This window comes from Ruegeria sp. HKCCA5426 (genome assembly GCF_013034585.1).
In the GTDB taxonomy this organism is placed as follows: domain Bacteria; phylum Pseudomonadota; class Alphaproteobacteria; order Rhodobacterales; family Rhodobacteraceae; genus Ruegeria.
Genome location: NZ_WQGH01000004.1, coordinates 1 through 55211, shown reverse-complemented (window position 1 = coordinate 55211; position 55211 = coordinate 1). Strand labels below are relative to the sequence as shown.

At 58.2% G+C, this 55211-nt stretch carries 61 protein-coding genes (1 of these 61 running past the window's edge); 29 read left to right on the top strand and 32 right to left on the bottom strand.

Annotated elements, in window-relative coordinates; all coding sequences use genetic code 11:
* Positions 1 to 884, top strand: partial view of a replicative DNA helicase gene (locus tag GOV87_RS07575; RefSeq protein ID WP_171211358.1) — the 3' portion only. The gene continues 607 nt to the left of window position 1, outside the view; 884 of the gene's 1491 nt are visible here — the last part of the coding sequence; the start codon falls outside the window, past its left edge; the stop codon is at positions 882 to 884.
* 1 nt (position 885) lies between these two features.
* Here the strand turns inward: GOV87_RS07575 and GOV87_RS07570 are convergent, their stop codons facing one another.
* Positions 886 to 1428 (bottom strand): GNAT family N-acetyltransferase, encoded by a 543-nt coding sequence (locus tag GOV87_RS07570; protein WP_171211357.1) that lies wholly within the window; start codon positions 1426 to 1428, stop codon positions 886 to 888.
* A gap of 228 nt (positions 1429 to 1656) precedes the next feature.
* Here GOV87_RS07570 and alr point away from each other — a divergent pair, with 228 nt between their 5' ends.
* The 3 genes from alr to GOV87_RS07555 are packed head-to-tail and all read left to right on the top strand — an operon-like array spanning position 1657 to position 4213.
* Complete coding sequence (alr, locus tag GOV87_RS07565) at positions 1657 to 2691, top strand: alanine racemase (protein WP_171211356.1); 1035 nt, start codon at positions 1657 to 1659, stop codon at positions 2689 to 2691.
* Entirely contained in the window at positions 2688 to 3470 is a 783-nt protein-coding gene (locus GOV87_RS07560) for an ABC transporter permease (RefSeq protein ID WP_171121612.1), read from the top strand. The genes alr and GOV87_RS07560 overlap by 4 nt, the downstream gene beginning before the upstream one ends.
* Positions 3467 to 4213 (top strand): ABC transporter ATP-binding protein, encoded by a 747-nt coding sequence (locus tag GOV87_RS07555; protein ID WP_171211355.1) that lies wholly within the window; start codon positions 3467 to 3469, stop codon positions 4211 to 4213. Before GOV87_RS07560 ends, GOV87_RS07555 begins: the two co-directional genes overlap by 4 nt.
* Positions 4214 to 4332: 119 nt before the next feature.
* Here GOV87_RS07555 and GOV87_RS07550 read toward each other — a convergent pair whose 3' ends face one another.
* A complete protein-coding gene (locus tag GOV87_RS07550; protein ID WP_171211354.1) occupies positions 4333 to 4713 on the bottom strand; it encodes a hypothetical protein in 381 nt (126 codons plus the stop codon).
* Between the two features lie 31 nt (positions 4714 to 4744).
* On the opposite strand from GOV87_RS07550, the gene GOV87_RS07545 reads away from it, so the two are divergent.
* From GOV87_RS07545 to GOV87_RS07515, 7 genes are all read left to right on the top strand, one after another.
* Entirely contained in the window at positions 4745 to 5197 is a 453-nt protein-coding gene (locus GOV87_RS07545) for a paraquat-inducible protein A (protein ID WP_171211353.1), read from the top strand.
* A gap of 286 nt (positions 5198 to 5483) precedes the next feature.
* Positions 5484 to 6128, top strand: coding sequence for a DNA repair protein (locus GOV87_RS07540; RefSeq protein ID WP_254429118.1), 645 nt, complete (start codon positions 5484 to 5486; stop codon positions 6126 to 6128).
* Positions 6129 to 6248: 120 nt separating this feature from the next.
* On the top strand, positions 6249 to 7613 hold the full coding sequence (radA, locus tag GOV87_RS07535; protein ID WP_171211351.1) for a DNA repair protein RadA: 1365 nt from the start codon (positions 6249 to 6251) through the stop codon (positions 7611 to 7613).
* 41 nt (positions 7614 to 7654) lie between these two features.
* The gene (locus tag GOV87_RS07530) at positions 7655 to 8272 is read left to right on the top strand and encodes a CvpA family protein (protein ID WP_171121617.1); all 618 of its coding nucleotides are present in this window, start codon (positions 7655 to 7657) and stop codon (positions 8270 to 8272) included.
* Between the two features lie 628 nt (positions 8273 to 8900).
* Entirely contained in the window at positions 8901 to 10424 is a 1524-nt protein-coding gene (gene purF, locus GOV87_RS07525; protein WP_171211350.1) for an amidophosphoribosyltransferase, read from the top strand.
* A 269-nt stretch (positions 10425 to 10693) separates the two neighbouring features.
* Positions 10694 to 10942, top strand: a complete 249-nt coding sequence (locus GOV87_RS07520) for a hypothetical protein (RefSeq protein WP_171211349.1) — start codon at positions 10694 to 10696, stop codon at positions 10940 to 10942.
* Positions 10943 to 10984: 42 nt separating this feature from the next.
* The gene (locus tag GOV87_RS07515) at positions 10985 to 11629 is read left to right on the top strand and encodes an SDR family oxidoreductase (RefSeq protein WP_171211348.1); all 645 of its coding nucleotides are present in this window, start codon (positions 10985 to 10987) and stop codon (positions 11627 to 11629) included.
* A 61-nt stretch (positions 11630 to 11690) separates the two neighbouring features.
* Here the strand turns inward: GOV87_RS07515 and GOV87_RS07510 are convergent, their stop codons facing one another.
* The 4 genes from GOV87_RS07510 to GOV87_RS07495 all read right to left on the bottom strand — a co-directional run bounded on the left by GOV87_RS07510 (position 11691) and on the right by GOV87_RS07495 (position 14207).
* Positions 11691 to 12533, bottom strand: coding sequence for an ATP-binding protein (locus GOV87_RS07510; RefSeq protein ID WP_171211347.1), 843 nt, complete (start codon positions 12531 to 12533; stop codon positions 11691 to 11693).
* 118 nt (positions 12534 to 12651) lie between these two features.
* Positions 12652 to 13530: a twin-arginine translocase subunit TatC gene (gene tatC / locus GOV87_RS07505; protein ID WP_171121622.1), complete on the bottom strand. Its 879-nt coding sequence runs from the start codon at positions 13528 to 13530 to the stop codon at positions 12652 to 12654.
* Positions 13527 to 13985 carry a Sec-independent protein translocase protein TatB gene (gene tatB / locus GOV87_RS07500; RefSeq protein ID WP_171121623.1) on the bottom strand — a complete coding sequence of 153 codons (459 nt, stop codon included), beginning with the start codon at positions 13983 to 13985 and terminating at the stop codon, positions 13527 to 13529. The genes tatC and tatB overlap by 4 nt, the downstream gene beginning before the upstream one ends.
* Before the next feature lie 6 nt (positions 13986 to 13991).
* Positions 13992 to 14207 (bottom strand): twin-arginine translocase TatA/TatE family subunit, encoded by a 216-nt coding sequence (locus GOV87_RS07495; RefSeq protein WP_039531114.1) that lies wholly within the window; start codon positions 14205 to 14207, stop codon positions 13992 to 13994.
* A 219-nt stretch (positions 14208 to 14426) separates the two neighbouring features.
* Here GOV87_RS07495 and GOV87_RS07490 point away from each other — a divergent pair, with 219 nt between their 5' ends.
* Entirely contained in the window at positions 14427 to 14732 is a 306-nt protein-coding gene (locus GOV87_RS07490; RefSeq protein WP_171211346.1) for a hypothetical protein, read from the top strand.
* A gap of 21 nt (positions 14733 to 14753) precedes the next feature.
* Complete coding sequence (locus GOV87_RS07485; RefSeq protein WP_171211345.1) at positions 14754 to 15425, top strand: YafY family protein; 672 nt, start codon at positions 14754 to 14756, stop codon at positions 15423 to 15425.
* Positions 15426 to 15488: 63 nt separating this feature from the next.
* Here the strand turns inward: GOV87_RS07485 and GOV87_RS07480 are convergent, their stop codons facing one another.
* The 8 genes from GOV87_RS07480 to GOV87_RS07445 form a co-directional block, all read right to left on the bottom strand.
* Entirely contained in the window at positions 15489 to 16646 is a 1158-nt protein-coding gene (locus GOV87_RS07480) for a M23 family metallopeptidase (RefSeq protein WP_171211344.1), read from the bottom strand.
* A 62-nt stretch (positions 16647 to 16708) separates the two neighbouring features.
* Positions 16709 to 17359: a protein-L-isoaspartate(D-aspartate) O-methyltransferase gene (locus GOV87_RS07475; protein WP_171121627.1), complete on the bottom strand. Its 651-nt coding sequence runs from the start codon at positions 17357 to 17359 to the stop codon at positions 16709 to 16711.
* Entirely contained in the window at positions 17356 to 18138 is a 783-nt protein-coding gene (gene surE / locus GOV87_RS07470; RefSeq protein ID WP_171134812.1) for a 5'/3'-nucleotidase SurE, read from the bottom strand. The genes GOV87_RS07475 and surE overlap by 4 nt, the downstream gene beginning before the upstream one ends.
* A gap of 121 nt (positions 18139 to 18259) precedes the next feature.
* Positions 18260 to 19345 carry an ABC transporter ATP-binding protein gene (locus GOV87_RS07465; protein WP_171121629.1) on the bottom strand — a complete coding sequence of 362 codons (1086 nt, stop codon included), beginning with the start codon at positions 19343 to 19345 and terminating at the stop codon, positions 18260 to 18262.
* 80 nt (positions 19346 to 19425) lie between these two features.
* Positions 19426 to 20472, bottom strand: coding sequence for a methyltransferase domain-containing protein (locus GOV87_RS07460; protein WP_171211343.1), 1047 nt, complete (start codon positions 20470 to 20472; stop codon positions 19426 to 19428).
* A 101-nt stretch (positions 20473 to 20573) separates the two neighbouring features.
* A complete protein-coding gene (locus GOV87_RS07455; RefSeq protein WP_171211580.1) occupies positions 20574 to 21686 on the bottom strand; it encodes a hypothetical protein in 1113 nt (370 codons plus the stop codon).
* A 3-nt stretch (positions 21687 to 21689) separates the two neighbouring features.
* The gene (locus tag GOV87_RS07450) at positions 21690 to 22469 is read right to left on the bottom strand and encodes an SDR family oxidoreductase (protein ID WP_171211579.1); all 780 of its coding nucleotides are present in this window, start codon (positions 22467 to 22469) and stop codon (positions 21690 to 21692) included.
* Positions 22470 to 22542: 73 nt separating this feature from the next.
* Entirely contained in the window at positions 22543 to 22905 is a 363-nt protein-coding gene (locus GOV87_RS07445; RefSeq protein ID WP_171121632.1) for a SnoaL-like domain-containing protein, read from the bottom strand.
* Positions 22906 to 23014: 109 nt separating this feature from the next.
* Here GOV87_RS07445 and GOV87_RS07440 point away from each other — a divergent pair, with 109 nt between their 5' ends.
* From GOV87_RS07440 to GOV87_RS07425, 4 genes are all read left to right on the top strand, one after another.
* A complete protein-coding gene (locus GOV87_RS07440; RefSeq protein WP_171211342.1) occupies positions 23015 to 24619 on the top strand; it encodes a peptide chain release factor 3 in 1605 nt (534 codons plus the stop codon).
* The gene (locus tag GOV87_RS07435) at positions 24620 to 25414 is read left to right on the top strand and encodes a hypothetical protein (RefSeq protein WP_171211341.1); all 795 of its coding nucleotides are present in this window, start codon (positions 24620 to 24622) and stop codon (positions 25412 to 25414) included.
* Positions 25411 to 26340: a glycosyltransferase family 2 protein gene (locus GOV87_RS07430; RefSeq protein ID WP_171211340.1), complete on the top strand. Its 930-nt coding sequence runs from the start codon at positions 25411 to 25413 to the stop codon at positions 26338 to 26340. The genes GOV87_RS07435 and GOV87_RS07430 overlap by 4 nt, the downstream gene beginning before the upstream one ends.
* A 184-nt stretch (positions 26341 to 26524) precedes the next feature.
* Positions 26525 to 27883 carry a DEAD/DEAH box helicase gene (locus GOV87_RS07425; protein ID WP_171211339.1) on the top strand — a complete coding sequence of 453 codons (1359 nt, stop codon included), beginning with the start codon at positions 26525 to 26527 and terminating at the stop codon, positions 27881 to 27883.
* On the opposite strand, the gene GOV87_RS07420 is transcribed toward GOV87_RS07425, so the two are convergent.
* The 3 genes from GOV87_RS07420 to GOV87_RS07410 are packed head-to-tail and all read right to left on the bottom strand — an operon-like array spanning position 27880 to position 29884.
* Positions 27880 to 28782: a DMT family transporter gene (locus tag GOV87_RS07420; RefSeq protein WP_171124738.1), complete on the bottom strand. Its 903-nt coding sequence runs from the start codon at positions 28780 to 28782 to the stop codon at positions 27880 to 27882. The two genes, GOV87_RS07425 and GOV87_RS07420, sit on opposite strands and share 4 nt — an antisense overlap.
* A gap of 21 nt (positions 28783 to 28803) precedes the next feature.
* Positions 28804 to 29688 carry a fatty acid desaturase gene (locus GOV87_RS07415; RefSeq protein WP_171211338.1) on the bottom strand — a complete coding sequence of 295 codons (885 nt, stop codon included), beginning with the start codon at positions 29686 to 29688 and terminating at the stop codon, positions 28804 to 28806.
* A complete protein-coding gene (locus tag GOV87_RS07410) occupies positions 29681 to 29884 on the bottom strand; it encodes a DUF2061 domain-containing protein (RefSeq protein WP_171211337.1) in 204 nt (67 codons plus the stop codon). Before GOV87_RS07410 ends, GOV87_RS07415 begins: the two co-directional genes overlap by 8 nt.
* Positions 29885 to 29991: 107 nt before the next feature.
* On the opposite strand from GOV87_RS07410, the gene GOV87_RS07405 reads away from it, so the two are divergent.
* Positions 29992 to 30852 (top strand): helix-turn-helix domain-containing protein, encoded by an 861-nt coding sequence (locus tag GOV87_RS07405; protein WP_171124734.1) that lies wholly within the window; start codon positions 29992 to 29994, stop codon positions 30850 to 30852.
* Between the two features lie 71 nt (positions 30853 to 30923).
* Positions 30924 to 31106, top strand: a complete 183-nt coding sequence (locus GOV87_RS07400) for a hypothetical protein (RefSeq protein ID WP_171121641.1) — start codon at positions 30924 to 30926, stop codon at positions 31104 to 31106.
* Here GOV87_RS07400 and GOV87_RS07395 read toward each other — a convergent pair whose 3' ends face one another.
* From GOV87_RS07395 to GOV87_RS07385, 3 genes are all read right to left on the bottom strand, one after another.
* Entirely contained in the window at positions 31107 to 31868 is a 762-nt protein-coding gene (locus GOV87_RS07395; RefSeq protein ID WP_171121642.1) for an SDR family oxidoreductase, read from the bottom strand.
* Complete coding sequence (locus GOV87_RS07390) at positions 31865 to 33331, bottom strand: carnitine 3-dehydrogenase (protein ID WP_171211336.1); 1467 nt, start codon at positions 33329 to 33331, stop codon at positions 31865 to 31867. Before GOV87_RS07390 ends, GOV87_RS07395 begins: the two co-directional genes overlap by 4 nt.
* A 67-nt stretch (positions 33332 to 33398) precedes the next feature.
* Complete coding sequence (locus GOV87_RS07385) at positions 33399 to 34313, bottom strand: 3-keto-5-aminohexanoate cleavage protein (RefSeq protein WP_171211335.1); 915 nt, start codon at positions 34311 to 34313, stop codon at positions 33399 to 33401.
* Positions 34314 to 34445: 132 nt separating this feature from the next.
* On the opposite strand from GOV87_RS07385, the gene GOV87_RS07380 reads away from it, so the two are divergent.
* A complete protein-coding gene (locus GOV87_RS07380) occupies positions 34446 to 35432 on the top strand; it encodes a GlxA family transcriptional regulator (RefSeq protein WP_171211334.1) in 987 nt (328 codons plus the stop codon).
* Positions 35433 to 35505: 73 nt separating this feature from the next.
* Here the strand turns inward: GOV87_RS07380 and GOV87_RS07375 are convergent, their stop codons facing one another.
* Genes GOV87_RS07375 through GOV87_RS07365 form a run of 3 tightly spaced genes read right to left on the bottom strand, consistent with a single transcriptional unit; the run spans position 35506 to position 38518 of the window.
* Entirely contained in the window at positions 35506 to 36552 is a 1047-nt protein-coding gene (locus tag GOV87_RS07375) for an aldo/keto reductase (RefSeq protein WP_171211333.1), read from the bottom strand.
* A 36-nt stretch (positions 36553 to 36588) separates the two neighbouring features.
* A complete protein-coding gene (locus tag GOV87_RS07370) occupies positions 36589 to 37047 on the bottom strand; it encodes a DNA polymerase III subunit chi (RefSeq protein WP_171211332.1) in 459 nt (152 codons plus the stop codon).
* A 4-nt stretch (positions 37048 to 37051) separates the two neighbouring features.
* Entirely contained in the window at positions 37052 to 38518 is a 1467-nt protein-coding gene (locus GOV87_RS07365) for a leucyl aminopeptidase (protein WP_171211331.1), read from the bottom strand.
* Positions 38519 to 38758: 240 nt separating this feature from the next.
* On the opposite strand from GOV87_RS07365, the gene lptG reads away from it, so the two are divergent.
* From lptG to rsmA, 5 genes are all read left to right on the top strand, one after another.
* Complete coding sequence (gene lptG, locus GOV87_RS07360; RefSeq protein WP_171211330.1) at positions 38759 to 39859, top strand: LPS export ABC transporter permease LptG; 1101 nt, start codon at positions 38759 to 38761, stop codon at positions 39857 to 39859.
* Positions 39859 to 42021, top strand: a complete 2163-nt coding sequence (locus GOV87_RS07355) for an LPS-assembly protein LptD (RefSeq protein ID WP_171211329.1) — start codon at positions 39859 to 39861, stop codon at positions 42019 to 42021. The genes lptG and GOV87_RS07355 overlap by 1 nt, the downstream gene beginning before the upstream one ends.
* A complete protein-coding gene (locus tag GOV87_RS07350) occupies positions 42012 to 43265 on the top strand; it encodes a peptidylprolyl isomerase (RefSeq protein ID WP_171211328.1) in 1254 nt (417 codons plus the stop codon). The genes GOV87_RS07355 and GOV87_RS07350 overlap by 10 nt, the downstream gene beginning before the upstream one ends.
* Positions 43262 to 44227, top strand: a complete 966-nt coding sequence (gene pdxA, locus GOV87_RS07345; protein WP_171211327.1) for a 4-hydroxythreonine-4-phosphate dehydrogenase PdxA — start codon at positions 43262 to 43264, stop codon at positions 44225 to 44227. The genes GOV87_RS07350 and pdxA overlap by 4 nt, the downstream gene beginning before the upstream one ends.
* An 84-nt stretch (positions 44228 to 44311) precedes the next feature.
* On the top strand, positions 44312 to 45154 hold the full coding sequence (rsmA, locus tag GOV87_RS07340) for a 16S rRNA (adenine(1518)-N(6)/adenine(1519)-N(6))-dimethyltransferase RsmA (RefSeq protein ID WP_171121653.1): 843 nt from the start codon (positions 44312 to 44314) through the stop codon (positions 45152 to 45154).
* Between the two features lie 56 nt (positions 45155 to 45210).
* On the opposite strand, the gene GOV87_RS07335 is transcribed toward rsmA, so the two are convergent.
* The 3 genes from GOV87_RS07335 to prfA all read right to left on the bottom strand — a co-directional run bounded on the left by GOV87_RS07335 (position 45211) and on the right by prfA (position 47921).
* A complete protein-coding gene (locus tag GOV87_RS07335) occupies positions 45211 to 45786 on the bottom strand; it encodes a DUF4167 domain-containing protein (protein WP_171121654.1) in 576 nt (191 codons plus the stop codon).
* A gap of 237 nt (positions 45787 to 46023) precedes the next feature.
* A complete protein-coding gene (prmC, locus tag GOV87_RS07330; protein WP_171124712.1) occupies positions 46024 to 46869 on the bottom strand; it encodes a peptide chain release factor N(5)-glutamine methyltransferase in 846 nt (281 codons plus the stop codon).
* A complete protein-coding gene (gene prfA, locus GOV87_RS07325; RefSeq protein ID WP_171211326.1) occupies positions 46866 to 47921 on the bottom strand; it encodes a peptide chain release factor 1 in 1056 nt (351 codons plus the stop codon). Before prfA ends, prmC begins: the two co-directional genes overlap by 4 nt.
* Positions 47922 to 47985: 64 nt before the next feature.
* On the opposite strand from prfA, the gene GOV87_RS07320 reads away from it, so the two are divergent.
* Positions 47986 to 48273, top strand: coding sequence for a hypothetical protein (locus GOV87_RS07320; protein ID WP_171121657.1), 288 nt, complete (start codon positions 47986 to 47988; stop codon positions 48271 to 48273).
* Here the strand turns inward: GOV87_RS07320 and GOV87_RS07315 are convergent.
* From GOV87_RS07315 to GOV87_RS07300, 4 genes are all read right to left on the bottom strand, one after another.
* A complete protein-coding gene (locus GOV87_RS07315) occupies positions 48214 to 48621 on the bottom strand; it encodes a DUF1499 domain-containing protein (RefSeq protein WP_171121658.1) in 408 nt (135 codons plus the stop codon). The genes GOV87_RS07320 and GOV87_RS07315 overlap by 60 nt on opposite strands.
* A 65-nt stretch (positions 48622 to 48686) precedes the next feature.
* Entirely contained in the window at positions 48687 to 49634 is a 948-nt protein-coding gene (gene speB / locus GOV87_RS07310; RefSeq protein WP_171211325.1) for an agmatinase, read from the bottom strand.
* A gap of 63 nt (positions 49635 to 49697) precedes the next feature.
* Positions 49698 to 50663, bottom strand: a complete 966-nt coding sequence (gene speB / locus GOV87_RS07305) for an agmatinase (protein WP_171211324.1) — start codon at positions 50661 to 50663, stop codon at positions 49698 to 49700.
* 12 nt (positions 50664 to 50675) lie between these two features.
* Complete coding sequence (locus tag GOV87_RS07300) at positions 50676 to 51839, bottom strand: M20 aminoacylase family protein (protein ID WP_171211323.1); 1164 nt, start codon at positions 51837 to 51839, stop codon at positions 50676 to 50678.
* A 66-nt stretch (positions 51840 to 51905) separates the two neighbouring features.
* Between GOV87_RS07300 and mazG the strand changes: the two genes are divergently transcribed.
* The 3 genes from mazG to GOV87_RS07285 all read left to right on the top strand — a co-directional run bounded on the left by mazG (position 51906) and on the right by GOV87_RS07285 (position 54213).
* Positions 51906 to 52763 carry a nucleoside triphosphate pyrophosphohydrolase gene (gene mazG / locus GOV87_RS07295; protein WP_171211578.1) on the top strand — a complete coding sequence of 286 codons (858 nt, stop codon included), beginning with the start codon at positions 51906 to 51908 and terminating at the stop codon, positions 52761 to 52763.
* A 62-nt stretch (positions 52764 to 52825) separates the two neighbouring features.
* Positions 52826 to 53767, top strand: coding sequence for a nucleoside hydrolase (locus GOV87_RS07290; protein ID WP_171211322.1), 942 nt, complete (start codon positions 52826 to 52828; stop codon positions 53765 to 53767).
* Complete coding sequence (locus GOV87_RS07285) at positions 53764 to 54213, top strand: N-acetyltransferase (RefSeq protein ID WP_171211321.1); 450 nt, start codon at positions 53764 to 53766, stop codon at positions 54211 to 54213. The genes GOV87_RS07290 and GOV87_RS07285 overlap by 4 nt, the downstream gene beginning before the upstream one ends.
* 48 nt (positions 54214 to 54261) lie before the next feature.
* Here GOV87_RS07285 and GOV87_RS07280 read toward each other — a convergent pair whose 3' ends face one another.
* Positions 54262 to 54429 carry a hypothetical protein gene (locus GOV87_RS07280; protein WP_171121664.1) on the bottom strand — a complete coding sequence of 56 codons (168 nt, stop codon included), beginning with the start codon at positions 54427 to 54429 and terminating at the stop codon, positions 54262 to 54264.
* Between the two features lie 176 nt (positions 54430 to 54605).
* A complete protein-coding gene (locus tag GOV87_RS07275; protein WP_171211320.1) occupies positions 54606 to 55118 on the bottom strand; it encodes a GNAT family N-acetyltransferase in 513 nt (170 codons plus the stop codon).
* Between the last annotated feature and the right edge of the window lie 93 nt (positions 55119 to 55211).

The following is a 55211-nucleotide window of genomic DNA, read 5'->3' as shown; positions in this document are numbered from 1 at the left end:
TGGCCGACTTGGACAAACAACTTGGGGGCCTGCACCCATCCGACCTGATCATTCTGGCGGGGCGTCCGTCGATGGGGAAAACCTCGCTTGCGACCAACGTGGCGTTCAACGTGGCCAAAGCATACAAGCGCGGCACCAAATCGGATGGGTCCGAAGGCGCAATCGATGGCGGCGTGGTCGGGTTCTTTTCACTGGAAATGAGCGCCGAGCAGTTGGCGGGCCGGGTTCTGGCCGAAGCGTCCGAAATCTCAAGCCACAAAATCCGTCAGGGTGACATGACGGAATCCGAATTCCGCCGTTTCGTGGACGCCGCGAAGGAGTTGGAAGCCTGCCCGCTTTTCATCGACGACACCCCGGCCCTGCCGATCTCACAACTTGCCGCCCGCGCGCGGCGGTTGAAGCGGACACATGGGCTGGACCTGCTGGTGATCGACTATTTGCAGCTCTGTCGGGGCATGTCCGACAACCGCGTCAACGAAATTGCCGAAATCTCGATGGGCATGAAGGCCATCGCCAAGGAACTGAACATCCCGGTGATCGCGCTGTCTCAGCTTTCCCGTCAGGTCGAAAGCCGAGACGACAAGCGCCCGCAACTGTCAGACCTGCGGGAATCAGGCTCGATCGAACAGGATGCCGACGTGGTGATGTTCGTGTTCCGCGAGGAATATTATAAGGAACGCGAAAAGCCCGGCGATCATGAGCTGGAAAAGATGGAAGAGTGGAAACAGGCGATGGAACGCCTGCACGGCAAGGCCGAAGTCATTGTCGGCAAGCAGCGACATGGTCCCATCGGCACGGTCGAACTGTCGTTCGAGGCGCAATTCACCCGCTTCGGCAATCTGGTCAAACCCTGGCAGCAGGACGGCCAGATCGAAGGCTACTGACCTACCACAATTCAGGCTTGTCAAACGCGGGAACGCAGCGCGACGGACCAGAGAAAGGGGCCGCGTCGCCCTCAGCCAACGACTGACCAATCCATCCGTGCGGCTGACTTAGCGTCTGCGGTGGACGGGCGAAATCCTGCGCCATCGGTTTGAACCCTGTCTTTCTGTAGTAGGCAGGATCACCGTAAGTTATCGCGAAATCAACGCCTTGCCCCTTCAGGTCGTCCAGCGCGAAACGGATCAGCCTCTGCCCAATCCCTGCTTTCTGGCGATCGGTTTTAACGGCGACCGGCGACATCAAAACGACGTTGCGCGGGTCTTCATCGTAAAACAAGCGCGAAAAGAGGATGCATCCCAAAAGCTCTTCACCTTCGCTTGCCAGATAGCAGCGCAGATCGTCGTCTTCGAATGTCCCCATCAAATCCTGCACCAACGACGTCAGAGCCTGACCTTCGGCCACTCCTTCGGAGGCTGTGAAAACGTCCCCATAAAACGATGGTATCTGCGCCTCAAAACCGGCGTATCCCGACGTAAGTTCAATCATGTTCGCCCTTTTCCCGCCGTCACAGCCCAAGTGAACGATTCCCCTGGCTGACCGCTGTTGATCACAAGTTAAACACAATAGGGCACCCGTAAAAACGAAAACTCGACCGGCAATTTGGCGCGCCCGTTTCGAAATACAGGCCGCATGCCGCCCAAGTTCCCGTCAATCGAGGCAATAATCGGCCCGTACCCCCTTGACCTGCCGCGATCCAATGTCATGAACAGAGCCATGAGTACCGCACGTTTGACGATCAACCTTCATGCGCTGGCCAGCAACTGGCAGGCGCTCGACGCGAAAACCAATGTCGAGACCGGCGCCGTGGTCAAGGCCGACGCTTATGGCCTTGGGGCCGAGCCCGTTTCGGCAACGCTGGCCGATGAAGGCGTGCGCAAGTTCTTTGTGGCGGCCGCGGAAGAAGGGGCCGCCGTCCGTCAGGCCGTCGGGCCTATGCCAATGATCGGCGTGTTCTCGGGCCATATGGAAGGCGACACAGATCTGTTGCGCGACCATGACCTGACACCTTTAATCAATTCACCCGAGCAGTTCCTACGCCATGTCGAGGCCCTGCCCGATCAGGCGTTCGGGGTTCAACTGGACAGCGGCATGAACCGTCTGGGCCTAGAGCCTGCGGACTGGGCGGAACTGCGCCCCAGGATCGAACCGCTGAAACCGCTTGTTGTGATGTCGCATTTGGCGTGCTCGGACGAACCTGACCACCCCATGAACCAACAGCAGTTGCGAACCTTCCGCGAGATGACCGATGGAATTTCCGCGCCGCGTTCACTGGCGGCCACTGGGGGAACGCTGCTTGGCCCCGAATTCCATTTCGACTTTTGCCGCCCAGGGATCGGTTTGTACGGTGGAATGCCGTTCGCTGACGCAAAACCGGTGGTGACCGTAGACTTGCCTGTCATTCAGGTCCGCCAACTGGCGGTCGGAGAAACGGTTGGCTATGGCAACAGTTGGACGGCCCGGCGGCCGTCGCGCATTGCAACTGTCGCGGCGGGATACGCGGATGGGTTGCACAGGGCGATTGGCGGCGGGATCGACGCGTTCGCCGGTGGTCAGCCCTGCCCAGTCGTTGGACGCATTTCGATGGACCTGATTACCGTCGATGTCACCGATTTGCCCAATGACCCCGAGCGTATGCGTATCCTGAACGGTCACCAGACTGTCGATGATCTGGCCGAGGCCGCTGGCACCATCGGATATGAAATCCTCACATCGCTAGGCGCGCGATATTCCCGAGGCTACGTGGAATGAGTGCGCTGGACATGCTGGGCGGTCTTGGTCGCGCAGTGCTGACCCTGCTTGCGACCTTTGGCAAGGTGGCCTTGTTTTCCATTGACGCCATCTCACACATCTTCAGGCCGCCTTATTACCCACGCGAATTTGCCGTTGCGCTGATGAATATCGGATGGCTGTCTTTGCCCGTTGTCGGATTGACCGCCATCTTTACCGGCGGTGCGCTAGCGCTGCAAATCTATGCAGGCGGTGCGCGTTTCAACGCCGAGGCCGTGGTACCGCAGATCGTTGCCATTGGCATGGTGCGCGAGCTTGGTCCGGTTCTGGTCGGCCTGATGATCGCCGCCCGTGTTACCTCGTCCATCGCGGCTGAGATTGCGACCATGAAGGTGACCGAACAGATCGACGCGCTGGTTACGCTGTCGACCCACCCGATGAAATACCTAACAGCGCCCCGCGTTCTGGCCGCGCTAATTACCGTGCCCCTGCTGGTAGGCATCGGGGATATCATCGGCATCGCCGGAGGGTATGTCGTCGCGACCGAGAATCTGGGCTTCAACGCAGCGACCTATCTGCAAAACACGGTCAATTTCCTTGAAACACGCGACATTGTCTCGTCGCTGGTCAAAGGGGCGGCTTTTGGCCTGATCGCGGCGATCATGGGCTGCTACTACGGCATGAATTCGGGACGCGGCGCGCAAGGCGTCGGTCGGGCGACCAAGTCCTCGGTCGAATCTGCTGCAATCATGATTCTGGCCGCAAACTTCATTCTGACAGGGGTGTTCTTCTCGGTATGATCAGGATGGAAAATGTACACAAAGCCTTTGGCTCCAATCAGGTTCTGCGCGGCACGAGCCTTGATATCCCCAAGGGCACCTCGATGGTCATCATCGGCGGGTCGGGCACCGGAAAGTCCGTTGCGCTGAAATGTATCCTTGGCCTGATCAAACCCGACAGTGGCATGATCTATGTGGACGGCAAAGACGCCACCAAGGGCGACCGGGATGTGTTTCTGGCGCGGTTCGGGATGTTGTTTCAAGGGGCGGCGTTGTTTGACTCGCTCCCCGTCTGGCAAAACGTGGCCTTCCGCCTGCTGCGCGGCCCGTTAAAACGCCCCCCGGAATATGCGCGCGAGATTGCAATCGAGAAACTTCGCCGGGTCGGTCTGAAATCCGACGTGGCCGATCGGTTCCCATCTGAACTGTCGGGCGGGATGCAGAAGCGCGTGGGCCTCGCCCGCGCCATCGCTGCCGAGCCCGAGATCATTTTCTTTGACGAACCAACCACCGGTCTGGACCCGATCATGTCTGGCGTCATCAACGACCTGATCCGCGAAATCGTGACCGAGATGGGCGCGACGGCCATGACCATTACCCACGACATGAGTTCGGTCCGCGCGATTGCCGACAACGTCGCCATGTTGCACGGAGGGGTGATCCAGTGGACCGGCCCGGTCGGCCAGATGGATGCCTCGGGCGATCCTTATGTGGAGCAGTTTATTAGTGGCAGCGCTGAGGGTCCGATTGAGGCGGTGCGCTAACTCACATTTGCCTGCTGTTCACACTCCAATTTGTCAGAAGCACGTTTGGCATAGTCATATCGCAACAAATATTGTCCGCCAGCGACGACAAATTCCGGCGCCTGAATTCGGACAACACCCTATGCTTGCATCAAATGAGCTCCTGAAACCGGGAAATAGTCCGGATCTTCGCCAGAGAGACTGTTGTAAATTCGCCCTCCGAACCAACTTGCTCTGCGTCTGGCACGGTCCGTTTCGTACAACCGAAAATGCAGAACTCCAAGAAGCTGTTCGCGATCAAACGGCGATCTGTCTGCAGCGGTGCTTCCTTCCGAAAGCAAAGAATTTGCACCGCCTGTTACGGCACTAGAAATACCCTTGCTGAACGCAGAAGGGCCATTCGGTATTTTTATGACTGGATCAACCACTTCAACCCACACAAGAACACCCCAGTCAAAATACACCTTAACCAAAGCTTTGTCTGCGACAACAAATACTTGCAGCCCTTCATGCAGCCTCATAGGTATTCATACGGATTATTCGGGATTGCCAATGACCCTCCGCCTCGCCACCCTCTCGCTCCTGATCCTCTACCCCATCGCGTGGTTCGCTCCACTGATGCGAGCGGGACTCCTACCCATCTTCGGCCTTAGCGAAATCAGCGTCATCACCGGCCTACAATCCCTGTGGAAATCCGATATCTTCCTGGCGCTGATCGTCACCGTCTTTGCCCTGTTCGCGCCCTACATCAAGACAATTGGAACGGCTCTGGTGCAGTGGGACCTGCTGGACGTCCGCGTTCAACCCGCACTCAATATCATGGGTAAACTGGCGATGGCCGACATCTTCCTGATCGCGCTTTACATCACTCTGGCCAAGGGCATTTCCTATGCCACCATCGAAACTGCATGGGGATTGTACCTGTTTACAGCCTGCATTTTGGCCTCACTCGCGCTGGGATACATTACGGAAATGACATCCAGTTCACGAAAACCTCAGACCTAATTGATTGAAAACCTTCATCTGGGTATCATCTTAATATTTCGAGCAGCAACAATTAGTAGTTTCAGGTCCGCAGCGGATCAATCTACGTGTGTTAATTGCATCCCGCTCTGGCCTGGTTTGTACCGGTTTGAGAAGGAGTTCGTCTATCATGACCGCCCTCCATAATATGACTTTGCAATTTCAGAATGCGTTTTTAAGACTTACTTTTTTGCTGATTTGTGCTGCGGCACTGTTCTCTGTTTCAACGACAATACTTTCTGCGTTCGGCGTACTGCCATGGTTGTCCATGCAAGCCGGTTTCGGCACGGGAACCTATGTTGATGCGGGTATGTTCATACAGATAGGGCTGACCGCACTGATTCTCATGCTGGCGTTCTATCTGCCGGCAAATGCGCGAATGATGGCGCTGGAAAACGCCCATCGGAAGTTCTCGCTGAACATGCAGGACATCTCTTACGCGTACCAGTTGGCGCATGCGGCTGATCGTGGGGATACCTTTCTACTGTCCTCGGAATTCGATGCGGTCAAGGAACGGATGGCGTTTCTGCGCCACCATCCAGACCTGCAATCGCTTGAGCCGGAAATCCTGGAACTGGCCGCACAGATGAGTCAGATCAGTCACGAGCTGGCTGAAACCTATGGCGATGCCAAAGTTTCCCGCGCGCGTATGTTCCTGCAACAGCGACAGGAAGAGATCGAACAATTCCAGCAGCGGATCGGCGACGCCCAGACTATCCAGCAGGAACTGCGTCAGTGGACACGCGATATCGAGATCGAAGAATCCATTGCCAAGTCTCAGCTTGCTCGGCTGCGCGATGAGTTGTTCGAACTTCTGCCAGAGCTGTCAGCCCAGTTACAGACGCCGGCCGAAGATCGTGAAACTTCGGCATCCAGCGTAATTGCAATGTCACCACCACGCGCGGCGGAATAGGCGCGTCAGCGCCTGCTGCGGTCGATGACCCATTGGGTCTGAGGACGCCGCCCGCCACCGTCAGAGTGGAAAGCCCATAAGGGCTTGAAGAACTGACCGTCCTCGGGCACCAAGGACGGCATGGCGAAGACGACTTCTTTTTCTTGTTCGGCCTGTGGTGCCACCCATTCCCGTTGGTCCGGGCGATGCGACAGTTGCGGCGAATGGAACTCGATTGCGCAGGATGTACCCCTTTCGGCTGGCCCTGCAAAAAAATCCCTCGGCGGCAAACGTGGCCAGCCCATCGCACTCACGGACCTGTCGACCGAGGAAACTCCCCCGCCCCGCACGCTGTGTGGGGTTGATGAACTGGACCGTGTTCTGGGTGGTGGCCTTGTTCCGGCCTCGGCCTTGCTGGTGGGCGGTGACCCCGGAATCGGCAAGTCCACTCTGCTGCTGCAGGCTGCCGCCCGGTTCTCGCGTGCTGGCGTCAAGACCATTTATGTGTCCGGCGAAGAAGCCAGCGCGCAGGTGCGGATGCGCGCGCGTCGCCTTGGGCTAGAAGACGCACCAGTGCAACTGGCGGCGGAAACCAACCTGCGCAACATCCTGACCACGCTTGAGACGGAAAAGCCCGGCCTTGCCATTATCGACTCGATTCAGACCATGTGGGCCGACAATGTCGACAGCGCCCCCGGCTCGGTTTCACAAGTAAGGGCCGCTGCGCATGAATTGACCACGTTTGCGAAACGACACGGGATTTCGATCATCATGGTCGGCCATGTCACGAAAGAGGGTCAAATCGCAGGCCCCCGGGTCGTCGAGCATATGGTCGATACAGTGCTGTATTTTGAGGGCGAACGCGGTCATCAGTTCCGTATCCTGCGCGCAGTCAAGAACCGTTTCGGCCCTGCAGATGAGATCGGCGTGTTTGAAATGACGGGCAAAGGTCTGGCTCAGGTCACGAACCCTTCGGCCCTGTTCCTGTCCGAACGTGGCGCTCCCAGCCCCGGTTCGGCAGTATTCGCTGGGATCGAAGGTACGCGCCCTGTTTTGGTTGAATTACAAGCACTTGTCGCACCTTCCCCACACTCTCAGCCCCGCCGCACGGTCGTGGGTTGGGACAGCGGGCGACTGGCCATGATCCTGGCCGTGCTAGAGGCACGGTGCGGTGTGCCCTTCACCGGGCTTGACGTTTACCTCAACGTGGCCGGTGGCCTGAAAGTCAGCGAACCCGCTGCCGACCTTGCGGTTGCAGCCGCATTGCTCAGCGCACGCGAAGACACGGCCCTGCCCGCAGACACGGTCGTCTTCGGGGAAATCTCGTTATCCGGGGCACTTAGGCCAGCCTCTCAAACTGAAAATAGGTTGAAAGAAGCCCAGAAACTTGGTTTCACATCAGCCATAGCTCCGGCAGGTGGCAAAACTGGTAGTGTGGCAGGTCTGACACTCACCCGACCCTCTGATTTGGTGGGGTTTGTTGGCGAAACCTTCGGAGCAGGTTAAGGTAACGCCTTGAGAGGCTGAAAAAAATACAGGCGAGGGCCATGGAAGGTTTTACAATTATTGACGGGGTGGTTGCCCTGATCGTCGTGGTGTCGGGCCTATTGGCCTATTCCCGCGGCCTTTTGAGAGAGATTCTGGCGATTGCGGGTTGGGTCGCAGCCGCCGTGCTTGCCTTTATTTTCGCACCCCAAGCTGTGCCGCTGATCAAAGAGATCCCCGTCGTTGGTGATTTCCTGCGCGACAGTTGCGAATTGTCGGTGATAACCGGGTTCGCAGCCGTATTTGCAGTGGCCTTGATCGTGGTCAGCATATTTGCACCCCTGTTTTCCTCGGTCGTGCAACGCTCGGCGCTGGGTGGACTGGATCAGGCGCTTGGGTTCTTTTTCGGCATCGCGCGCGGCATCTTGTTGGTCGCCATCGCGTTCTTCGTCTACGACACGGTCATGACCGGCCAATCCTATACCATCGTGGATGAAAGCCGTTCGGCGAAAGTTTTCGAACAATTCGGGGAAAAGATCGAAGAGCAAAACCCCGAGGCCGCTTTGGGTTGGGTCACCCAGCAATACGAAGAACTGGTCGCAAGCTGCACAGAGGGGTCAGCCCCCACCGAAAGCTCTACTCCGACCGAAGAAACGACGACACCAACAACGAACGAATAACAAAAAAGCCCGGCTCAGACCGGGCTTTTTCTTTGGCCGTGAGACTTTGCTTCAGGTAAAGCCTTCACCCGCGCACACCGTACAGCGGACGTTCTTCAGGCCGAAACAGCCGGTACAGTTGCTGTAGATAGGTTTTCCATAGACATCGCGGCTTTTGACGACCTCGCCCGCCCCATTGCAAATCGGGCACGGAGCACGGCCCATTCCACGACAACGATGGCATCGCCGCTTGGACGGCTCTTCTTTTTTTTGTCCTTGTTTGTGTTGCCACATGTTTCAAAACCCTGCCCGATATTTTTCTATATCAGACAATCATTCTTGCGGAATTGACAGCATAAGCCGCACCGAACGTCACCTTTTGATGCTCATTGTGACAAAATCCACCTGCGTCAAATCGCAAATGTGATCCTTTGATGACACCGGCACCGTAAGGCATTATGTGAGAGCCGAACTGACATGGAATCGGAGCCACCGATCTTGCTGTATCTGTCTTTCTTCGCGCCAACCCTTCGTGACGCAGGCGCGTCTGCCCCTAAGTTTAGACGGGCAGTACAAAGCATAGATACTCCCATGCGCCCGTTCCAAACCGCGTCGCACGTCAAAACGTCATAGAAATTGGAGCCCGTACATGTGTGGGATTTTGGGGATCGCAAGCAGAACGCATGATGTGTTTGCGGAAATCTATGACGGGCTGCTGATGTTGCAGCACCGGGGTCAGGATGCCTCGGGGATCGTCACCTATACCGGAGAGTTCTTTCGCGAGAAAAAGGCCAACGGTTTGGTCAAGGACGTGTTCAACGCCAAGGACGCGGAAACCCTGCTGGGCAAGGTCGGGATTGGCCACGTCCGCTATCCGACTGCCGGGTCGCTCAGCGCGTCCGAGGCGCAGCCATTCTTCGTGAACGCCCCCTACGGCATTTACCTGGTCCACAACGGCAACATCACCAATACCGCCCAACAGCGCGCAAAGGTAACGGGCAAGTACAGCCGCCACCTGCGCACGACCTCAGATTCCGAGATCTTGCTGAACGTTCTGGCCGACAAAGTGGCAGATGCGATCAAAGTCAACGGCAATGCCGATCCGATCCGCAACATCTTCTCCGGTGTGAAGATGACGATGGAACGTGTTCAGGGTGCCTATTCCGTCATTTGCCTGATCGCTGGGGTCGGCATGTTGGCGTTTCGTGACCCGCATGGCATCCGCCCGCTGTCCGTTGCGATCCGCGAGGAAGGCGGCAAAGGAGATGACTATGCCTTTGCCTCGGAAGATGTTGCTTTTGGGATCAACGGGTTCAGCAAATTGCGTGACCTGCGTCCGGGCGAAGCGATCCTAATCGACCTTGACGGAAATAAACACGAGTTCCAGGCCGTCGAAGGCAAGCTGACGCCCTGTATCTTTGAATATGTGTATCTTGCGCGTCCGGATTCGTTGCTGGATGGCGTATCCGTTTACAAGACCCAGATGCGCATGGGGCAGACTCTGGCCAAACAAATTCAGGACTCAGGGCTTAAGATCGACCGGATCATCCCTGTTCCCGACAGCGCCCGCCCCGTCGCACTTGAGGCTGCCAAGATCACGGGCATTCCGTACCGCGAAGGTTTGGTGAAGAACCGCTATGTCGGGCGTACCTTTATCATGCCCGGTCAGGAAGAGCGTCAGAAATCCGTGCGCCGCAAGCTGAATGCGGTTCCGCTGGAGTTCGATGGGCATAACGTGCTGCTGATCGACGATTCCATCGTGCGCGGCAACACGATCAAAAAGATCGTCCAAATGTGCCGTGAGGCCGGTGCAAAAAAGGTCTATATCGCCAGCGCCTCGCCTCCGGTGAAGTACCCCAACGTCTATGGGATCGACATGCCCACCAAGCATGAATTGATCGCCAACGGTAAAGAGATCGAGGAAATTCGGCAGGAGTTGGGTGCAGACGCTTTGTTCTATCAGCACCTCGACGACCTGATCTGGGCGGCCAAGGAAGGCAACCCCGAGATCGAGGCCTTTGACTGTTCATGCTTTGACGGCAAGTACATCACCGGCAGCGTCAGCGAAGACTATTTAGACACGCTGGAAAACAGCACTCGGGTCAGCAAAAAGCGCGAGGACATGCAGATACCGGGCGGGTCGTGGAACGCGGCCAAGCTGGCCTCTGGCTAAGAGCTACATCGCGAATCAGTTGTGACAATGGCCCGCGTTGCTTAGGCGATCGGGCCATTTTTCATGCCCGGAGAGGGAACGATTGGTTGATTTCCGCGCACAACCCTCTGGCGAAGGAGGCGCGTTCGCAATGGGTTCGCTGGGTCGGTATGGTATGTGGCGGAACGGCCTGCCAACCGCACCTTTTGTTCCGGCCGCGCCTTTGATAGCCCCCCTCTCACCAACCACTTAACACAAGGGGTTGGGGCCGTGCGCCCCGGCCGCAATTCATGTCAAACGCCACCGTCAAAAGCGCTGCCACGCAGAAGGGCGCGTTAAAAAAGAACTCAGTTTCCTTACTTGGAATTTTTGGCTCCAAAACCGATATGCGTGCTTTGATGCGCTTGTCATCGGGCCGCGTGAAAGAGGTCAAACCGGGTAGCCGCATTGCCTCGGGCACCGTGGTCGCCATTGATGACGACGGAGTGATGCTGCGACAAAGCGGCCAAACCAAGCGGATCGCCATCCCCGGCAGCTAATCCTGTCTTGACGCTTTGCGCCCAGGGGTCCAAACCGCATCCATGACCGATCAGACCAACATCGCCCTTATCACCGGGGCCTCGCGCGGCCTGGGTGCTGCTTTGGCCGAGGCCCTCGCACCGGAGTATCACATTGTTGCCGTCGCCCGCACGACCGGCGGGTTGGAAGAACTGGACGACCGCATTCAGGCCAAAGGTGGCTCAGCGACGCTGGCCCCCATGGATATCGCTGATCCAAACGCAATGGCCACCCTGTGCCGCAGCATCCATGACCGTTGGGGCAAGGTGGATTTGTGGGCGCATACTGCTATCCACACCTCGGCGCTGACGCCCGTTCATTTTGTAGATCCCAAAGAGTGGGCAAAGGCCACAAGCATCAACGCGACGGCAACGTCCGTTCTTATCCCATACGTGGCCCCTTTGTTGGGTGAAACCGGACATGCCGTGTTTTTCGACGATCCAAAGGCGGGCCAAAAATTCTATGGTATTTATGGTGCGACCAAAGCAGCCCAGATCGCGTTGGCGCGGAGTTGGGCGGCAGAGACCGAACGCACCGGTCCGCGCGTTTCGATCATTGAGCCTGCGCCTATGCCAACGGCTGTACGCGCCAGGTTCCACCCCGGTGAGGATCGCGCCGCGCTAACACCCACGACAGACGAAGCCGCGCGGATATTGGCCCTGCTCTAGGAATGGCCCATTCGGGCCATGCCTCCGGCGGGGATATTTTTAGCCAGATGAAGCGGGCAGATCAGCCTATTTGGGTGCCGCCGCGCCCAGCCAGATCGACGAAGAATTGCCACGCGACGCGGCCCGAGCGCGCGCCACGGGTGGCCTGCCATTCGATCGCTTCGGCGCGCAGAGTGTCAGCGTCGACCGTGACTCCGTAGGCGGTGCAATAGCGGTCGATCATGGCGAGGTATTCGTCCTGATCACAGGGGTGGAAGCCCAACCACAACCCGAAGCGATCGGACAGCGAGACCTTTTCCTCGACCGCCTCGGACGGGTTGATGGCGCTGGAGCGTTCGTTTTCGATCATGTCCCTTGGCATCAGGTGGCGGCGGTTCGAAGTAGCATAGAAAACAACGTTTTCCGGGCGGCCTTCGATGCCGCCATCCAACACGGCCTTGAGCGATTTGTAATGCTGGTCATCATGGCTGAACGAGAGGTCGTCACAGAACAGGATGAACCGGTACGGCGCGGCGCGCAAATGGTTCAGCAGGCGCGCGACCGAACCCATATCCTCGCGCTGGAGTTCCACCAGTTTCAGGTTGGGGTGGTCCGATTGCAAGGTGCCGTGGACCGCTTTGACAAGGCTGGATTTTCCCATCCCGCGCGCACCCCACAAAAGCGCGTTGTTGGCTTTGAAACCGGATGCAAAGCGGCGGGTATTATCCAGCAACGTGTCTCGGGACCGGTTGATCCCAACCAGTAGGTCCAGATCAACCCGGTTGACCTTGGTCACCGGCTCAAGCCGGTCGGGGTCCACGTGCCAGACAAATGCCGGGGCCGCACTGAAATCAGGTGCGGCCAAGGGTGCAGGGGCCATCCGTTCCAGAGCGTCAGCAATGCGGTTCAGGGCTTGGTTGTCCATCGGGGCCTCCGGTCTTGTCGTCGCGGTTTCAAACCATGTTCCGGCTTGCGCAACAAGGTCCAGAAAAGAAAAAGGCGCGCCTAGCGGTGGCGCGCCCGATTTTCAGTTCAAAGAGCGGTTATTTACCGTCTTCGTCGCGAATAATCTCGGCATCCGCCTCTTCTTCATCATCATCGTAATAGCCATCGGCGCGCAGCTGTTCCTCGCGCTTTTTCTCGACGCGGGCGACGAGGAAGATCGAGATTTCATACAGCCCGTAGACCACCACAAACAAAATGACCTGAGTGATCACGTCCGGTGGAGTCACCAGCGCGGCCAGCACCAGAATGGCGACCACGGCGTATTTGCGGACTGATCCCAGGCCTTCGGCCGTCACCAGCCCCGCCTTCCCCATCAGGGTCAGCAGAACCGGCAGTTGAAAGCACAGGCCAAAGGCCACGATGAACTTGATCGTCAGGTTCAGGTATTCCTGCGCCGAGCCCTGGAAGACCACGCTCAGCGGGGCGGCAGTTGCACCTTCGGTCACCACCTCACCTTCGGCCCCGAATTGCTGGAACCCAAGGAAGAAGTCATAGGCCAACGGCGTAACGACGTAGAAGGCAAAACTTGCACCCAGCAGGAACATGAAGGGCGAGGCCAGCATGAACGGCAGGAACGCGTTCTTTTCGGATTTATACAACCCCGGAGCAACGAACCGCCACATCTGCATCCCGATATAGGGGAACGCCAGAATGAACCCGCCAAGCAGCGAGACCTTGATGGCCACAAAGAAACCTTCCTGCGGCGAAATGAAGATTAGTCCGCAATCCTGCCCGCGTTCGGCCAGAACATCGCATAACGGGCGCGTCAGGAAGTTAAAAAGCGGCGTGGCCACCGTAAAACAGATGATCATGCCAATCAGAAACGCTACGACGCAGTGAATAAGCCGCGTGCGAAGCTCCGCCAGATGCTCGATCAATGGGGCCGAGCTGTCCTCGATCTCGTCGGTCTTGGTCATGTCTTGCTTTCGGTATTCAGCGCGGCCTCGGCTTCTTCCGCTTTGGCCAAAGCTTCAGCAGCTTCCTTGGCCTTGCGTTCGGCAGCCGCGCGCGCGGTCGAGGCCTGAATCTTTTTCGCTTGCTCTGCCCGTTCAGCCGCCAGTTTCCCGGTTTCGCTGTCGGGGTCGAACTTGGTCGGATCCATGCTCTTGGCCATTTCCTGTGCGGCTTCTTTCACGCCGTCCATGGCTGTGCCAACCGGATTGGTCGCCGCGTTCAGCCCCTTTTTGATTTCATTGACACCAGCCTGATCTGCGGCCTCGTTCATCGCACTGCTGAATTCGCGCGCCATACCACGTGCCTTGCCGACCCAACGGCCAACATTGCGGAACAGCACAGGCAGGTCCTTTGGCCCCACAACGATCAGGGCCACGATGCCAATGACCAGAAGCTCGGTCCAGCCCAGATCAAACATCTGGTCTTATGCCTTGTCTTTGTCAGTCTCGGGCGTGACGTCTTTTGCCAGCTCGGACGCGTCCTGCTCCAACTCATCCGCGCCTTCTTTGACGCCCTTTTTGAACGAAGTGATACCCTTGCCCACTTCACCCATGAGCGAGCTGATCTTGCCACGGCCAAACAGCACTAGCACCACAACCGCAATCAGCAGAAGACCGGGAAGGCCGATATTGTTGAGCATGTCATATCTCCTTGTACATCGGCGCACTGCGCCGGGAATGTGATCTGAGTTCGTGTCTACGCCCGGATCCCCGATTGCAAAAGTCAGGGCTTGCAATTTGGGCAGTAAATTTGATCGCCATACGCGTTTTTTTGAGACTCGCATTTTTCAACTGACAGGTTTATGTCAGTTGCAGGCGGCTAGGTAGAGGACATCGAAACCTGGTCAACGGAGACTCAAATGACCCATGTTGCAGAAATCGTCACCTTCAGCCTCGCCAATAGCACCACGCCGGAAGAGTTTGTGAAACTTAGCCGGGCCTCCGAAGGCTTTGTCCGGTCTGCTCCCGGCTTCACCCATCGACACTTAAGCCAGGGCGAAGATGGCCGGTGGACCGACTATGTGGTCTGGACGGACATGAAAGCGGCCAAAGACGCCGCCGCGCAATTCCCGCAGCAGGACTTTTGCGCGGATCTGATGGCTGCGATCAATCCGGAAAGCATCCAGATGCGCCATGAGAATGTGCTATGGAACATGACCGCCTGATCGCGGTCGAAACGGTGTGTCATGCGCCGCACTGACCGCCTGTTCGACATCATCCAGATTCTGCGCGACGGTAAACTGCACCGCGCGCAGGACATTGCGGACCGGCTTGAGGTTTCGGTTCGCACGATCTACCGCGACATGGATACTCTCGTCGCCTCGGGCGTCCCGGTCGAGGGGGAGCGCGGCGTAGGCTACATGGTGCGCGAACAAATCACCCTGCCCCCCCTAAACCTGACCCCGGCTGAGCTTGAGGCGCTGAACCTCGGCATGGCGATCGTGGCCGAAGCCGCCGACCCGGATCTGAAAGCCGCCGCCGAAACTCTCGCCGACAAGATCGACGCGGTGCTACCGACACAGGTCGTGGCCGAGGCCGACGCCTGGAAATTCGCCGTTTATCCCTTTGCCGATGCCGCGCGCGGACTGGCGCATATGGCGCCAATCCGATCCGCCATCAAGTCGCGCCAAAAGCTCCTCCTGTCCTACCGCCGCATCGACGGCGTATTGACAGAACGCACGATCCGCCCACTGCATATGGAATACTGGGGCCGCGTCTGGACCCTGACGGCATGGTGCGAATTGCGCACAGGCTTCCGTGTCTTCCGCGTAGACCTGATCGAATCCGTGCACCCCTTGCCAGAAATCTTTGCCGACGAGCCCGGCAAAAGACTAAGCGACTTCGACCCCGAAGCGTGATCCGCGCTTCATCTGGCTAAAAATATCCCCACCGGAGGTATGGCCCGATCAGGGCCATTCCCTTTAGTTCAAGTAGGGTTCCGGATCGACGGCCTCGAATCCTTTCCGAACCTCGAAATGGACATAAGCATTGTCGCCACCGCGCAATGCAGCAATCTTTTCGCCCCGGCGCACGCGACCTCCCTTTTTCACCGCGATGTTTTCGACATTGGCATAAACGGTTAGCAAGTCGTTCTTGTGCTTCACAACGATGATCGGCACCTGATCAGCGTCTGCGGTGATCGCGGCCACCGTACCGGCTTCGGCGGCTTTCACCGCAGTTCCCGGTGCCGCCGCGATATCAATGCCCTCGTTCTTTCCCTTGCTATAGGTACGGATAATCGTCCCCGTGACGGGCAGACCCAACAGGGAGTTGCTCTGGTTGGTTGGGGCTTCGGCCGTAACATCAGGCGCAGGTTTTGCTGGCGCAATCACTTCTTCCGGCAAAGGTTGCGTCGCGCTTGGCGGAGTGGGCGTCGGCGACCCCTGCCCCGGCTGCGTGACATTGGTTGCCGGTTGGCTTACCTGTTGCGGCGCAGGCTGGCTTTTGATCGGGATCAGCAGGAACTGCCCCTCACGCACAGTAAAGTCTGAATCCAAGCCGTTCCAATCGGCAAGCGCGTCCACCGGCACATCGTAAAGCCTTGAGATCGTAAAGGCTGTTTCACCCCGCTTGACCTTGTGCCGGATCGGTTCTGGGCCAGCTGGGGCCGGGACTGGTGCCGCGGCAGGTTGCGCAGGCTCCAGTGTCGACGTTCGAACAGACCCATCCGTCGGCGCGTCGTCAATGGCTGTTCCGGCGATCGTGGCGATATCCACTGTACTGGCGGCACCAACCGCCCGAGGCAGGGCAACAACCTCGCCATCACGCAGGGTGTCCGTCGGCTTGAGGCCGTTGAAGGTGGCAAGCTCGCCCTCAGGCAACCCGACCCGTGCGGCCACGTCCCTCACTGTGTCACCACGGCGCGCTATGGCGACCTGATACGTCGGATAGGTGATCACGCCGCGTGCATCCGGCGCCGGTCGGCTTGTTGTCGCGGATTGCGCGGCGTCAGTTGTCGAAAACCCGCCGACCTGCCCGCGCAGATCATAATCGAGCGGACCTTCACATCCCGCCAAAAGGGCCAGAGCCGCGGCTCCGGTTGCGCAGCGTCGTATCGCTGACTTGGAAACTGCTCTCATTTTGCTGTCCTCATCACCTGCCCCTGTTGGCCGGGGTTCCGGTGCATCTGCAAAGTAATCCTTTACGCCCCTTCTTTTCCCAACCCCTCTAGCAGAGGTACGAAACGAACGGGCAACAATTCATCATATTCCAGACCGGTCTCGGTTCGCCGCACGCGGATCAACGTCTGAACCGCATCCGACTGCCCCACCGGTAAAACCATGATACCGCCGATTTTGAGCTGCGCCAAGAGTGGCCCGGGGGGGTCTTCCGCCGCCGCCGTCACGATGATGCGGTCGAACGGTGCCTGTTCCGGCAGGCCAAAGGATCCATCCGACAGCATCGCTGTCACGTTGGTCAGCCCCATATCGCGGAACAGTTCCCCCGTTTCACGGACCAACCTCTTGTGGCGCTCGACGGTGTAAACCCGGCGCGCCAGCTTGGACAGGACGGCGGCCTGATATCCGGACCCCGTGCCGATTTCCAGAACTGTATCGCGCGGACGCACGTCCAGCGCCTGCGTCATAAGCCCAACAACTGACGGCTGACTTATTGTTTGACCACAGGCAATCGGCAACGGAGTGTCTTCATAGGCGCGCTCAGAAAACAGGCCTTTGACAAACTTTCCGCGATCAATCTGCTCCATCGCGGCCAGAACACGTGCATCCGTCACCCCGCGCGAGCGCAAGGCAAACAGAAATTGCATAATGGTTTCTGCGCTTGGTCCGCTCATTCGATCGACTTCAATGCCTCAAGCGTGTCATGCGCTGTCAGGTCCGCGCGCATCGGCGTAACCGAAATATAACCGGCCAGATTTACTGCGGCGTCCGTTCCGGGCGCGGTCGGGTTGTGCTGATAGCCTCCCTTGATCCACAAAAAGCGCCGCCCCGAAGGAGAGCTGTGAGGTTCGACCGAAAAATGTGTATCCCGGCGAAACCCTTGCGGCGCGATCCGAGTACCCAGCACTTCATCCGCAGGAACCGGAGGGAAATTCACGTTATAAAACAGCCGGTAATCGCCCTGTTCTGCTGGGGTAGCATCCAGAATTTTCCGCACAAGGTCGGCGCCGTGCCGGGTTGCTGTCTCAAAGGGATCGTCCAGCCCAAGATTACGCGGGCCGAAATACTGCGACAACGCGATCGCGGGGATACCTTGTAAGGCAGCTTCCATCGCGCCGCCCACGGTTCCGGAATACAGCGTGTTTTCGGCAGAGTTGTTTCCACGATTCACACCCGACAAAACCAAATCCGGCGGCGCATCCTTCATCACGTCGTGCAAGCCAGCCAGCACGCAATCGGCGGGCGACCCTTCAGCCGCAAACCGACGTTCACCCAACTGGGCCATCATCATCGGATGCGTATAGCTGATGCAGTGACCAACGCCGGACTGTTCGAATGCCGGCGCGACGACCCAAACCTCACCATCGGGCCCTGCAAGTTCTGCGGCAATCGCCTCGAGCGCGATAAGCCCCGGGGCGTTGATTCCATCATCGTTGGTCAGAAGAATACGCATATGCCCCATCCGTCCCTGCGTTTTTTCCTTGATAGACCCGCCCCTGCGCGGCGGCAAGCGACCCGCGCACGCAATCTGCGGCTTTCGCGCACCACTTGGCCCTAATCTGTGGTTACAGGCGTCACTCGGGGAACACGAAACACCGGTCCCGGCGGACCGTCAGCCACATAACGCGTCCCGGCTGGGGCACAAAGACGTTGGGTACCGTCGCTTTCAGGATCGAGCCGTCATGATCCATGCGAAACTCAACAAGGCTTTCGTTGCCCAGAAACCGCGAACGCTCGACCACGCCTCGGGCCGCGACGCCATCCGTCGCCGTTGGGAGCGGCCCTTTGCCGTTGCGATCAAAGTCCAAGCGAACGTGCTGAGGACGGAAAACGATCTCGACATTCGTGCCATCAGCGACGCCGGGCGCCAGAAACTGCCCAAACGGCGTGTCCGCCAAGGCCCCATTCACTTGCGACCTTAAAGTATTGAGATCGCTAAAAAAGGCCACGGCCGCCTTGTCAGCCGGGCGCGTATAGACGTTATAGGGCGCGCCTTGCTGAACGATCTTGCCCCGTCGCATCAACGCGATTTCGTCTGCCATGCGCATGGCCTCTTCAGGTTCATGAGTGACCAGAACCACAGCCGCGTCTTCCTGCTTGAGGATCGCCAGGGTCTCATCCCTGATGCCATCGCGCAGCCGGTTGTCCAGCCCCGAGAAGGGTTCATCCATCAACATGATACGCGGGCGCGGTGCCAGAGCACGCGCCAATGCCACCCTTTGCTGCTCACCCCCTGACAGGTGATGCGGAAAATCGTCTATGAACCGCATCATGTCGACCTTGCGCAGCAGTTCTTCAACGCGGGCGCGTTTTTCGTCTTTGCGCCCTTTCAAGCCAAAAGCGACGTTGTCCGCCACGCTGAGATGGGGAAACAGGGCAAAGTCCTGAAACATCAACCCAATTTCGCGACGTTCCGGAGGCACGCGAAACACGGTGTCGCAGATCAGTTTCCCGTCGACGTAAATCTCACCGGATTCTTGCATGTCGACCCCGGCGATCATCCGCAGCGTCGTCGACTTGCCACAACCCGACGGCCCCAGCAAACAGGTGACCTGCCCCGCCTGAACGGTCAGCGAGACATCGTCAACCACAACCCGCCCTTCATAGCGCGCGACCAGATTGCGAATTTCCAGACGTGGAGGAGTTGCGTCTACTGTCACCGATGGACCCCGTTGCCTTTCCCGATCAATTCCATCGGACTTGGGCGGGGATAGCAACCCCGCCCTTCAGGCGCAAGGGATCAGCAACACCCACCGGACAGAGCTTCTCCGGCGGCTTCAAACGGGCTTTCCCCGCCACACCCTTCGAAAATGCCATAATGGGTCGAGAAATCGCCGATAAAGTTGAAATGCCGGGCAAACCGTGTGTCTTTCAACATCATCCACGTATTACCGCAAACCGGAAAGACCTTGCCGGTTTCAATCGCATGATGGTCATCCAACTCAAACAGATGCGAAGCGTGAAGGATGGTGCCCTTGTAGATCACCGCCTGCCCGTAATCCTCGCAAGCTGGCTCCAGCTCCGGCAGCTTGAACAGACGATACGTCGCGGACAGGAACTTCAACGGCGCAACGCGCTGCTCCAGCACCGGGTTTTCAATGGTCAGCGGTCGGTGAGTCACACGGCGTGGATCGCCAAATCCTGCCTTGCGCGAGATCGACAGGAAATCATTCCAATACAGCGCCCCGGACAGGCATTCGCCGTACAGAACCTCATCCTCGGCCATAGCTTGAGGCACACGTCGATCGGCGTAGACGTCCGAGAAGTACATCTCGCCACCTTCTTTCAGCAGACGGTGAGCCCCGCGCAAAACCGCCTCTTTGTCTGTGGCCAGATTGATCACGCAGTTCGAGACGACGATGTCGAACGAACCGGGCTCAAGGTCCAATTCGTCCAGTTTTTCGATATAGCCGTGATGGAATTCAACATTCGACGCTCCGTGACCAAAGGCCTGTGCGTGATAATCCTGATGCGCTCGGGCGACGTCCAGTTGCTCGGGCGTCATATCCACACCAACCACGCGGCCTTTTTCGCCCACCATAGCGGACAGAGCGTAGACGTCGCGCCCGGCCCCACAGCCCAAGTCGAGGATGCTCATCCCCTCAAGATCCAGCGGGGCGATCAACCCGCATCCATAGTAACGGGTCAACACATCGTCATGAATTTGCGAAAGAATTTTCTTTACATGATCCGGCATGTCATCCGGCGTGCAACATGCGTTGGTCTGCAGGTCAGAACTGCCTTGCAAGACTTCGCCATAGTAATTCTGCACCGACTCATGCTTCATCCCGAGCTTCCCTCTGTTTCGCGACAGACATCAGCTAGATCAGAGCGGTGTCAGGTGCAATCCAAGCCTTCGACATTTAACAGAACTGTGAGTTGCCCGCCTCAACCCAGCAGTTCGAAATCGACGCCCGCGCGCACCCGACCATTCACCTGAATTTCCAACCGATGTGCGCCGGGGACCAGCTTGAAGGTTGTCGCATCGGCTTTAAGCTTGTGCTTCTTTCCCAGTTTTAACGCCCCGTCGCGCAAAGCCGATTGCTTGAGTTTATGCACCTTTGTTGAAGTTTTTCCTCCAGGCTTTTTAAAGTGAATAATATAATCTACCAAAACGGGTTGATCACTCTCTCCGGTCAAAGCCACATCAAACTCCAACGCCCCGCCAATCCTGGCCTCACCAAGAACAGCGATGCTTGCCGAAACCTCGGCTTCTGGGTCAAAGCCCAGCATCTTCATGGCCTTGGGGTGGCCCGATTTGACCAACCCGCGCAGAGTGTGCGTTGTCATCCATCGCAATTCGTCAGCGTCTTGATGCGCGTCCTGCGACCAGCTTTGCAAGCGGCTCAGAACCAGTTCGGGGTCCTTCTTTGTGATATCATTTAGATGATTGGCGACCGAGCGTGTAACGTAACGAGTCTTGTCCGCGTGAAGCCGGTCCAACAATGGTAACGGATCAGTCAGGTCCAGCCCGACCGCCTGCCCCCACGGCAGCCTTGGCCGCGTTCCTTCGCTAACCAGTCTGCGCACGTGATAGCTGTCGTGATCGCACCAAACTTCCATACGCGCCATCACCTTATCAGGATGGTGGTTAAGGAATGGGCGAATGGCCCATTCCATTGAAAACCTCTGCGTCAGTTCTTCGATCACGTCCAGCGCCAGATCGGGATGGTACAACCCAACGTCCACAACCCAATCGCCCAAGGGCGCAAAGATGAAGTCACCGAAATCATCATCCGTCTTGGTCGGGTCCAACGGAGGGGGCAAGGCGTTCAACAACGTCGGCGCAACGTCCGGCAGATCACCGGGAACGGCCTGTTGCAGACACGTGGCGATCCACGCCATACGCTCTTTCAACTCAAGACCAGACAGGCGGGACATGACCTGCGCTTGAAGCGCATCCACATCGAAACCGGGGTCGGCTGCCGCGAAAAGCCCCGCCAGATAGCGGGTCTTTTCTGCATTAAATAACTGATCTTTCAGTGAAAAATTTTTCGCCATCATCTACATCGTCAGGTTGGTCCCACCGCCGTCCAGCAGGATATTCTGACCCACGATAAACCCCGCGTGCTGGGAACACAGAAAAGCGCAGGCCGCGCCAAATTCCTGCCGTGTGCCATAGCGGCGCGCGGGGATCGTGGCGGCGCGTTCGGCACGGGCGTCTTCCATCGAGATGTTCTTTTGCAAGGAAACCCCGCTGTCCAGCGCATCGGCGCGGCCGGTGGCGTGAATTCCGGGCAACAGATTGTTGATCGTCACCCCTTGGGGGGCCACCTGACGCGCGGTTCCGGCGACATAGCCAGTCAGCCCCGTCCGCGCCGCGTTCGACAGGCCCAGCACGGCGATGGGCGCGCGCACGGATTGCGAGGTGATATTGACCACGCGCCCCCAGCCTTTGTCCATCATTCCCGGCAGCAAGGCCTTCATAAAGGCAATCGGCGTCAGCATGTTGGCGTCCAGCGCTTTGATGAAATCTTCACGCTCCCAATCCGACCACATACCCGGAGGGGGACCACCCGCGTTTGTCACAAGAATATCAACACCCTGCGCAGCTTCTATGACCTGCTCCTGACCGTCCGGCGAAGTGACATCGCACGCGACCGTCTGAACGTCCACGCCATGGTCCGAGCGCAACCGCACGGCTTCAAACTCTAACGCCTCGGAACCGCGCGCGTTCATCACGAGATCGACCCCCGCTGCAGCCAATGACTCGGCACAGCCCAGACCCAATCCCTTGCTACTGGCACAAACCAGCGCGCGTTTTCCTTTGATTCCCAGATCCATCTGATCCTCCCCATCTGTTGTTGTTGCCATGTCTAGCACCGGCCAGACAGGGAAGACCAGAATTCAAGAACGATCAGTAAAAGAACTCTTCCCGAACAATTTTTCCGTTCGCCACATGATAGACGCCAACCTCTTGCATATCAAAGGCTTCACCGGTTTCTTTCACCTTGCCCTGCACTGAAAAAATCACCGCAAAGCGATCTTCACCATGAGGAAAGGGATCACTGACTGAAGCGCCCGAGACCTCGTGCGCGCCTTCCCACCATTCGTGTTTACCTCGAATGGCGTCGCGACCGTGGGTTTCACGCCCCATATCCATGAAATCCTGCCCTTCGACCGAAACGGCATCCTCGGCATAGAGCTTATCCAGATTTTCCTTGGCGCGGTCTTCGCGACAACCAGCCACCAGCTCATCGGCAATCTCTTTCAAATTCATTTATCCACTCCACTATTTGTTCACTATATGTTCTTATTGCCATAGCTGTACGATTCGAACCACCCCCTTTGTCTTGCCTCGGCAGGATTCCCCGCCTATACGCGCGATTATGCTTGATACCTCGAACCAACCCTCCCTGCCGCCCGAGATCGCCCGTCGCCGGACCTTTGCGATCATCTCGCACCCGGATGCGGGCAAGACGACGCTGACGGAAAAGTTCCTTCTATACGGAGGCGCGATCCAGATGGCCGGTCAGGTCCGCGCCAAAGGTGAGGCGCGGCGCACACGCTCGGACTTCATGCAGATGGAAAAGGATCGCGGTATCTCGGTTTCCGCTTCGGCAATGTCGTTCGACTATGGGAACTTCCGTTTCAATCTGGTTGATACACCCGGTCACAGCGATTTCTCGGAAGATACCTATCGGACGCTCACCGCTGTAGACGCTGCTGTGATGGTGATCGACGGCGCGAAAGGTGTGGAAAGCCAGACGCAGAAACTGTTCGAGGTCTGCCGCCTGCGCGATCTGCCGATCCTGACCTTCTGTAACAAGATGGACCGCGAAAGCCGCGATACGTTCGAGATCATCGACGAAATTCAAGAGATGCTGGCCATCGACGTCACTCCCGCCGCCTGGCCGATTGGCGTGGGGCGCGATTTCATCGGCTGCTATGACATGCTGCGCGACCGCTTGGAACTGATGGACCGCGCCGACCGCAACAAAGTGGCCGAGAGCATTCAGATCGACGGTTTGGACGATCCCAAGCTGGCCGAACACGTCCCCGAACATCTGCTGGAGAAACTGCTGGAAGAGGTCGAAATGGCGCGCGAATTGCTGCCCAAGCTCGACCCGCAGGCAGTTCTTGAGGGGCATATGACCCCAATCTGGTTCGGCTCGGCGATTAACTCGTTCGGCGTCAAGGAATTGATGGAAGGCATCGGTGCATACGGCCCGCAGCCTCAGGTTCAATCGGCTGAACCGCGTCAGATCGCGCCGGATGAAAAGAAGGTCGCAGGCTTTGTCTTCAAGGTGCAGGCCAATATGGACCCCAAGCACCGCGACCGCGTAGCGTTTGTGCGAATGGCCTCGGGACATTTCAAACGCGGCATGAAGCTGACTCATGTACGGTCGAAAAAGCCCATGGCGATCTCGAACCCGGTGCTGTTTCTCGCCTCCGACCGCGAATTGGCCGAAGAGGCATGGGCCGGCGACATCATCGGCATCCCCAACCACGGGCAACTGCGCATCGGTGATACCCTGACCGAGGGCGAGGCGCTACGCGTCACCGGCATTCCGTCCTTCGCGCCGGAACTGCTGCAAACCGTCCGCGCGGCAGATCCGTTAAAAGCCAAGCATCTGGAAAAGGCTTTGATGCAGTTCGCCGAGGAAGGTGCAGCCAAAGTGTTCAAACCCTCAATCGGGTCTGGCTTTATCGTAGGTGTGGTCGGTGCTCTGCAATTCGAAGTGCTCGCCAGCCGGATCGAGATGGAATACGGCCTGCCTGTTCGGTTCGAGGCGTCGCAGTTCACCTCGGCCCGTTGGGTCAGCGGTGACAAGGTCGAGGTTGAAAAATTCGTCAACGCCAACAAACAGCACATCGCGCACGACCATGACGGCGACATCGTTTATCTGACGCGCCTGCAATGGGATATCGACCGGGTGGTGCGGGACTATCCGGCATTGAACCTGACGGCGACCAAGGAAATGATGGTTTGATTGCAGTGGCAAACACCCCGCCGCAATCTCTTGGGCATGAACGAGATTGACCTGACCTATCCCGACGGTCTGACAGGCGTCCTGGACCGTTTTGAGGGCCGCCGCGCCCCGTTCGACTTTGGCGCTGAAACGCTGCCGCCTGCTGACGCTGCTCTGGAGCCTTTGACTGTTCAGATCGTTGCTGAGGATGCGGCGCGGCTGGGTCCGGGGTCGCCCAACACATCTTGGGCGCGAAAACGGGCGCGGATCGCGGAAGAATTCGTAGGCTCGACCGAACTGGCATTCCTGAACGCTCAGTTGATCGCAAACCTGCGTAAAAGGGATTTTCCGACACAATGCCCGCCCCTGTTTCAGCGCCTCTGGGCCGAGCAATCGGCGCATTTGTTGCAGGTATTGGACCTGCGTTGGCTGGTATCCTCGGTGCAGACATTTGCAGATCACGGCATGACCCCGACCCAACGTGAGGTCGGTCATGCCTTGCGCATGTTGTTTGGTCTGGTCAAACTGTATGAGTTTGAACGTCTGTTTTCCGGCCACCCACCCTCGGATGCCTTTCGGCTGCGACACAAAGTCGATGCCGCCCTGCCAATGGGGATGGAGGGGTTTTCGCTGGATAGTGGTGGTCTGGATATCAACCTTATTGCGCCGATCTGGTCCAAAGCTTTGACCGACCCAACCATAGCGCCGTTGGCCAATCATCTTCTGAACAGGCTTAACGCGGACCCCGGCACTGTGTTCCGACGCCTGAAACTAATGCGAGAGATGCGGGCGGCGCGGCAAAGGGCGCGGCAGTGACAACTTGGGGCATCGTATCGACTGTTCGGGGAACGGCGAAGGACATCCTGCGGTTTGTGGCCTACCACCTCGATCTTGGGGCCGATCAAATCTTTCTGTTTCTGGACGAGCCCTGCCCGGACGCCTTCAATGTGCTAATTCGCCATCCGAAGGTCGAGGTCCGCATCTGCGACACAAGGTTCTGGGCCTACAGGCAACGCAAAAGGCCCGATACGCATCAGGTGCGACAGACCGCAAATGCCAGCTTTACTTATCGAAAGGCACAAGTTGACTGGCTGACTCATATTGATCTGGACGAATTCCTGTGGACCCAGACCCCTGTTGATGAACAGTTGGCAGAGATTCCGGATGACGTCCCCGCGGTTCGTGTCCGTCCGATTGAACCCGTCGGGGGCACGCAGGATCAGTACAAGGCCTATATTCCTACCGGTCAGGGCCGCGACGGGATTATGCAAACGCTTTATCCGAATTACGGCGCATTTGTTCTGGGTGGATTCCTCAGCCACGTTCAGGGCAAGCTCTTCGTGCGTACCGGCCTGCCCCGGATCAATTTTCGCATTCACAACCTGTTTCAGAACGGAGAGAACCGCCCGGTAACTACCGAGTTGCCTGGAATCGACCTGTGCCACCGCCACGCGCCTGACTGGGATCATTTCCGGGCGCATGTCCAATTTCGGATGCAAAGCGGATCATACAGGGCCGGAATGTCCCCGAACGTGCCACGCGAACAGGGCGGGTTGAACATGAACGAACTGCTGAGCTGGATAATGACCGAAGGCGGCGAAACCGGGCTTCGTGCGTTTTACGATGAAATCAGCGGTACAGACCACGATGTTTACGCGCGATTGAAGCAACATGGGTTGATCCGCTATCGCCCGATTAATCTGGACGAAAAGCTCGCGAAACACTTCCCCGGAAGCGCCTGAATTGTTGCGCGAAATCCAGACTATCACGGACCGCCGTTACGTTAACGTGTCTTCATTTGACGCTGATCGACGTTTTTGTTATGTCCCCGCCCAAGCCGAAATGCGCGCTGCTGCGTATGGTCATCCGGACCCGGCATTCCTTTGACGCGCGGGCCAGGTCTAGTGTCCGCAAAAACGGACATACATGACAAAGTTTAACGAACTGAACCTGAACCCGAAGGTCCTCAAAGCCATTGAGGAAGCCGGATACGAAACCCCCACCCCGATCCAGGAAGGTGCAATTCCCCCTGCGCTTGAGGGCAAGGATGTTCTGGGTATCGCCCAGACCGGCACCGGGAAAACCGCAAGTTTTACTCTGCCGATGATCACCCTGCTGGCCCGTGGCCGCGCACGTGCGCGGATGCCGCGATCGCTGGTGCTGTGCCCGACGCGGGAACTGGCCGCGCAGGTAGCCGAAAACTTCGACACCTATACCAAGCACCTGAAACTGACCAAGGCGCTGTTGATCGGAGGCGTCAGCTTCAAGGAACAAGAGGCGCTGATCGACCGGGGCGTCGACGTTCTGATCGCCACGCCCGGTCGTCTGCTGGACCATTTCGAACGCGGCAAGCTGCTGCTGACCGGCGTTCAGATCATGGTCGTGGATGAGGCTGACCGGATGCTGGATATGGGCTTTATCCCCGATATCGAGCGCATCTTTTCGCTGACGCCGTTCACGCGCCAGACACTGTTCTTCTCGGCCACCATGGCCTCTGAGATCGAGCGTATTACTGACACGTTCCTGTCAGCCCCTGCCCGCATCGAGGTTGCCCGCCAGGCGACGGCGTCTGAAACAATCGAACAGGGCGTGGTGATGTTCAAAGGTGGTCGCCGCGACCGTGAGGCCAGCAATAAACGCAAGGTCCTGCGCGCACTGATCGACGCCGAAGGCGACAAATGCACGAACGCGATCATCTTCTGCAACCGCAAGACGGATGTTGATATCTGCGCGAAGTCGCTGAAGAAATACGGCTATAACGCCGCCGCCATCCATGGTGATCTGGACCAGTCGCAGCGTATGAAAACGCTGGACGGGTTCCGCGACGGGTCTCTGCGCCTGTTGGTGGCCTCGGATGTGGCCGCGCGGGGTCTGGATATCCCGTCGGTCAGCCACGTGTTCAACTTTGACGTGCCCGGCCATGCCGAAGACTACGTTCACCGGATTGGCCGGACGGGTCGTGCCGGTCGTGAGGGCAAGGCAATCACCATCTGCTCGGGCCGCGACGAAAAGGCGCTGGATGCAATCGAAAAGCTGATCCAAAAGGAAATCCCCCGGATCGACAACCCGATCAAGGACGAACCGAAATCGGACGCGCCCAAACAAGAGAAAAAAGTCAAGCCGTCGGATGAAAAGAAAAGCGACAGCAAAAAGAGCGACCGTAAAAGGGAAAAAGAACCCAGGGGCCGCAATCGTCGCGACGGTGGTGGCGCGAATGTTGTAGGAATGGGCGATCATATGCCCAGCTTTATCGCACTCAGCTTTGATGAGCGCCGAGCCGGTTAAATCGACAACACCAGCACAACTATCGACGCACCCAGCAATGTCATCCCGGCGATCTCGCGCCGGGTGATGGTCTCGCGGAAGAACAGCAGCGAAGCGAAAAGGCTCAGGATCAACTCGACCTGTCCCAGCGCTTTGACATATGCCGCGTTCTGCAATGTGAAGGCCAGAAACCAACAAAATGATCCGCTCAGGCTGGTGAGGCCGACAAATACTCCGGTCCGGCGCGTGTCCCAGACAGCCCGTAATTCGGCCCGGTCCCGCCACAAAAGCCAAAGCCCCATGCTGAGAAACTGGAACGACACCACAACAGCCAGTGTCACCAGCGCCCGGAACCACGCGTCGATATCACCCAATTCCAACGACGCCCCCCGGTAACTGACCGAGGAAAACGCGAACAGAACACCCGACCCAAGCCCCAATCGCGAGGCGCGATTGGTCAGGTGTTTCCACCACGCGCCATCCCCGCCGGGGTTTTTCGACAGCAACAGAACCGCCGTCAGCCCCAGAATGATCGCCGCAAACGCCCCCGCCGACACCTGATCGCCAAGGACCAGAAAACCCACAATGGCGGTCTGGATGACTTCGGTTTTCTTGAAGGTGATCCCAACGGCAAAATTGCGCTGCTTGAACAAAGCGACCACACAGATTGTCGCAAGAATCTGAGTTGTCCCGCCAACCACGGCGAACAGCCAAAATTTGGCGGTCAGATGCGGCAGGCCATACCCTGTCAGCATCAAAGCCACAGCCAACCCTAGCACCGCCAGAGGCATCGAATACGCAAACCGCGCAAATGTCGCGCCAGCCGCACTCAGCTTCACGCTGCTCAGCGACTTTTGCAGCATGAAGCGAACGGTTTGAAACGAAGCAGCCGCGAGAGTGACGGGAATCCAAAGGCTCATGCCGACCCTTGTGGCCTTAAATCAATCCCTTGGCCAGAGCGGATGCGCAACCGGGTCCTTCGCACGCACGAAGAACGCGCGGAAAATTTCGGCGTAAGAGCGATACACATAGGCGCTGTTTCTAGCCAGATAGCGGTCTTTCCCCTCGTGATACAAAGATGGCAGCTTGTACCAGGGCGCGGCAGGGTTCATGTGATGAACTACGTGCAAGTTATTGTTCAGAAATAGAAACGCCAGCGGACCACGGTCTTCGACGATAACGGTTCTGGCACCTGCATCTTCGTGTGCCCGGTGTTCCAGAAAAGTTCGAATCTTAACCAGACCCAACCCGATATATGCAGACGTGACATAGGCCCAAATCGGCATACCGGACTGCGCAACGACCCCAAGAACAACAGCGACTCCGACAAGATGCAGCGCCCACGCCCTCAAAACATTCCGGTCACCGCGAAAGGTGGCGCGCAGCTCATCCCGCGTGAAGACATATTGCCCAATCGCCGGGCCCAGAACGATACGCCCCAGCAGAGTGTTATTCGCAGACAGCAACAGCCGTTGCCAACCGCGTAGACGACCCCAGACCTTCGGATCGAGGTAATTCGACTCCGGGTCGTCGTACGGGTCGGTCAAGGTTGCGTCCCTGTGGTGGGCAAGATGCAGGTCTCGAAAACGCTGATACGGAATGAACAGCGTCAACGGCAGGGCCATCAAAGCCTCATTCAACCAGTTTTGCCGGAATGGATGCCCGTGCAACGCTTCATGCGTCAGTGAGGAATGCATGGCGGCGACACACCCCATCGCCGGGATTGCCACCCATAAAGGCGCGTAGAAAATCACACCCAGCCAAGCTGCATAACATGTCAGAATCAGCGCGAAGGTGATCCACTCGGGCCCCTCACGCTCAGACATTGCGACCCCACGTGATACCAGCCCAAACGCGTTCATAAATTACGTACAAGGTCAGACCGATCGCGGTGTTCACAACCGCCAATGTTCCGCCGATTGCAGCGGACCCAGTTGCCACCAACCCAACAAGGGTCATGACAATCAGCCCCATCGCATTCCACAGCACAGCCTTCACGACTGATCTTCGCCGTGTTTCCATTCCGTCACCCATATTCTTGTTATGTCTCAAGAATTACGGACAACAGGTCAGGTTGAAAATTCTGAATATGATTAACAAAATTCATCAAATGTGATATTTTCAAACACATGCAGAATAAAATCGACAAACGAGACCGCGCAGCACAGTTCCGACAGCGCCTTGCTCGCGCCATGGAAGAAAGGCGGGTCAGTCAAAGCGCGCTGGCACGTGAGATCGGAGTGGACCGTTCAACTGTGTCGCAGCTTTTGACGCTCGATGGCGCTCGGCTGCCGAACGCGCATGTGGTCGGCAGTTGCGCTTCGGCCTTGGGTGTGTCGGCGGATTGGCTGCTGAGCCTTTCTGATCGCCCTGAAAGCGCGGCAGAGTTACTGGCAAGCTCGCTCACCATGACAGAAGCGCCACGCGCCCTTGTGGATGAACGGATATTTGAATGGCACAAAGAGGCTGCAGGCTACAAAATCCGTTATGTTCCAGCAACTTTGCCTGACATGTTGAAAACCCGCGCAGTGCTGGAATGGGAGTACGCGCCGCATCTGGGCAGAACAGCAGATCAAGCAATCGGGGCGTCAGAAGACCGCCTGACCTGGATGCGCCAGGCACAATCAGACTACGAAGTCGCGATGCCGCTGTTTGAAATCGACAGCTTTGCTAACGCGACCGGTTACTATCACGGACTGGACCTTCAGACGCGTCGGGAACAGATCGACCATCTGCTTGCCTTGTGCGAACAACTTTACCCCCGAATGCGCATCTACCTTTTTGATGCAAAGCGACTTTATTCTGCGCCCGTCACGATATTTGGCCCGCTGCTGTGTGTGTTTTATGCCGGAAGTCATTATATGGCGTTCCGAGACCGTGATCGTATCGAAACCTTCACGCGCCACTTTGACACACTGGTCCGCGAGGCCGACGTGACCGCGCGGGATTTTCCATGCCACCTGAAGTCGTTACGCGAAAGGATGCGTTAACCTCCAACCTGTGTTATCGTCGATTGGCGCGAACTTACGGGCATTCCGACCACAGACGGAGGACCACAGGAATGGACGCACTACAAACCGCACAATACGCACGCGCCCTTTATTCGGCGCACGGTGACCGGGCCGAGGCCGAAGCCGCGCTTAAAATGCGCGAATGCCAAGCCGCCGGAAACATACAGCAAGCGCAGGACTGGCAGGCGGTTCGTCAGACCATCCGCCAAATACGCGGGCCAAATCAGGGATAGTCAGAGTTTTGGATCGGGGTTGACGGTATGGCCGTCCACGGCGATCACCTGCCCCGACACCAGCCGTGCCGCATCCGAGGCAAGGAACACGGCCATATCCGCGATGTCCCGTCCCTCGACAAACCGGCCCATCGAAGTGCCGGACGCGTAGCCGTTATACACTTGGTCGCGGGTCATCCCCTTGGCCGCCGCCTCACGCTCTAGCACACCTTCCATGCGCGGGCCTTCTACAGCGCCGGGGCAGATCGTGTTGCAACGCACGCCAAACGGCCCAAGCTCCATGGCAAGCGTCTTGGCCAGTCCGATCACTCCCCATTTCGCCGCCGCGTAGGGCGCGCGATTGGGGTATCCGTATTGTCCGGCAGTCGAGGATGTGATCACCACAGCCCCGCTTTTTTGACGCTTCATGATCGGCGCGGCGTATTTCGCGCACAAGAACGCACCTTCAAGATTCACCGACAGGCACGCCCGCCAATCCTCAATAGCCACGTCCTCTACCACGGCCGTCGGCCCGGCAACGCCTGCATTGGCGCATAACGTATCCAACCCGCCCCACTCGGCTTCGATCTTCGCGAAGATATCCGCGACGGTGATTTCCTCAGCCACGTTGATTTCGGACTTTCGCCAATGCGACGGGCAATGCGACAGGGCCTCGGGATCCAGGTCCGCCACCCAGACTTGCGCACCCGCCGCATCAAACGCTTCGGCCATGGCCCGGCCAACGCCCGAAGCGCCGGCTGTAATCAGAACACGCCCGCTCATGACGGTTTGCGGATCGCAGCACCCGCGCCTTCGGGATACGGCAAGGCGGCCTGCGCTTCGGAAATCCGGGCCATCGCTGCCTCAATCTCAGCTGACGGAGCACTGGGGCGGCGGGTCTCAAGACTGACATGAAGCAGGAAGCTCTCGCCCGTGGCCAGCAGCTTGTCACCCTCATACATGCTATGGAAAACATGCAGCTTCTTGCCCTGCCCCAGCAACAACTGCGTGCGCACCTCAATCTTCGCGCCCGCATGCACTTCGTCGATATACCGAATGTGGTTTTCGGCGGTGAAATAGCTACCGCCCGAGGCGATATAGTCCGCATCACAGCCCATGATCTCCATGAACCGGTCAGTGGCGGCGGCAAAGGCTTCCAGATAGCGCGCCTCGTTCATGTGGCCGTTATAGTCCGTCCAATCCAACGGCACTGCACGCGCGACGGTCAGGATCGGCTGGCTCAGGTCGGCTTGGTCGATCGTTGGCAAGGCACCGGGCTTCAACACGGAATCATGCTGGTTCAGGACCGCCCCCGCACCCCAGTTCTGCGCCTTGAGCGCCCGCATCATCCCCACAAGATTGTTGTCGCGAATACGCTCCAATTCACGAATCGAGTGCATACCCGACTGCGCATCCGACTGGTCGGCGATCATATCGACCAACTCATCAGTGAACTCGGGCACATCCATCAGCTTGGTCCATGGCCATTTCAGCGCTGGCCCGAACTGCGCCATAAAGTGCCGCATCCCGGCCTCACCTCCTGCCACGCGGTAGGTCTCGAACAGGCCCATCTGCGCCCAGCGGATGCCAAACCCCATGCGGATCGCCTCATCAACCTCTTCGGTGGTGGCGATGCCATCCTTGACCAACCACAGCGCCTCGCGCCAGACGGCCTCAAGGAAACGGTCCGCGATATGGGCGTCGATCTCTTTCTTGATGTGCAGCGGAAAGAACCCCACGGATTTCAACAGCCCCTGCGCGCGCTCGACCATCTCAGACGGGTTCTTGTCGGTCGGCACCAATTCGATCAGCGGCAGCAGATAAACCGGGTTGAACGGATGGGTCACCACGATCTGCTCGGGTCGCAACGCACCATCTTGCAGTTCCGAGGGCTTGAATCCGCTGGTCGACGACCCGATGATCGCCCCCGGGTCACACGCCTCTTGCAGGCCCTTGTAAACCTTCAACTTCAGGTCCAACCGCTCGGGCACGCTTTCCTGAATCCACTCCGCGCCCTGCACGGCATCGGCCAAGTCGTCATGGAAACTCAGCACGCCCTCGGGCGGCAACGGCACATCACTTAACCCCGGCAGCGACCGCCGCGCATTGTCCAGAACCTCCCCGATCTTGCGCTCGGACTCAGGATCAGGGTCAAAAACCCGCACATCCCAACCGTTCAGCAAAAACCGCGCGGCCCACCCGCCGCCGATCACGCCACCACCAATGATTGCCGCCGTGTTTGTCATATCACGCCCCAAACTTCATCTTTTCCAAAATACTCCGGGGGTTTGGGGGCTGGCCCCCAATCCATGCCTACTTCGCCACAGGCGCACGCTTGGTCAAACCAAGCTTCTCGCGCACCTCGGCAGGCCCAATGACCTTCGCCCCCATATTTTCGATGACCGTCCCGGCACGTTCCACCAACTGCCAGTTCTCGGCCAGCACACCCTTGTCGAGCCACAGGTTATCCTCCAGCCCCACGCGCACATTGCCGCCCGCCAGCACCGAGGCCGCAACATAAGCCATCTGGTTCCGCCCCAGCGAAAACGCGCTGAAGGTCCAGTCATCCGGCACATTGTTCACCATCGCCATAAAGGTGTTCAGATCATCCGGCGCGCCCCATGGCACACCCATGCACAATTGAACCAAAGCGTTGGGTTCCAGCACCCCCTCTTTCACCAGTTGCTTGGCGAACCAAAGATGACCGGTATCAAAGGCCTCGATCTCGGGCTTAACGCCCATGTCTGTCATCATCTGCCCCATCGCCCGCAGTGCACCGGGCGTGTTGGTCATGACATAATCCGCCTCGGCAAAGTTCATGGTGCCGCAATCCAAGGTACAAATCTCAGGCAGGCATTCGGCGATATGCGCCACACGCTCGGACGCGCCGATCATGTCGGTCCCTTCGGCCACTGGAAACGGGCTTTCCACCCCACCAAACACGATGTCCCCGCCCATCCCGGCGGTGAGGTTCAGCACAACGTCCACATCAGCGTCGCGAATGCGGTCCGTAACCTCACGATACAGGTCCAGACGGCGGCTGGGGATTCCGGTCTCCGGGTCGCGCACATGGCAATGGACAACGGCGGCCCCGGCCTTGGCTGCCGCAATCGCACTGTCGGCAATCTGCTGCGGCGAACGCGGCACATGTGGGCTGCGATCCTGCGTTCCACCTGATCCAGTAATGGCACAGGTGATGAAGACTTCGCGGTTCATTTCCAGAGGCATGACGTTTTCCCCAAGTTATACCCGGTTTTGCCTTGAGTTTTCCCCAGACTTCTCCCCGGATTCCGATTTGCTTTCGGGCCCGAGTCTGACGCAGCCTTGTGAAAACACTTGCCAGAATACGAATCAGACTTGATGAAATCCGCAAAAAACATACTGCAGCCCGAACACCGCGCCCTGAAAACGGCGGTTTTGGTGCTGGACGAATGCAACACGCTCAGCTTCGCCTCGGCCGTTGACCCGATGCGCGCGGCCAATCGCCTGGCAGATCGCCCCGCCTTTGACTGGGACTATGTAACCGCCACACCAGAACCCGCGATGCTGACCAGCGCGCTGACCGTTCCCGGAATTCCCCTGGCCCGCCTGCAGGGCTGCGATCTGATGATCGTGGTTGCCGGGTTCCAACTGGCGCGCCACGCCACCCCCAGCCTGCTGGCCGGACTGCGCCGAATTGCCGGCGGAGGAGCGACCATGGCCGGCATAGACGGCGGCCCCTGGCTGCTCGCCGAAGCTGGTCTTCTGGACGATCATGCCGCCACCACACATTGGGAAGATTTGAACAACTTTGCCAACCGGTTCCCCGAGGTTGACGTGCGCCCTGACCGTTTCACGGTCTCGGGCAATCGCCTGACATCCGGCGGGGCCATTCCAGCCGTTGAAATGATGCTGCACATAATCGCCGCCCGGCACGGGGCGGGATTTGCCGCGCGGGTGTCTGGTCTGTTCCTCTATGACGGTGCCCCTGCCCCGACAAAACCCCAAAGCCGCATTGGCGCGCCGCACCGCCACACGGCGCTGACAGCCAAAGCCAACAGCCTGATGGAATCGTCCCTGGATGAACCCTTGCCGCTTGCCGATATCGCCGAGACCCTTGGAACCAGCCCCCGCACACTACAGCAGCAGTTCCGCCTGCGCCTGAACACCACACCGCAAGACCACTACCTGCAACTGCGTCTGGCCGAGGCGCGTCGTCTGGTCACCGACACCGACATGCCTCTGATGGATGTGGCGCTTGCTACGGGCTTTGGCTCACAATCCAGTTTCGCCCGCGCCTTCCGTACCGCGCACGGCTTGTCTGCCCGCGATCTGCGACAAGACCGGACGCACCCCACCCATCACTAAGCTGGATCCCCCTTCATCTGGCTAAAAATATCCCGGGGGAGTCGCGCGGCACGCGCGGCGGGGGCAGAGCCCCCTAGAACGGCATTGGATGCGCGCGGTGCGCCTCGGTAATGTCCGCCAAAACCTCGTCCGACAACTGCAGGTCCTTGCCACTCAGGATGTGGGCAAGTTGCTCGACTGATGTTGCACCAAAGATCGCGGACATCATGAATGGGCGTGTCTGACACCAGGCCAACGCCATATGCACAGGGTCCAATCCATGGCGCGCGGCAACCTCAAGATAAGCCCCAACCGCATCAAAGGCACGCGTTCGATGCCGCCCGCCCATTTCTGGTACCAATGACATGCGCGACCCTTCAGGCACCGCGCCACCCTGGTACTTTCCAGTGAGGAACCCGGCAGCCAGAGGCGAAAAGGCCATCAGACCCACATCCTCATGAACACTCAGCTCGGCCATATCCGTATCGAAGTGCCGGCACATTAACGAGTATTCGTTCTGCACCGAAGCGACTCGGGGACCCGCTCCGTTCTCAGCCAGACGCAACCACTGCGCGGTGCCCCAAGCGCTTTCGTTCGACAGGCCAAAGGCGCGGATATTGCCCTTGTCGACCTGCGCCTGAAGCGCCTCAAGACATTCCCGCATATTGTCCAGCACCTCGTCGGTGTTGTGGCCCGACGGCGCATAGGTCCAGTTCTGGCGGAACATATAGCTGCCCCGGTTCGGCCAGTGGAACTGATACAGGTCGATGCAGTCCGTTTTCAGGCGGCGCAGCGACCCTTCGATCGCCTCGGGGATTGTCTGACCCGAGATCGGCGCGCCATCTCGCGCATGTGCAAAACCGGCCCCCGAGTGTTTAGTGGCCAGAACATAATCAGCCCGCCGGGACGGATGCGCGGCGTTCCAGTTACCCAGAATCTCTTCTGTGCGCCCGACAGTCTCTTTCGATATGGGGTTCACCGGATACATCTCGGCCGCATCGACAAAGTTAATACCGGCGTCCAGTGCCATGTCGATCTGCGTATGTGCATCGGCTTCGGTGGTCTGGGTGCCAAAGGTCATGGTCCCCAGACACAGGTCGGTGACCATGATACCCGTGCGGCCCAAGGGCTTCATTTCCATCTGTCAATCTCCTGAAATATCATTGAAGAAAAGGCGTTACGCCTCGGACTTCATCTCCCATCGGCCCGACTCCTCGGACCAGTATTTGGCGGCGCATCCAGCACCGGTCAACGCTTTCCACTGCCCCCGGGCATGTTGAACCGCCTGCGGGTCATTGCCGTCAAACAGGATGCAGACACGTTCCAGAGCGTTCACCTCATCCGGTTCGACAGGTGCGCCGTCGACAGCCATCACGCAGGACGGTCCGTTGGCGGCCTGCATCTCGGTCGTCAGTAAAATGGGCTGCCTAGCATCATGCGGGCCGCCTGCCCGACCATGTGGTAGGAACCCGTCATCCGGCCCCAGCCACAGTCTTTCGTCCAGCCAGTCCATCCGCGCGGGATCGGTACCCCGCACGGCGATCTTCCACCCGGCCTGCCGCGCCTTGTCCAGAAGAACCGGCAAAGTATGTTCCAGCGGCTTGCGGGTCAGGTGGTAGAAATAGACGGCACCCACGGACTTACTCGAAATTGTCCTGCACAAATCGGCTCAGTGCGCGCACACCCCACCCGGTTGCGCCTTTCGGCGCATAGGATGTCTCGGCCGCGACCGAGGCGACGCCGGCGATATCAAGGTGAATCCACGGGGTTTCCTCTTTCACGAAGCGCTGCAGGAACTGCGCCGCTGTGATCGAGCCCGCAGGCCGTCCGCCCACGTTCTTCACATCGGCGATGCGCGACTTCAGCAGGTCGTCATAGGCCTTGCCCAAAGGCATCCGCCAGGCACCCTCGTCCTCAGCCCCAGCCGCTTTCAGGAAGGCGTTGCAGAATGTGTCATTGTTCGAAAACACCCCTGCGTTTTCGTGGCCCAACCCGATAATGATCGCACCCGTCAGCGTGGCCAGATCAACCATGCCCACGGGGCTGAACCGCTCTTGCGCGTACCACATGACGTCGCACAGGACCAAACGGCCTTCGGCGTCTGTGTTGATGATCTCGACCGTGTCGCCCTTCATCGACTTGACTACATCACCCGGGCGCGTTGCGTTGCCCGAGGGCATGTTCTCGACCAGCCCCACAAGCCCGACCACATTGGCCTGGGCCTTGCGTTTGGCCAGCGCGCGCATTGTGCCAGCGACGACACCCGCACCGCCCATATCCATGGTCATATCTTCCATGCCACCGGCGGGCTTCAGTGAAATGCCGCCTGTGTCGAACACAACCCCCTTACCGACAAGGGCAAGCGGTGCGTCACCTTTATTGCCGCCGTTCCACTGCATTACCACAACCTTGGACGGGCTGACCGAGCCCTGCCCAACGCTCAGCAGCGTGCGCATTCCCAGTTCGGCCAGCTTGTCTTCTTCCAGCACTTCAACCTCAAGACCAAGGTCTTTCATCTCGGCCAGACGGTCAGCAAATTCGGTCGTGGTCAGAACATTGGCCGGTTCGTTGGTCAGATCGCGCGTCATCCGCACCCCGTCCGCAATGGAGTAAAGCGGTGCAAACGCAGCCTCAACCTCATCCGGTTTTTGGTGGCTAATCGTGACACTGGCGGTGCGTTCGGATTCTTTCGACTTGTGCGCATCGAAATCGTAACTGCGCAGGGCGATCCCAAGCGCCAGCTCTTCGGCCCGAACCTGATTACCGGCCATCAGCAGCACATCCCGGTTGTCGGCCAGTTTCGCCAGCTTTGCACCGGCCTTGCGGGCCTCGGCCGCGTCCGGACGGCGCGACAGAACCAGAATGTCCAGCGCCTCGGCCGCCATGCCGGTTGGCCAAGCAAGCGACAGCACATCCCCTGACTTAACCTTTGCAAAGCGGTCGCTTTCAACCAGACGCGCCACGGTGCCACGGGTCAGACGGTTCGCGCGGCGAACGGCGGGGCTCATCTTGCCGTCCGGCGATATGATGATAACAACGCGGCCTTCAGCCTGCGTCATTGCGTCGACGTCAAAAGCCTGAAACTGGATCGGGATTAGACTGCTCATTGCGAACTCCTGAAAATCTGTTCCCCAAGACCTAGCCCGCACTGGCGCTATTGACCAGATAGCAGTTTTCCCCGACTGGCAATTGCAGTACAGTCCCGAAAAAATTCCGGCAAGATCGGGGGAGAGTACAGTGGCAAGACAGGGCAGGCATAAGCCATCGCTTCGTGGCGCACGCTGCAATGATTCCTGCTTGAACCTGACAGTGCCCGCCTTGCACCCAACCCCTGCGGGGTTTCGCCCGTGATCCTTGACCGCTATTTTGCCCGCCGGTTCATCCAAAGCTTTCTGGTTATCGGCGGCATCTTCCTGACTTTGTTGATTCTGATCGACCTTATCGAACAGGTGCGACGCTTTGACGAAGTTGACCTGTCCTTTGGCCAACTTCTGCACCTGACGCTGCTGAATACCCCGGCGGCCATCAGTGAAATGCTGCCCTTGCTGGTGATTCTTTCGACAATCGCGCTGTTTGTCGGCCTTGCGCGCAGTTCTGAGTTGGTCGTGACCCGAGCCATTGGCCGTTCGGGTATTCGTGCGCTGCTGGCCCCTGCAGTATTGGCCCTGGCGATCGGGGCGGCTGCCGTTGCCCTGCTGAACCCGATTTCGGCAGCCACGTCCGAGGAATACTCACGACTGTCTGACTCGTATCGCAACAACGGCGGGTCGGCCTTTTCGATCAGCGGCGAAGGTATGTGGCTGCGGCAGGGCTCGCAAAACGGCCAGTCTGTGATCCACGCGCGGGGCACGTCAAATGGCGATACGCTGAAGTTGAACGAAGTGACGATCATCGCATTTTCGCCGGACGGTACGCCGACGCAACAGATTGCCGCCGACAGCGCTGTCCTTGACGACGGCAACTGGACTTTGTCCAACGCCAAAGTCTGGTCCTTGAATCAGGACATCAACCCGGAAACCAACGCCGTCGAGCATTCGACGCTTGAAATCCCTACGTCGCTGACGCGGGAGCGCATTTTGGACACGCTGGGGCGGCAAGGGGCCGTTTCGGTCTACGACTTGCCACAGCTTATTCGTGACCTAGGCGAAGCCGGGTTTTCCACCAAGCAATACGAAGTCTGGCTGCAAGTGCAACTTGCGCGCCCGATCTTCTTGGTGTCGATGGTCCTGATCGGGGCAGCGTTCACCATGCGCCATGTCCGCTTTGGCAGAACCGGGATCGCGGTTCTGTCCGCGGTACTGTTGGGTTTTGGCATATACTTCGTGCGCAACTTTGCCCAAATTCTGGGGGAAAACGGACAACTGCCGATCTTTGTTGCGGCGTGGGCTCCGCCCTTCGCAGCCATATTGCTGTCACTCGGTCTGTTGTTGCACGCGGAGGACGGCTGATGCGGCTTCTATCCTGCCTGTTTTTGTCCGGCGCTCTGGCGTTGGCCATACCACAGGGCGCGGGCGCCCAAAATCAGCCCGCTGGCGGCCCGCCGCAAAGTACTCCGCAAGAGGAAGAACCAGCCCTTCTGGTTGCAGATCGGATTTTCATCACTCCGCAAAGAGTGCTTGTCGCCGAGGGCAACGTCGAAGCGTTTCAAGGCGACATCAAAGTTACTGCGCAACGGATTACCTATGACCGCGACACCGGCGAACTTTTGCTTGAGGGTCCGGTCCGCATTGATCAGGGCGGCGCAACGACTCTGCTGGCGGATTCAGCGGAATTGGACAGCGGCATCCAAAACGGCCTGCTCATCGGCGCTAGAATGGTGTTCCAGCAGCAAGTCCAGATCGCGTCGGTCCAGGCCAAGCGTGCGGCTGGGCGCTATACGCAATTCAGCAAGGTCTCGGCCACGTCGTGCCACGTCTGTGCCAACGGTAAACCTCCGATATGGCAGATCCGTGCGCGCAAAGTCACCCATGACCAGCTCGAACGGCAGTTATATTTTGAAGGTGCACATTTCCGAATTCTGGACTTTCCGGTATTCTATTTTCCGTACCTGCGTCTTCCCGATCCCACACTGGACCGCGCGACGGGCTTTCTCGTCCCCTCGGTCAGAACCACGTCGCAACTGGGCACCGGCCTACAGGTGCCGTATTTCTTCAAGTTGGGCGACCACAAGGACCTGACGCTGACGCCATATGTATCGTCCAAGACCAAAACGCTGGGCTTCCGGTATCGTCAGGCGTTCAAACGTGGACGTATCCGAATCTTGGGCGCCTATACAAAAGATGACCTTCAACCAGACGAGCAGCGCGGGTATCTATTTGCGGATGGCGCATTCAACCTGCGGGACGGCTATCGGTTCACCTTTGACCTGAAGACCACGTCTGACGATGCGTATTTGGCCGACTACGGCCTGCCCGATTTCGACCGATTGCGCAGCGAAGTCGCGCTGGAACGGATCAAACGGGATACGGCGTTCCGCACCAGCTTCATCCACTACCAGACATTGCGCGACAGCGAAGATCAGGATGAAATCCCTTCGCGCGTGTTCGACCTGTACTATCAGAAACGCCACTTCCCGACCGCAGTGGGTGGCGAGGTTCGGCTCGGCTTTGTCGCACACGCCCATGAACGTACTAGCGACGAAGACATCGTGGGCCGTGATGTCGCGCGAGCAACTTTCGATGCCGAATGGATGCGCAGTTGGATATTCACCACGGGCCTGCGCGCGGACGCTAGGTTGGGCGCGTCTGTCGATACGTTCAATATTCGTCATGACAGCGGGTTCCCTAGTCAGGTTACCCGCACCACACCACGCGCGGCGCTGACGCTGCGCTACCCAATGTCACGGCGGGAAAAGTCGGGCGCGACCCAAGTCCTTGAACCGATCGCACAAGTCGGCTGGACCCATGTTTCAACCAACGACGTGCCGATCGACGAAAGTACGTTTCAGGAATTCGATCAAGGCAACCTTCTGTCCCTTTCGCGATTTCCGGCCCCCGACCGTCGGGAAGACGGCGCAACCGGAGTGGTCGGCATAAACTGGGCCCGATACGGAGCAAAGGGATGGCGCGCACTGGCAACAGTTGGTCAGGTCTTTCGCGCGGATGCCGACCCTGAATTCAACGTAACCTCGGGTTTGCAGGGAACAGCGTCAGACCTGTTGATTGCTGGTCAGTTGGAAACGGCCAATGGCTGGTCATTGGCAGGACGCGGATTGCTCAACGGTGACTTCAGTTTCGCCAAGGCTGAATTGCGCGCCGCCTGGAGCCAAGAAACAACCAGCCTGTCGGGCACTTATGTCTGGCAGGAACCCGATCCAGCGGAAAACGCGGAAGATGAAATCTCGGAAGTTCGCGTCAATGGTCGTTACCGTATCGACCAAAACTGGCTGACCCGTGCATTCGCCCGCTATGACCTCGCCGAGTCCGAACCGATCCGTTATGGGTTGGGCGTGACCTACCAAAACGAATGTGTACAGGCAAATATGATCGTGAGTAGACGATTTACCTCGTCTTCGAGTATTGAGCCTTCGACAGAATTCGGCTTTACCGTAGCCCTGACAGGATATTCTGTTGAAGGTGGCGGACAACAGTTCAAGAGAAGATGCAGTTGATTTCACGTTTCTCCAGTTTCGTTCGTTCCGGTTGGCTGCCCTCGGTGGCTCAGGCACTGGCCGTTGCGGTATTGAGTCTTGCGCCCATGGAAGCGCAAGCCCAAAGCCCGTTCTCGCCTGCGATCAAGGTTAATCAGGATATTGTCACCTGGTATGAACTGGACCAGCGCCTGCAGTTCCTTTTAGCTCTGGGCGCTCCCGGAGCATCCGAGGACGAGGTGCGAGAGGCCCTGATTGACGACCGTCTGCGCAAGCAAGCCATGCGAGAGGCGGGAATCGAAATCAACCCAGAGGATGTTCAGGTCGGCATTGACGAGTTCGCTGCGCGCGGGCGGTTGTCGACGGATCAGTTCCTGCAACTTCTTGCCGATGCGGGTGTGTCCCAAGAAACCGTCAGGGATTTTGTCGCAGACCAGCTTTCGTGGCGCGACTATGTCAGCGCCCGTTTCCTGTCGCAGGCGCGCCCGTCCGAGGATGAAATCAACCGGGCGCTGGGACAAGCCGGTGGCGGTGGATTGCAGGTTCTGATTTCCGAGATCATCATTCCGGTCAATCAGCAGACCATCGCCCAGGCCGAGTTGTTGGCCGAAGAGATCGCGCAATTGGAAGGATTTGATGCCTTTTCAGCGGCAGCCACCCAATATTCCGCCGCCGGCACACGGGACAATGGCGGTCGGTTGGAATGGCTGAACTTGACCGATCTGCCCCCTGCCTTGCAGCCGGTTATCCTTGGCCTCAAGAATGGGGATATAACACAGCCCATCAACCTGCCAAACGCCATTGCCCTGTTCCAGATGCGCGGCCTGCGCGAGGTCGCGTCTGGCGCGCCGCGTTATTCGAAAATCGACTATGCCATCTACAACCTTCCCGGTGGCCGCAGCGCTGACACGCTGGCCCGCGCCGCCAAATTGCGGGAAGAGATCGACACCTGCGATGACCTCTATGGAATTGCACAAGACCAACCGGCTGAGGTTCTGCAACGGATCGAAGCCAGCCCCTCTGAAATTCCGCGGGACGTCGCACTGGAACTAGCCAAGCTGGATCTTAACGAAGTTTCGACGAATCTGACCGCCAATAACGGCCAGACCCTCCGTTTCCTGATGTTGTGCACCCGGACGCTCGACCGTGGCGAAGAAACTTCGCGCGTTGATGTGGCCAATGCGCTGACGCAACAGCGGCTGCAGGCCTTTTCCGAAAGCCTGCTAGAGCAGCTACGCGCGGACGCAACGATAATCGAGCAATGATCGCCCCGATCGCGCTCAGTTGTGGCGACCCTGCCGGTATAGGCTCAGAGATCGCGGCTAAAGCATGGGCAGAACTACGAGATACCTGCCCGTTTTTCTATATCGGGGACGCGGCGCATATTCCTCAGGGAACTCCGGTGCATCAAATCAGCGACCCGGCAGAGTCACTTCGTATCAGCGCCTCGGCAATGCCTGTTCTGCAACTGGACTTCCCCGAACCCAATCGCCCCGGTACACCCTCAGCCGCAAATGCGCCCGGCGTCATAAACGCGATTGAACGAGGCGTGTCACTGGTTCAGTCGGGCGCGGCGTCGGCCCTCTGCACCGCGCCGATCCACAAGAAAGCACTGATTGACGGGGCCGGGTTCGCCTATCCCGGCCATACCGAGTTTCTTGCCGCGCTGGCCGGGCGTAAACGCGTTGTGATGATGCTGGCCAGCGATGAATTGCGCGTGGTGCCCACAACGATCCATATTCCCCTGTCCCGCGTCCCGTCCGAACTCACGCCAGCCCTGTTGCGCGATACGATTGAAATCACAGCCGAGGGGTTGCGAAAGCAATTCGGCATTGCTCACCCCCGCATCGCCATTGCCGGGCTGAACCCCCATGCGGGGGAAGGTGGTAAGATGGGGCTTGAAGAGCTGGACTGGATCGGCCCGCTGATTTCTGCGCTTCCTTCGGAAGACTACACTGTCAGCGGCCCACACCCTGCGGACACCATGTTTCATGCCGCAGCCCGCGCCCGTTATGACGCAGCCATTGCAATGTATCATGATCAGGCGCTGATTCCGATCAAAACGCTGGATTTCGACCGCGGCGTAAACGTGACGCTCGGCCTGCCTTTCATACGCACATCGCCCGACCACGGCACCGCCCTTGATATCGCAGGGCAAGGTATCGCAAACCCATCTAGCCTGATCGAAGCTTTGAAACTCGCCCACCGCATGGCAAAAAGCTCTTGATCCTTCACCTGGCTGAAAATATCCCCGCCGGAGGCAAAAAATCTCTGGTGCACGCAATCCCTCCTGCGCCACGGTAATCTGAAAATGAGCGCTATCGACAATCTTCCCCCTCTGCGCGAGGTCATCGCAACCCACCAGCTTTCGGCGCGAAAGTCGCTGGGCCAGAACTTCCTGCTGGACCTGAATCTGACCGCCAAGATTGCGCGACAGGCCGGAGATCTGTCCGCGTGCGATGTGTTGGAAATCGGCCCTGGCCCAGGAGGTCTGACTCGGGGTTTGCTGTCCGAGGGCGCGCGGAAAGTGGTCGCGGTCGAGAAAGACACCCGCTGCATTGCGGCCCTGAACGACATTGCCGCTGCATATCCCGGCCGTTTGGAGGTCATCAACGGTGACGCGCTCGAGATTGACCCGCTGACACATCTAACGCCACCAATCCGGGTCGCAGCCAACCTGCCCTACAACGTCGGAACTGAGCTTCTTGTGCGGTGGCTGACCCCCCCCGAATGGCCCCCGTTCTGGCAAAGCCTGACCTTGATGTTTCAGCGCGAGGTCGCTGAACGGATCGTGGCGCAGCCCGGCGGCAAAGCCTACGGACGCCTTGCCATCCTTGCGCAATGGCGCGCCGAGGCTCGGATTGCCATGTCTTTACCTCCCGGCGCGTTTACGCCTCCGCCCAAGGTTTCAAGCGCCGTGGTCCATCTAACTGCCCTGCCCGAACCCAGGTATCCCGCGAACCCCGCCACACTATCCCGTGTCGTGGCTGCAGCCTTCAACCAACGCCGCAAAATGCTGCGCGCATCGCTAAAGGGCATCGCCCCGAATATCGAAGACAGGTTATTGGCGGCCGGGATTCAACCAACTGAACGGGCCGAGCAGGTGCCGCTTGAAGCCTTCTGTGCATTGTCGCGCGAGGTTGATAACGCTTGAAACAAAAAAGCCCCGGGGCGAACCTCGGGGCTTTGTCTTGTTTTGTGCGCCTTTGATTACTCGGCGGCCTCGGGCGCATCACCTTTGTCCGACGATGCGTCTTCCGACGGCGCAGGCTTGGGCTTGCGCGTACGGGGACGGCGCGCCGGTTTTTCCTTCTTCTCGGCGGCTTCGCCTTCAGCACCCTTATTTTCAGGGGTCTCCACCAAACCGGATTCAGGCGAAGCGGCTGCGGGTGTGAAATCCATCACGTCAGGTTGCGGTGCTTCGGCCGGATCTGATTGGCGCGCGGCTTCGCGTTCCTGACGCTCAGCGCGTTCGCGATCACGTTCAGCCTGACGTTCGCGGTTCTGCCGCTCCTGTTCTTCGCGGCGCGCTTCCATTTCGCGTTGCGCTTCACTTAGCAGACGCAGGTAGTGCTCGGCGTGTTGCTGGAAATTTTCCGCGGCCACGCGGTCATTAGACAACTGCGCGTCACGAGCAAGCTGGTTGTACTTGTCAATGATCTGCTGGGGCGTGCCACGCACTTTACCCTCTGGGCCCGAGCTGTCGAAAACCCGGTTTACTACGTTGCCTCCAGAAGGACGATTGCGGTTATTCTTGGCCCGCGAGCGGGATTTGGAAGATCTCATCTACTTTCGTCAGCCTTGTCATTCGATGTCGAACCTTTCGCGTCTTGCACTGCTCAAAGGCTTTTGCTGTGACGCGATGTCGACTTTTTGGGCTTGGCGTCAGGGGCGCGCTGTAACGGCGTCAACCTCGCTGACTAATCCTGAGTAAACATGTCCGGCGCGTGCAGACAAGGGGTTTGTACTAAATTTCGCAGCTTTTTTACATCAATCGGCGTATTTCAGCCTCAGCGCACAGATTCACTGCGACATTCTGGCAAATACAACACGGTCGCGACCATCCAAATCGGGAATTATCCTTATGTCGACCAATCCAGCAGCATCAAACAGCGCAGAAACGCTCAGGCCCTGCGTCGGCCCAATTTCGACCAGCAAACGCCCACCGGGTAACAGAAAATCAGGAACACCGGCAGCAATACGACGGTAAGCTCCCAAACCGTCGCCCTCGTCCGTCAGTGCCATGCGCGGTTCATGCTCACGCACTTCGGGGGACAATTCCGCCATTTCCGGCAGAGAAATATACGGGGGATTGGAAACAATCAGGTCAAAATTACCATTAATGTCTCCGAACCAATCAGACTTGATAATCTCGATACGGTTTTGAACTTGATGCTGAACAGCGTTCGCGCTGGCTTGCAGACAAGCAGCCTCACTTAGGTCAACGCCTAGCCCCGTTGCGCTGGTTCTTTCCGCCAATAAGGTGATCAGAATGCACCCGGACCCGACCCCAAGGTCCAGAACATGACCGAAAGGTTCGCTCAACGCCGCCTCGATCAGCGCCTCGGTCTCCGGTCGAGGGTCCAACACATCGCCGCTGACCCGAAAGCGGCGGCCATAAAACTCCCTTTCCCCCAGCAGGTGGGAGACCGGCACTCGAATAGCCCGCAAGGATATCAATTGATCGTACCGTTCGGCGATCTCCGGCGAAAGCTCCTCGGGGGCGATCAACGTGACGCGGCTGGCTTCGATTCGCGCGGCATGGGCCAACAACACTCGGGCGTCACGCGCCGGATCAGCAACCCCGGCCGCCCGAAGCCGCGCCGTTGCAGCGACCATGGCCTGCGCCGCTGTCAACGCAGCAATCATTGCGCCATCTCAGCCAGCAGGCGGGCTTGGTCATCGGCTGTCAGCGCATCTATGACCTCGTCCAGATCGCCCTGCATGACCTGATCCAGCTTGTACAAAGTCAGGTTTATGCGGTGATCGGTCATCCGGCCCTGTGGAAAGTTATACGTCCTGATCCGCTCGGAACGGTCGCCAGAGCCCACTTGGCTGGCTCGGTCGGCGGACCGTTCGCTGTCGATCCTCTGACGCTCCAAATCATAAAGTCGCGTCTTCAGAACCTGCATTGCGATTTCACGATTGCGGTGCTGGGACTTCTCAGAGCTTGTAACCACAAGACCGGTCGGAAGGTGGGTGATGCGCACAGCCGAATCTGTCGTGTTCACGTGCTGACCACCCGCACCCGAACTGCGCATGGTGTCGATACGAATGTCATTCGCGTCAATCTGGATATCCACATCTTCGGCCTCGGGCAGCACCGCAACCGTCGCAGCCGATGTGTGAATCCGCCCACCACTTTCCGTTTCGGGAACGCGCTGAACTCTGTGAACTCCGGATTCATATTTTAACCGCGCAAAGACGTTGTCGCCCTTTATATGCGCCACGACCTCTTTGATGCCCCCAAGGTCCGAAGCCTGTTCTTCGATGATCTCAAAACGCCAGCCGTGTGCCTCGGCATAGCGTTGATACATGCGCAACAGGTCTCCCGCGAATAAGGCAGCCTCGTCCCCTCCGGTTCCGGGGCGAATTTCCAGCATCGCAGGGCGCGCATCGGCCGCGTCGCGGGGCAGCAATGCCAATTGCAGCGCGTGTTCCGCTTCGGGGATGCGGGCCTGCAAGTCTGGGATTTCTTCTTCGGCCAACTCCTTCATATCGGGGTCTGCCAGCATCGCCTGCGCTTCCGCCAAATCCGCCACCAACAGTCGCCAGGCCGTGATCTGTTCGACAACCGGTTTGAGGTCAGAATACTCCTTGGCCAAAGCAGCAATGTCCCCACCCGCCGCGCCGTCTGACATCGCCGCTTCGAGGTATTGGAATCGCTGAGTTATCTGTTCTAGGCGTTCTTCGGGGATCATCCCCGGGGGTGTCTAACAATCCGGGGCTTTGGTCAAGGGCCGACCGTATGCTAAGCTGCTGCGCATGAGATGGTTTACGCTTGTCCTGACGCTGTTTTCCACACCGGCCATGGCCGACTATGTTGGCCCGGATGGCAAGGTGCGCGATTGCTATTGCACCGATACATCCGGCACCCGCATCGAACTGGGCGAGATGATCTGCCTGCAGGTCGATGGCCGTATGTTCATGGCACAGTGCCAAATGTCGCTGAACGTACCAATGTGGCGCGAAGTGCAGGAAGGCTGCCTGTCCTCAGGGCTTGAGCGCAGTCAGCCACCCATCAACACGGTTGCGGTTTACCCCAAAATCTGAGCGCCCAAAGCGCAGGCGCGCGTGGATGCGCAGCGTGTCGCCATCCTGCTGGGCGGTCGCGTAGTCGGGAAAGCCGATCACTTTGGTGCGGGTGACATAGGTGACCATCCCTTTGTCCACTGACCCCGCCAAAACCGTTGTACGGGGTGTGTTACGCGCAATTGCATCCAGACGCGCCAGCCCGTCGGGGCCAGTTTCCAAAACCCGAAACACTCCGCCTTGCATATCGCGATCCGCCTGACCGGTGGGCACTACGTGCCATCGCGTAGGATCGGACGGTGCCAGCCTGATATAAGCGCCCAGTACGACGACCGCCGCAACAACAAGGAAAATGAGCATTTTCTTCATCCCGACCCTATTCTTTTAGCAACCTTATTCGGAATACAGGCCTGGACAAGTCGTGAGGCAGGCTTTTACCGCGACGTCACACCTGGCAGGATGCACATAAGCTCGAACAACAGGTTAGCCGCCGTCAGCGCCGTGTTGCCGGTCGTGTCATAGGGCGGCGAGACCTCGACTAGATCGCACCCCACAACGGTCAGACCGCTGAGTGCATGGATCAACTGCAAGGCCTGCGGCGTGGTTAGCCCCGCGATTTCTGGCGTGCCCGTTCCCGGAGCAAAAGCCGGATCAAGGCTGTCAATGTCGAAGGTGATATAAGTCGGGTGATCCCCGATTGTCTTTCGTATCTGAGAGCCAACTTCCGTCAGGTTCTGCTGCCACAATTCCAACGCCGGAAACTGCCGAAATCCCCATTCCTTTGCTTCGTTGAAATCCGTCGTTGAATAACCCGAACCGCGAATTCCGACCTGAAAGACCTTGTCAGGAACGATCAGACCTTCTTCGTAGGCGCGGCGAAAGACGGTGCCGTGTGTCTCACGCTCACCAAACATTTCGTCGTCTACACCTGCGTGGGCATCCACGTGAACCAACGCCACAGGCCCGTGCTTGGCCGCAATTGCCCGTAAAATCGGCAGGGTGATCGAATGATCACCTCCCATCGCGACGGGCGTCACATCCTGCGCCAGAATAGCATCATAGCTTTCCTTAATGATCTTGAGGCTTTCGGACAGGGAAAACGTGTTGATCGCAAGATCACCGATATCGGCAATCTGCAGGCTGTCGAACGGAGCCGCAAATGTGGCCATGTTGTAAGGCCGGATCATCGCGCTTTCGCTGCGGATCTGTTTCGGCCCGAACCGTGTGCCCGACCGCCAAGAGGTACCGATATCCATCGGAATACCCAAAACGGCCACATCTAACCCGGCCAACGAATCCACTTGCGGCAAGCGCATGAACGTATTCGGCCCGGAAAACCGTGCCAGATCATTGCCGCTGAGGGGCTGGTTGAAGTCTTTCATGCCAGTAACTTTCCCATCCGTTATTTTGGTTAACGTGATAGTGGAAAGATGGCTAACCAATGGTTAAGGCTGCAACTTGTTCCATCCCAAAAGGCAAATAATCTGCGTGGCGACATGCGCGCCGGCGATCGCCGTTGCGCCGGATGTATCAAACGGCGGAGATACCTCGACAACGTCCCCGCCCTTGATGTTAATACCGGCGATATCGCGCAAGATGATCTGCGCCTGAATGGAACTCAGCCCGCCCCAGACGGGTGTACCTGTACCCGGGGCAAAAGCAGGATCCAGACCGTCGATATCAAAGCTAAGGTAAACGGGACTGTCACCCAGAATGCCCTTAATCTTCTGCGCGACGGCAGCGGGGCCGGACTCATAAACCTCGCGCGCGTCGATGATGTTGACACCCAGCGTGTCCTCGTTGGTGGTCCGGATTCCGACCTGCACCGATCGCTTGGGATCCACGATACCCGACTTCACCGCCTTGTAGAACATCGTTCCGTGATCCACGCGCGACATGTCGTCATCGGCCCACGTGTCCGTATGCGCATCAAACTGCAGCAAGGAAATCGGCCCGAATTTCTCGGCATAAGCCTTGAGGATCGGAAAGCTGATATAGTGATCCCCGCCCAAAGTGACCGAAGCCACATCGGCGGCTAGTATCGTGCGGATATGATCGGTCAGCGTATCTGGAAACGCCGGGATATTGGCGTAGTCATAGGCCATGTCACCATAATCGACGATCGCCAGCTCACTCAGCGCGTCAAAAGGCCAGCCATAGGGCGCATCGGGTGATTGCAGCGCACTAGCCTCTCGGATTGCGCGCGGGCCAAGTCGGGTTCCAGGGCGGTTGGTCACCGCCTGATCGAACGGCACTCCAGTCACGGCTATGTCCACGCCCTTCAGGTCCTTGGTGTACAGCCGCCGCAGAAAGGACGTCGCCCCGCCAAACGTATTTTCATAGGACAACCCCTTGAGGTCAGGATTGGTAAACGCCTCGTCTACCTGATTTTTTGCATCTTCCAGTGCCATTTATTCCCCCGTTCAGCCCAGCGGCTGCGCCTTTTCGACAATCCGCGCGAAAAAGGATGCCCCAACCGGCGCGATCTCGTCGTTAAAATTGTATTTTGGATGATGCAACCCGGCACTTTCACCTTGCCCCAGAAACAGGTACGCCCCCGGACGCGCATTCAGCATGAACGAGAAATCCTCGGCCCCCATCATCGCAGATATGTTCGTGAACACCCATTCGTCTCCCGCCACGTCCCGCGCGACATCGGCGGCAAACCCGGCTTTGTCTGCGTCATTGATCGTTGCGGGGTAATTGATCTCATAATCCAACCTTGCTTCAACCCCATAAGACAGTGCTTGCCCCTGCACGATCTGCTCCATCCGTTCCATCACCATCTTCTGAACAGACGGATCGAAGGTGCGGACGGTTCCGTTGATATAGGCAGTATCCGGGATCACGTTGTTGACCGTTCCGGTGTGAATCTGGGTGACCGAGATAACCAGATCGTCCAGCGCATAGTTGTTGCGGCTGACAATGGTCTGAATGGCCTGTGCTATTCCACAGGCCGCCATCACTGGATCGCGAGTTTCGTGTGGCATGGCCCCGTGGCCGCCAAGACCCTGAATGTGAACTTCAAACGTGTCGACAGCCGCCATGATCGGGCCGGGCGTCGTCTGGAATGCCCCCTCAGGGACACCGGGCGCATTGTGCAATGCATAGACCTGAGAAATATCGAACCGGTCCATAAGCCCCTCCTCGACCATGACGCCTGCTCCGCCGCCTTCTTCTTCCGCAGGCTGAAAGATCAGGGCCACGCGGCCGCGGAAATTTCGTGTCTCAGCCAGATAACGCGCTGCGCCCAACAACATTGTCGTATGACCGTCATGGCCACAGGCATGCATATTACCCGGTTTGGTCGACGCATATTCGACCCCGGTTTCCTCGGGGATCGGTAGGGCATCCATGTCCGCGCGCAGGCCGATTGTCGGCCCCTCGCCCTGCCCGTTGATGATCGCGACAATCCCGGTTTTGGCAATTCCTTCATGCAGCTCGTCAACGCCAAATTCACGCAGTCTGTCGGTGACAAAAGCTGCGGTTTCATGGCATTCGAACTCCAACTCGGGAATCGAATGCAGGTGTTGTCGCCAAGCGGTCATATCGGCGGCAAAATCGGCAATTCGGTTGACGACGGGCATCTGGGGTGGACTCCTGATCCTGACTGCGGAATGGATGCATCTGACACCGGAACGAAAGGGTTCGCAATGGCCGAAAATCCTCTGATCCACGATAGCGACGCAGGGATCGAGCGCCTGCTGGAAATCATGCGCCGCCTACGTGACCCGCAGACCGGCTGCCCGTGGGATATCGAACAGGATTTCGCCACCATCGCCCCCTACACCATCGAAGAAGCCTATGAGGTCGCCGACGCCATCGAGCGTGAGGCGTATGACGAGCTGAAAGGCGAATTGGGCGATTTGCTGTTCCAATCCGTCTTTCATGCGCAGATGGCCGAGGAAGCCGGGCATTTCACCTTTCAGGACGTAGTCCGCACCATGTCAGACAAAATGGTCACGCGTCATCCTCACGTGTTCGGCGACGAATCCCGCGACAAATCTGCCGAGCAGCAGACGCTGGATTGGGAAACCATCAAGGCAGCGGAACGCGCTGGCAACAAACAAAAAGGCGCGCTGGATGGAGTGGCGGCTAACCTGCCCGCCCTGTTGCGCGCGCATAAGCTGCAAAAACGCGCCGCCCGCGTGGGGTTCGACTGGCCCGATGCCAGTCATGTGCTGGCGAAGATCACCGAAGAGGCCGCCGAGTTGGAAGAGGCCCGCGACAGCATGGACGCCGACGCACTAGAGGATGAGTTCGGTGACTTGCTCTTCGTGATTGTCAATCTGGGCCGCCATCTCGGGATTGAACCCGAGGCAGCCCTGCGCCGCACCAATGCCAAGTTCACCCGCCGGTTCGAACAGGTCGAGGCCCGCCTTGCGGCGCGTGGCAAAACGCCTTCACAAAGCGATCTGGCCGAGATGGACGCCCTTTGGAACGAGGTGAAAACCGAAGAACACCGCGCCAACGGCAAACTCCCGCCGGTGGATGCGGTTGCGGACACCTAATACGGCTGGACAAGTGCCGGGACACTTGCGAGTGTCCGACCTTCACGCCCCCGGAGACGCCCATGCCCCCTCGTAAAATCATCATCGACACTGACCCCGGCCAGGACGACGCCGTGGCCATCCTGCTGGCGCTGGCCAGCCCCCAAGAGATTGAGGTTCTGGGCATAACCGCCGTCGCTGGGAACGTGCCGTTAGACCTGACGTCCAAGAACGCCCTTATCGTCTGCGAACTGGCCGGACACACCGAGGTGCCGGTTTACGCCGGGTGCGACCGCCCATTGAAACGAGCGCTGGTCACGGCAGAACATGTGCACGGAAAAACCGGTCTGGACGGCCCGGACCTGCCTGATCCGCAGATGCAACTGACCGACGGGCATGCGGTCGACTTCATTATCGACACCCTGCGCGCGCATGAGCCAGGAACGGTCACGTTATGCCCGCTGGGGCCACTGACAAACATCGCAACGGCCTTTACCAAAGCGCCTGATATCGTGGATCGGGTGCAGGAAATCGTGCTGATGGGCGGCGCGTATTTCGAGGTTGGCAACATTACCCCCACCGCAGAATTCAACATTCACGTCGACCCAGAAGCTGCTGATATCGTGTTTAAATCAGGTCGCCCTATTGTCGTTATGCCGTTGGATGTCACGCACAAGGCGCTGGTCACCAAACCCCGCAACGACGCCTTCCGCGCGCTGGGAACCAAGGTCGGTATCGCCGTGGCCGAGATGACGGATTTCTTCGAACGCTTTGACAAGGAAAAATACGGCAGCCAAGGGGCACCACTGCATGACCCGTGCGTCACAGCCTATCTGATCAAGCCCGAATTGTTCTCGGGTCGTTTCGTGAATGTCGAGATTGAGACCCAATCAGAACTCACGATGGGTATGACGGTCGCCGACTGGTGGCGCGTCACCGATCGCAAACCCAACGCGACATTCATAGGAGATGTGGACGCGGACGGGTTCTTTACCCTGTTGACCGAACGGCTGGCCCGACTATGAGCGCTGCCCTGCGGCTTGCCCGCCCCGAAGATCTGGACCGCTTGGTGGGCCTGGTCACTGCATTCCACTCCGAGGAAGGTATCGCTCAGGATGCGGATCAGACCCGCAACGCTCTGGCCCCGCTATTAGAGGGCATCCCCCACGGATGTGTCTACCTGATCGGACCCGGACGGGCACCGTTGGGATACATCATCCTGACATTCGGTTGGTCCGTCGAATTCGGCGGCATGGACGGCTTTGTGGACGAGATCTACATTCGCCCTGCCGTTCGCGGCCGAGGAATTGCATCCGAAGTATTGCTAGACCTGCCAAAGGCACTGGCCGGAGCTGGGCTTACCGCCCTGCATCTTGAGGTCGACCGCACAAACGAGGCAGCTCAGAAACTGTATCTGCGCACCGGGTTCAAACCGCGCGATCGGTATATGTTAATGAGCAAGAAGCTCTGAATTCAGATCAATCACGGACGTCACCGCCCGTGATGTCACGCACAGGCCTTAGCGAGCCTCACCACGATAGATGTAAGTGGGCGATTCCATATCCCGAACCGGGTCACTTGCTGAAACCGGATCGCCAGTGATCGGATATGTGCCAGGTGCTGAACATGCCGCCAAAAATACAGTGCCGACTACCGACGCTACGAGAAGGAATTTAGAACCAGTCATGGTGTTCTCCTTTCTGTAATACAGTCAGGGTACGAGACCACCCGGCCCTCCTAATAGGGAAAAGTTCACACATAAGTGCAATAATGTTCACTTAAGTAGCGGTTTTTTAAATTTCTCCTTCAATAACAACAGGAAAGAAGGTCGAAAAATTTCGACTTTTTTAGCCCAAAATCGCGCTATTCCTGCAAATCCATTTCAAAAAACAGCAGATGACCATCTGCAACCTCGGGGATTTCCGAATAGGCGTCACGCAATTCAAACCCCATCGACAAATAAAGGCGTGTTGCGGCCTCAAGTGGTTTTCCTGTGTCCATCCGAATAATACGAAACCCCTTCAGGCGGCAGGTTTCGATCAGATCACTCATGATCGCGTACCCGGCACCGGTACCTCGGGCTTTCTCGTTCACGAATACGCGCTTGATTTCAGCCACACCGGGTTCAATCGTATGGAACATCCCACATCCGACAGGCTGATCATCCTTTAACGCTAGCCGGACACCTCCTGTGGGTGCCGCGTGCTCAACATCGATGGCATCCATCAAACGGGCGTATTTCTCACGCGGGTAGAATGTTCTGACAATGCGTTGGGATTTTTCATCCAGCGTCAGAAGAAATGCGCGGTATTCCCAACACAAACGCCGGACCGCATCAAAGTGGTCCGGCGTTTTGGGGTCTATGATTGAAAGCAAAACCTGATCCTCGAAACAAATTCGAGGATCAGGTTAACATTCACCGCTTCAGGATCGAAGCCCCAGCGTATTCGGCGACCTCGCCCAGCGATT

Coding starts and splice junctions, on each gene's coding strand:
- GOV87_RS07570 (WP_171211357.1), bottom strand. CDS start 1,428: ATGATTGAACTTACGTCGGGATACGCCGGTTTTGAGGCGCAGATACCA.
- alr (WP_171211356.1), top strand. CDS start 1,657: ATGAGTACCGCACGTTTGACGATCAACCTTCATGCGCTGGCCAGCAAC.
- GOV87_RS07560 (WP_171121612.1), top strand. CDS start 2,688: ATGAGTGCGCTGGACATGCTGGGCGGTCTTGGTCGCGCAGTGCTGACC.
- GOV87_RS07555 (WP_171211355.1), top strand. CDS start 3,467: ATGATCAGGATGGAAAATGTACACAAAGCCTTTGGCTCCAATCAGGTT.
- GOV87_RS07550 (WP_171211354.1), bottom strand. CDS start 4,713: ATGAGGCTGCATGAAGGGCTGCAAGTATTTGTTGTCGCAGACAAAGCT.
- GOV87_RS07545 (WP_171211353.1), top strand. CDS start 4,745: ATGACCCTCCGCCTCGCCACCCTCTCGCTCCTGATCCTCTACCCCATC.
- GOV87_RS07540 (WP_254429118.1), top strand. CDS start 5,484: ATGCAAGCCGGTTTCGGCACGGGAACCTATGTTGATGCGGGTATGTTC.
- radA (WP_171211351.1), top strand. CDS start 6,249: ATGGCGAAGACGACTTCTTTTTCTTGTTCGGCCTGTGGTGCCACCCAT.
- GOV87_RS07530 (WP_171121617.1), top strand. CDS start 7,655: ATGGAAGGTTTTACAATTATTGACGGGGTGGTTGCCCTGATCGTCGTG.
- purF (WP_171211350.1), top strand. CDS start 8,901: ATGTGTGGGATTTTGGGGATCGCAAGCAGAACGCATGATGTGTTTGCG.
- GOV87_RS07520 (WP_171211349.1), top strand. CDS start 10,694: ATGTCAAACGCCACCGTCAAAAGCGCTGCCACGCAGAAGGGCGCGTTA.
- GOV87_RS07515 (WP_171211348.1), top strand. CDS start 10,985: ATGACCGATCAGACCAACATCGCCCTTATCACCGGGGCCTCGCGCGGC.
- GOV87_RS07510 (WP_171211347.1), bottom strand. CDS start 12,533: ATGGACAACCAAGCCCTGAACCGCATTGCTGACGCTCTGGAACGGATG.
- tatC (WP_171121622.1), bottom strand. CDS start 13,530: ATGACCAAGACCGACGAGATCGAGGACAGCTCGGCCCCATTGATCGAG.
- tatB (WP_171121623.1), bottom strand. CDS start 13,985: ATGTTTGATCTGGGCTGGACCGAGCTTCTGGTCATTGGCATCGTGGCC.
- GOV87_RS07495 (WP_039531114.1), bottom strand. CDS start 14,207: ATGCTCAACAATATCGGCCTTCCCGGTCTTCTGCTGATTGCGGTTGTG.
- GOV87_RS07490 (WP_171211346.1), top strand. CDS start 14,427: ATGACCCATGTTGCAGAAATCGTCACCTTCAGCCTCGCCAATAGCACC.
- GOV87_RS07485 (WP_171211345.1), top strand. CDS start 14,754: ATGCGCCGCACTGACCGCCTGTTCGACATCATCCAGATTCTGCGCGAC.
- GOV87_RS07480 (WP_171211344.1), bottom strand. CDS start 16,646: ATGAGAGCAGTTTCCAAGTCAGCGATACGACGCTGCGCAACCGGAGCC.
- GOV87_RS07475 (WP_171121627.1), bottom strand. CDS start 17,359: ATGAGCGGACCAAGCGCAGAAACCATTATGCAATTTCTGTTTGCCTTG.
- surE (WP_171134812.1), bottom strand. CDS start 18,138: ATGCGTATTCTTCTGACCAACGATGATGGAATCAACGCCCCGGGGCTT.
- GOV87_RS07460 (WP_171211343.1), bottom strand. CDS start 20,472: ATGAAGCATGAGTCGGTGCAGAATTACTATGGCGAAGTCTTGCAAGGC.
- GOV87_RS07455 (WP_171211580.1), bottom strand. CDS start 21,686: ATGGCGAAAAATTTTTCACTGAAAGATCAGTTATTTAATGCAGAAAAG.
- GOV87_RS07450 (WP_171211579.1), bottom strand. CDS start 22,469: ATGGATCTGGGAATCAAAGGAAAACGCGCGCTGGTTTGTGCCAGTAGC.
- GOV87_RS07445 (WP_171121632.1), bottom strand. CDS start 22,905: ATGAATTTGAAAGAGATTGCCGATGAGCTGGTGGCTGGTTGTCGCGAA.
- GOV87_RS07440 (WP_171211342.1), top strand. CDS start 23,015: ATGCTTGATACCTCGAACCAACCCTCCCTGCCGCCCGAGATCGCCCGT.
- GOV87_RS07425 (WP_171211339.1), top strand. CDS start 26,525: ATGACAAAGTTTAACGAACTGAACCTGAACCCGAAGGTCCTCAAAGCC.
- GOV87_RS07420 (WP_171124738.1), bottom strand. CDS start 28,782: ATGAGCCTTTGGATTCCCGTCACTCTCGCGGCTGCTTCGTTTCAAACC.
- GOV87_RS07415 (WP_171211338.1), bottom strand. CDS start 29,688: ATGTCTGAGCGTGAGGGGCCCGAGTGGATCACCTTCGCGCTGATTCTG.
- GOV87_RS07410 (WP_171211337.1), bottom strand. CDS start 29,884: ATGGAAACACGGCGAAGATCAGTCGTGAAGGCTGTGCTGTGGAATGCG.
- GOV87_RS07405 (WP_171124734.1), top strand. CDS start 29,992: ATGCAGAATAAAATCGACAAACGAGACCGCGCAGCACAGTTCCGACAG.
- GOV87_RS07400 (WP_171121641.1), top strand. CDS start 30,924: ATGGACGCACTACAAACCGCACAATACGCACGCGCCCTTTATTCGGCG.
- GOV87_RS07395 (WP_171121642.1), bottom strand. CDS start 31,868: ATGAGCGGGCGTGTTCTGATTACAGCCGGCGCTTCGGGCGTTGGCCGG.
- GOV87_RS07390 (WP_171211336.1), bottom strand. CDS start 33,331: ATGACAAACACGGCGGCAATCATTGGTGGTGGCGTGATCGGCGGCGGG.
- GOV87_RS07385 (WP_171211335.1), bottom strand. CDS start 34,313: ATGCCTCTGGAAATGAACCGCGAAGTCTTCATCACCTGTGCCATTACT.
- GOV87_RS07380 (WP_171211334.1), top strand. CDS start 34,446: ATGAAATCCGCAAAAAACATACTGCAGCCCGAACACCGCGCCCTGAAA.
- GOV87_RS07375 (WP_171211333.1), bottom strand. CDS start 36,552: ATGGAAATGAAGCCCTTGGGCCGCACGGGTATCATGGTCACCGACCTG.
- GOV87_RS07365 (WP_171211331.1), bottom strand. CDS start 38,518: ATGAGCAGTCTAATCCCGATCCAGTTTCAGGCTTTTGACGTCGACGCA.
- GOV87_RS07355 (WP_171211329.1), top strand. CDS start 39,859: ATGCGGCTTCTATCCTGCCTGTTTTTGTCCGGCGCTCTGGCGTTGGCC.
- GOV87_RS07350 (WP_171211328.1), top strand. CDS start 42,012: ATGCAGTTGATTTCACGTTTCTCCAGTTTCGTTCGTTCCGGTTGGCTG.
- pdxA (WP_171211327.1), top strand. CDS start 43,262: ATGATCGCCCCGATCGCGCTCAGTTGTGGCGACCCTGCCGGTATAGGC.
- rsmA (WP_171121653.1), top strand. CDS start 44,312: ATGAGCGCTATCGACAATCTTCCCCCTCTGCGCGAGGTCATCGCAACC.
- GOV87_RS07335 (WP_171121654.1), bottom strand. CDS start 45,786: ATGAGATCTTCCAAATCCCGCTCGCGGGCCAAGAATAACCGCAATCGT.
- prmC (WP_171124712.1), bottom strand. CDS start 46,869: ATGATTGCTGCGTTGACAGCGGCGCAGGCCATGGTCGCTGCAACGGCG.
- prfA (WP_171211326.1), bottom strand. CDS start 47,921: ATGATCCCCGAAGAACGCCTAGAACAGATAACTCAGCGATTCCAATAC.
- GOV87_RS07320 (WP_171121657.1), top strand. CDS start 47,986: ATGAGATGGTTTACGCTTGTCCTGACGCTGTTTTCCACACCGGCCATG.
- GOV87_RS07315 (WP_171121658.1), bottom strand. CDS start 48,621: ATGAAGAAAATGCTCATTTTCCTTGTTGTTGCGGCGGTCGTCGTACTG.
- speB (WP_171211325.1), bottom strand. CDS start 49,634: ATGAAAGACTTCAACCAGCCCCTCAGCGGCAATGATCTGGCACGGTTT.
- speB (WP_171211324.1), bottom strand. CDS start 50,663: ATGGCACTGGAAGATGCAAAAAATCAGGTAGACGAGGCGTTTACCAAT.
- GOV87_RS07300 (WP_171211323.1), bottom strand. CDS start 51,839: ATGCCCGTCGTCAACCGAATTGCCGATTTTGCCGCCGATATGACCGCT.
- mazG (WP_171211578.1), top strand. CDS start 51,906: ATGGCCGAAAATCCTCTGATCCACGATAGCGACGCAGGGATCGAGCGC.
- GOV87_RS07290 (WP_171211322.1), top strand. CDS start 52,826: ATGCCCCCTCGTAAAATCATCATCGACACTGACCCCGGCCAGGACGAC.
- GOV87_RS07285 (WP_171211321.1), top strand. CDS start 53,764: ATGAGCGCTGCCCTGCGGCTTGCCCGCCCCGAAGATCTGGACCGCTTG.
- GOV87_RS07280 (WP_171121664.1), bottom strand. CDS start 54,429: ATGACTGGTTCTAAATTCCTTCTCGTAGCGTCGGTAGTCGGCACTGTA.